Source organism: Cobetia sp. ICG0124 (assembly GCF_004006355.1).
Taxonomy (GTDB): Bacteria; Pseudomonadota; Gammaproteobacteria; order Pseudomonadales; family Halomonadaceae; genus Cobetia; species Cobetia marina.
On sequence record NZ_CP024893.1, the window covers coordinates 1,032,029 to 1,089,699 of the forward strand.

At 62.8% G+C, this 57,671-nt stretch carries 48 protein-coding genes and 4 pseudogenes (2 of these 52 running past the window's edge); 37 read left to right on the plus strand and 15 right to left on the minus strand.

Annotated features, from left to right (window positions below):
- From tig to CU110_RS04760, 6 genes are all read left to right on the plus strand, one after another.
- Positions 1-559, plus strand: the end of a protein-coding gene (gene tig, locus CU110_RS04735) for a trigger factor (protein WP_127734705.1). The gene continues 836 nt to the left of window position 1, outside the view; only the last 559 of its 1,395 coding nucleotides appear in the window; its start codon lies off the left edge, out of view; it ends in the stop codon at positions 557-559.
- A gap of 48 nt (positions 560-607) precedes the next feature.
- The gene (gene clpP, locus CU110_RS04740; protein WP_065392597.1) at positions 608-1,228 is read left to right on the plus strand and encodes an ATP-dependent Clp endopeptidase proteolytic subunit ClpP; all 621 of its coding nucleotides are present in this window, start codon (positions 608-610) and stop codon (positions 1,226-1,228) included.
- Positions 1,229-1,312: 84 nt separating this feature from the next.
- Entirely contained in the window at positions 1,313-2,605 is a 1,293-nt protein-coding gene (gene clpX, locus CU110_RS04745; RefSeq protein WP_084208103.1) for an ATP-dependent Clp protease ATP-binding subunit ClpX, read from the plus strand.
- A 189-nt stretch (positions 2,606-2,794) separates the two neighbouring features.
- The gene (lon, locus tag CU110_RS04750; RefSeq protein WP_084208104.1) at positions 2,795-5,203 is read left to right on the plus strand and encodes an endopeptidase La; all 2,409 of its coding nucleotides are present in this window, start codon (positions 2,795-2,797) and stop codon (positions 5,201-5,203) included.
- A gap of 178 nt (positions 5,204-5,381) precedes the next feature.
- Positions 5,382-5,654 (plus strand): HU family DNA-binding protein, encoded by a 273-nt coding sequence (locus tag CU110_RS04755; RefSeq protein WP_065392603.1) that lies wholly within the window; start codon positions 5,382-5,384, stop codon positions 5,652-5,654.
- Between the two features lie 219 nt (positions 5,655-5,873).
- Complete coding sequence (locus CU110_RS04760; RefSeq protein ID WP_084208105.1) at positions 5,874-7,688, plus strand: SurA N-terminal domain-containing protein; 1,815 nt, start codon at positions 5,874-5,876, stop codon at positions 7,686-7,688.
- On the opposite strand, the gene CU110_RS04765 is transcribed toward CU110_RS04760, so the two are convergent.
- Complete coding sequence (locus tag CU110_RS04765) at positions 7,629-8,654, minus strand: LysR family transcriptional regulator (protein ID WP_164850274.1); 1,026 nt, start codon at positions 8,652-8,654, stop codon at positions 7,629-7,631. The two genes, CU110_RS04760 and CU110_RS04765, sit on opposite strands and share 60 nt — an antisense overlap.
- A gap of 263 nt (positions 8,655-8,917) precedes the next feature.
- Between CU110_RS04765 and CU110_RS04770 the strand changes: the two genes are divergently transcribed.
- The 3 genes from CU110_RS04770 to CU110_RS04780 all read left to right on the plus strand — a co-directional run bounded on the left by CU110_RS04770 (position 8,918) and on the right by CU110_RS04780 (position 12,633).
- Positions 8,918-9,916 carry an NADP-dependent oxidoreductase gene (locus CU110_RS04770; protein WP_077374747.1) on the plus strand — a complete coding sequence of 333 codons (999 nt, stop codon included), beginning with the start codon at positions 8,918-8,920 and terminating at the stop codon, positions 9,914-9,916.
- 96 nt (positions 9,917-10,012) lie between these two features.
- Positions 10,013-11,164 (plus strand): iron-containing alcohol dehydrogenase, encoded by a 1,152-nt coding sequence (locus tag CU110_RS04775; protein WP_084208106.1) that lies wholly within the window; start codon positions 10,013-10,015, stop codon positions 11,162-11,164.
- 212 nt (positions 11,165-11,376) lie between these two features.
- Positions 11,377-12,633: a CobW family GTP-binding protein gene (locus tag CU110_RS04780; RefSeq protein ID WP_084208107.1), complete on the plus strand. Its 1,257-nt coding sequence runs from the start codon at positions 11,377-11,379 to the stop codon at positions 12,631-12,633.
- Positions 12,634-12,662: 29 nt separating this feature from the next.
- On the opposite strand, the gene CU110_RS04785 is transcribed toward CU110_RS04780, so the two are convergent.
- From CU110_RS04785 to queC, 4 genes are read right to left on the minus strand one after another with little or no spacing between them, the layout of a single operon-like run.
- A complete protein-coding gene (locus CU110_RS04785; RefSeq protein WP_084208108.1) occupies positions 12,663-12,950 on the minus strand; it encodes a YkgJ family cysteine cluster protein in 288 nt (95 codons plus the stop codon).
- Positions 12,947-13,846 (minus strand): 6-carboxytetrahydropterin synthase, encoded by a 900-nt coding sequence (locus CU110_RS04790; RefSeq protein ID WP_084208109.1) that lies wholly within the window; start codon positions 13,844-13,846, stop codon positions 12,947-12,949. Before CU110_RS04790 ends, CU110_RS04785 begins: the two co-directional genes overlap by 4 nt.
- A gap of 8 nt (positions 13,847-13,854) precedes the next feature.
- Complete coding sequence (queE, locus tag CU110_RS04795) at positions 13,855-14,547, minus strand: 7-carboxy-7-deazaguanine synthase (RefSeq protein WP_084208110.1); 693 nt, start codon at positions 14,545-14,547, stop codon at positions 13,855-13,857.
- Complete coding sequence (gene queC / locus CU110_RS04800; RefSeq protein ID WP_084208111.1) at positions 14,547-15,290, minus strand: 7-cyano-7-deazaguanine synthase QueC; 744 nt, start codon at positions 15,288-15,290, stop codon at positions 14,547-14,549. The genes queE and queC overlap by 1 nt, the downstream gene beginning before the upstream one ends.
- A 368-nt stretch (positions 15,291-15,658) precedes the next feature.
- Between queC and CU110_RS04805 the strand changes: the two are divergent.
- Positions 15,659-17,059: pseudogene (locus CU110_RS04805) on the plus strand (GGDEF domain-containing phosphodiesterase); the annotation flags it as partial.
- 28 nt (positions 17,060-17,087) lie between these two features.
- On the opposite strand, the gene CU110_RS16570 reads toward CU110_RS04805, so the two are convergent.
- Entirely contained in the window at positions 17,088-18,092 is a 1,005-nt protein-coding gene (locus tag CU110_RS16570) for a LysR family transcriptional regulator (RefSeq protein WP_127734714.1), read from the minus strand.
- A 95-nt stretch (positions 18,093-18,187) separates the two neighbouring features.
- Here CU110_RS16570 and CU110_RS04815 point away from each other — a divergent pair, with 95 nt between their 5' ends.
- From CU110_RS04815 to CU110_RS04835, 5 genes are all read left to right on the plus strand, one after another.
- Entirely contained in the window at positions 18,188-18,880 is a 693-nt protein-coding gene (locus tag CU110_RS04815; RefSeq protein ID WP_276317907.1) for an MATE family efflux transporter, read from the plus strand.
- Positions 18,807-20,066: a D-amino acid dehydrogenase gene (locus CU110_RS04820; RefSeq protein WP_084208113.1), complete on the plus strand. Its 1,260-nt coding sequence runs from the start codon at positions 18,807-18,809 to the stop codon at positions 20,064-20,066. Before CU110_RS04815 ends, CU110_RS04820 begins: the two co-directional genes overlap by 74 nt.
- Before the next feature lie 14 nt (positions 20,067-20,080).
- Positions 20,081-20,464 (plus strand): RidA family protein, encoded by a 384-nt coding sequence (locus CU110_RS04825; protein WP_077374712.1) that lies wholly within the window; start codon positions 20,081-20,083, stop codon positions 20,462-20,464.
- 266 nt (positions 20,465-20,730) lie between these two features.
- Positions 20,731-21,426 carry a LysR family transcriptional regulator gene (locus CU110_RS04830; protein ID WP_127734719.1) on the plus strand — a complete coding sequence of 232 codons (696 nt, stop codon included), beginning with the start codon at positions 20,731-20,733 and terminating at the stop codon, positions 21,424-21,426.
- Complete coding sequence (locus CU110_RS04835) at positions 21,410-21,802, plus strand: hypothetical protein (protein WP_127734722.1); 393 nt, start codon at positions 21,410-21,412, stop codon at positions 21,800-21,802. The genes CU110_RS04830 and CU110_RS04835 overlap by 17 nt, the downstream gene beginning before the upstream one ends.
- 49 nt (positions 21,803-21,851) lie before the next feature.
- Here the strand turns inward: CU110_RS04835 and CU110_RS04840 are convergent, their stop codons facing one another.
- The 3 genes from CU110_RS04840 to phhA form a co-directional block, all read right to left on the minus strand.
- Positions 21,852-23,045 carry an amino acid aminotransferase gene (locus CU110_RS04840; RefSeq protein WP_077374706.1) on the minus strand — a complete coding sequence of 398 codons (1,194 nt, stop codon included), beginning with the start codon at positions 23,043-23,045 and terminating at the stop codon, positions 21,852-21,854.
- A 1-nt stretch (position 23,046) separates the two neighbouring features.
- A complete protein-coding gene (locus CU110_RS04845; protein WP_077374704.1) occupies positions 23,047-23,385 on the minus strand; it encodes a 4a-hydroxytetrahydrobiopterin dehydratase in 339 nt (112 codons plus the stop codon).
- A 66-nt stretch (positions 23,386-23,451) separates the two neighbouring features.
- Positions 23,452-24,333 carry a phenylalanine 4-monooxygenase gene (gene phhA / locus CU110_RS04850; protein WP_084208115.1) on the minus strand — a complete coding sequence of 294 codons (882 nt, stop codon included), beginning with the start codon at positions 24,331-24,333 and terminating at the stop codon, positions 23,452-23,454.
- Between the two features lie 551 nt (positions 24,334-24,884).
- Between phhA and CU110_RS04855 the strand changes: the two are divergent.
- Positions 24,885-26,477, plus strand: a pseudogene (locus CU110_RS04855) (sigma 54-interacting transcriptional regulator); the annotation flags it as partial.
- Between the two features lie 198 nt (positions 26,478-26,675).
- Here CU110_RS04855 and cfa read toward each other — a convergent pair.
- Complete coding sequence (cfa, locus tag CU110_RS04865; protein WP_077374696.1) at positions 26,676-27,854, minus strand: cyclopropane fatty acyl phospholipid synthase; 1,179 nt, start codon at positions 27,852-27,854, stop codon at positions 26,676-26,678.
- Between the two features lie 144 nt (positions 27,855-27,998).
- Positions 27,999-28,376, minus strand: coding sequence for a hypothetical protein (locus CU110_RS04870; RefSeq protein WP_077374692.1), 378 nt, complete (start codon positions 28,374-28,376; stop codon positions 27,999-28,001).
- Positions 28,377-28,405: 29 nt separating this feature from the next.
- Between CU110_RS04870 and fdhA the strand changes: the two genes are divergently transcribed.
- Positions 28,406-29,614 carry a formaldehyde dehydrogenase, glutathione-independent gene (fdhA, locus tag CU110_RS04875; protein WP_084208117.1) on the plus strand — a complete coding sequence of 403 codons (1,209 nt, stop codon included), beginning with the start codon at positions 28,406-28,408 and terminating at the stop codon, positions 29,612-29,614.
- Between the two features lie 26 nt (positions 29,615-29,640).
- On the opposite strand, the gene CU110_RS04880 is transcribed toward fdhA, so the two are convergent.
- The gene (locus CU110_RS04880) at positions 29,641-30,756 is read right to left on the minus strand and encodes a PLP-dependent aminotransferase family protein (protein WP_240665477.1); all 1,116 of its coding nucleotides are present in this window, start codon (positions 30,754-30,756) and stop codon (positions 29,641-29,643) included.
- Positions 30,757-30,986: 230 nt separating this feature from the next.
- Between CU110_RS04880 and CU110_RS04885 the strand changes: the two genes are divergently transcribed.
- Positions 30,987-31,865, plus strand: coding sequence for an EamA family transporter (locus CU110_RS04885; protein ID WP_077374683.1), 879 nt, complete (start codon positions 30,987-30,989; stop codon positions 31,863-31,865).
- 13 nt (positions 31,866-31,878) lie between these two features.
- On the plus strand, positions 31,879-33,117 hold the full coding sequence (gene argE / locus CU110_RS04890; protein ID WP_338079149.1) for an acetylornithine deacetylase: 1,239 nt from the start codon (positions 31,879-31,881) through the stop codon (positions 33,115-33,117).
- 1 nt (position 33,118) lies between these two features.
- On the opposite strand, the gene CU110_RS04895 is transcribed toward argE, so the two are convergent.
- On the minus strand, positions 33,119-34,057 hold the full coding sequence (locus CU110_RS04895) for a LysR family transcriptional regulator ArgP (protein WP_077374680.1): 939 nt from the start codon (positions 34,055-34,057) through the stop codon (positions 33,119-33,121).
- A gap of 81 nt (positions 34,058-34,138) precedes the next feature.
- Between CU110_RS04895 and CU110_RS04900 the strand changes: the two genes are divergently transcribed.
- Together CU110_RS04900 and hppD are read left to right on the plus strand one after the other, a co-directional pair.
- Entirely contained in the window at positions 34,139-34,744 is a 606-nt protein-coding gene (locus tag CU110_RS04900) for a LysE/ArgO family amino acid transporter (RefSeq protein WP_077374677.1), read from the plus strand.
- 355 nt (positions 34,745-35,099) lie between these two features.
- Positions 35,100-36,197 (plus strand): 4-hydroxyphenylpyruvate dioxygenase, encoded by a 1,098-nt coding sequence (gene hppD / locus CU110_RS04905; protein ID WP_127734725.1) that lies wholly within the window; start codon positions 35,100-35,102, stop codon positions 36,195-36,197.
- Here hppD and CU110_RS04910 read toward each other — a convergent pair.
- Positions 36,176-36,661 (minus strand): annotated as a pseudogene (locus tag CU110_RS04910) (Lrp/AsnC family transcriptional regulator); the annotation flags it as partial. The gene hppD and the pseudogene CU110_RS04910 sit on opposite strands and share 22 nt — an antisense overlap.
- Positions 36,662-36,801: 140 nt before the next feature.
- On the opposite strand from CU110_RS04910, the gene leuA reads away from it, so the two are divergent.
- On the plus strand, positions 36,802-38,526 hold the full coding sequence (leuA, locus tag CU110_RS04915; protein WP_084208120.1) for a 2-isopropylmalate synthase: 1,725 nt from the start codon (positions 36,802-36,804) through the stop codon (positions 38,524-38,526).
- A 305-nt stretch (positions 38,527-38,831) separates the two neighbouring features.
- Positions 38,832-40,022 carry a sodium/glutamate symporter gene (gene gltS / locus CU110_RS04920; RefSeq protein WP_077374665.1) on the plus strand — a complete coding sequence of 397 codons (1,191 nt, stop codon included), beginning with the start codon at positions 38,832-38,834 and terminating at the stop codon, positions 40,020-40,022.
- Here the strand turns inward: gltS and CU110_RS04925 are convergent.
- Positions 39,997-41,610, minus strand: coding sequence for an SLC13 family permease (locus CU110_RS04925; RefSeq protein ID WP_127734728.1), 1,614 nt, complete (start codon positions 41,608-41,610; stop codon positions 39,997-39,999). The two genes, gltS and CU110_RS04925, sit on opposite strands and share 26 nt — an antisense overlap.
- Positions 41,611-42,136: 526 nt before the next feature.
- On the opposite strand from CU110_RS04925, the gene galE reads away from it, so the two are divergent.
- The 14 genes and pseudogenes from galE to pheT form a co-directional block, all read left to right on the plus strand.
- Complete coding sequence (gene galE / locus CU110_RS04930) at positions 42,137-43,156, plus strand: UDP-glucose 4-epimerase GalE (protein ID WP_084208121.1); 1,020 nt, start codon at positions 42,137-42,139, stop codon at positions 43,154-43,156.
- A gap of 101 nt (positions 43,157-43,257) precedes the next feature.
- Positions 43,258-43,971, plus strand: a complete 714-nt coding sequence (gene cysQ, locus CU110_RS04935) for a 3'(2'),5'-bisphosphate nucleotidase CysQ (RefSeq protein WP_127734732.1) — start codon at positions 43,258-43,260, stop codon at positions 43,969-43,971.
- On the plus strand, positions 43,950-45,623 hold the full coding sequence (locus tag CU110_RS04940) for a phosphoethanolamine transferase (RefSeq protein ID WP_127734735.1): 1,674 nt from the start codon (positions 43,950-43,952) through the stop codon (positions 45,621-45,623). Before cysQ ends, CU110_RS04940 begins: the two co-directional genes overlap by 22 nt.
- Positions 45,624-45,695: 72 nt before the next feature.
- A pseudogene (locus CU110_RS04945) lies at positions 45,696-47,049 on the plus strand (UDP-glucose/GDP-mannose dehydrogenase family protein).
- Positions 47,046-48,188, plus strand: a complete 1,143-nt coding sequence (locus CU110_RS04950) for a glycosyltransferase family 4 protein (RefSeq protein ID WP_084208125.1) — start codon at positions 47,046-47,048, stop codon at positions 48,186-48,188. Before CU110_RS04945 ends, CU110_RS04950 begins: the two are co-directional and overlap by 4 nt.
- A 70-nt stretch (positions 48,189-48,258) precedes the next feature.
- Positions 48,259-48,777 carry a DUF2489 domain-containing protein gene (locus tag CU110_RS04955; protein ID WP_164850276.1) on the plus strand — a complete coding sequence of 173 codons (519 nt, stop codon included), beginning with the start codon at positions 48,259-48,261 and terminating at the stop codon, positions 48,775-48,777.
- Positions 48,774-49,928 (plus strand): amidohydrolase, encoded by a 1,155-nt coding sequence (locus CU110_RS04960; protein ID WP_084208126.1) that lies wholly within the window; start codon positions 48,774-48,776, stop codon positions 49,926-49,928. The genes CU110_RS04955 and CU110_RS04960 overlap by 4 nt, the downstream gene beginning before the upstream one ends.
- 278 nt (positions 49,929-50,206) lie before the next feature.
- A complete protein-coding gene (locus CU110_RS04965) occupies positions 50,207-51,082 on the plus strand; it encodes an OmpA family protein (RefSeq protein ID WP_065392602.1) in 876 nt (291 codons plus the stop codon).
- Positions 51,083-51,203: 121 nt separating this feature from the next.
- Complete coding sequence (thrS, locus tag CU110_RS04970) at positions 51,204-53,102, plus strand: threonine--tRNA ligase (RefSeq protein WP_084208127.1); 1,899 nt, start codon at positions 51,204-51,206, stop codon at positions 53,100-53,102.
- A 34-nt stretch (positions 53,103-53,136) separates the two neighbouring features.
- Positions 53,137-53,676: a translation initiation factor IF-3 gene (gene infC / locus CU110_RS04975; RefSeq protein ID WP_077374638.1), complete on the plus strand. Its 540-nt coding sequence runs from the start codon at positions 53,137-53,139 to the stop codon at positions 53,674-53,676.
- Between the two features lie 100 nt (positions 53,677-53,776).
- Positions 53,777-53,971, plus strand: coding sequence for a 50S ribosomal protein L35 (gene rpmI / locus CU110_RS04980; RefSeq protein WP_043335648.1), 195 nt, complete (start codon positions 53,777-53,779; stop codon positions 53,969-53,971).
- A gap of 45 nt (positions 53,972-54,016) precedes the next feature.
- Entirely contained in the window at positions 54,017-54,370 is a 354-nt protein-coding gene (gene rplT, locus CU110_RS04985) for a 50S ribosomal protein L20 (RefSeq protein ID WP_043335644.1), read from the plus strand.
- A 359-nt stretch (positions 54,371-54,729) separates the two neighbouring features.
- Positions 54,730-55,749 (plus strand): phenylalanine--tRNA ligase subunit alpha, encoded by a 1,020-nt coding sequence (gene pheS / locus CU110_RS04990; RefSeq protein ID WP_084208128.1) that lies wholly within the window; start codon positions 54,730-54,732, stop codon positions 55,747-55,749.
- Positions 55,750-55,805: 56 nt separating this feature from the next.
- A protein-coding gene (pheT, locus tag CU110_RS04995; RefSeq protein ID WP_084208129.1) for a phenylalanine--tRNA ligase subunit beta crosses the window boundary here: on the plus strand, positions 55,806-57,671 show its 5' portion. Its footprint extends 519 nt past the window's final position; the window shows 1,866 of its 2,385 coding nt (coding positions 1-1,866); it begins with the start codon at positions 55,806-55,808; the stop codon falls past the right edge of the window.

A 57,671-nucleotide genomic window follows, 5' to 3' on the forward strand; every position in this document is an offset into this window, starting at 1 on the left:
GAATGCGATCGAGAATCGCGTCAAGCAGCAGGTGCTGGCTGAGCTGACCAAGGCCAATGACATCCTCGTTCCGCAGGCACTGGCGGATCAGGAAATCGACGGCCTGAAGCGTCAGGCAGCACAGCAGTTCGGTCTGGGCGAAGACTTCGACGTCTCCCAGCTGCCGGGTGAGCTGTTCCAGGACCAGGCCGTCCAGCGCGTCAAGACTGGCCTGCTGCTCAGCGAAGTCGTCAGCAGCAACGAGATGGACGTCAGCGACGAAGAGCTCAACGCTCGCGTTGAAGAAATGGCCCAGCAGTATCAGGATCCGGCTCAGGTCACCGAGTACTATGGTTCCAACGAACAGGCTCGCAACCAGCTCAAGTCCGTCCTGCTCGAAGAGAAGGCCGTTGACAAGCTGCTGACACAGGCTCAGGTTAAGGACGTTACCATGTCCTACCAGGAAGCCCTGCAGGCAGCACAGCAGCAGGAAGAAGCCGAAGAAGAAGCGGCAGAAGCAGAAGTGCATGTGATTCCAGGACCCGGCTACGGCCGGGTCTCTGGTCAGTGGGCAGGGTAAAGTGGCATGCTCAATGGATATCAATGTCATCGGATGAAGGAAGCCCCCATGAACGACTTCGACATCAAGAATGCAGGCGGTCTGGTTCCGATGGTTGTCGAGCAGAATGCTCGCGGCGAACGGGCCTATGACATCTATTCCCGCCTGCTGAAGGAACGGGTGATCTTCCTTGTGGGCCCGGTTGAGGATTACATGGCCAATCTGGTCGTGGCTCAGCTGTTGTTCCTCGAGTCTGAAAACCCGGACAAGGACATCCATCTGTACATCAACTCGCCGGGTGGCTCCGTGACTGCAGGGATGGCGATCTACGACACCATGCAGTTCATCAAGCCCGACGTGTCCACCGTATGCATCGGCCAGGCGGCCAGCATGGGGGCACTGTTGCTGGCAGGCGGTGCCGCTGACAAGCGTTACGCGCTGCCCAATTCTCGTGTGATGATTCACCAGCCGCTGGGTGGCTACCAGGGCCAGGCAACGGACATCGAGATCCACACCAAGGAAATCCTGACCATTCGCGAGAAGCTGAACCGCATTCTCGCGCACCATACGGGTCAGGACTTCGACACCATCGCCAACGATACGGACCGTGACAACTTCATGGCCGCCAATCAGGCGATGGAGTACGGCCTGATCGACGCCGTGCTGGAACGCCGTCCGGACGTGGAATGATCCACGCACACGGCTGACCTGACGTCGGTAAACATGCATTTCCGGTGACTCCCCGGGGAGTCACCGCCATTGAGAGGTACGCGAATGGCTGACGGCAAAGGCAAGGACGAGAACGGCAAACTGCTGTACTGCTCCTTCTGTGGCAAGAATCAGAATGAAGTGCGCAAGCTGATCGCGGGACCTTCCGTCTACATCTGCGACGAATGTGTCGATCTGTGCAATGACATCATTCGCGAAGAGGTCCTCGAAGCCGACGCCGAAGGTGATGATGATCGCCTGCCGGCGCCGCGTGAGATTCGCTCGACTCTCGACGACTACGTGATCGGTCAGGACCGCGCCAAGCGCGTGTTGTCCGTCGCGGTGTACAACCACTACAAGCGTCTGCGTGCCGGTCAGAAGGCAGTGGACGAAGTGGAGCTGGGCAAGTCCAACATTCTGCTCATCGGCCCGACCGGTAGCGGCAAGACGCTGCTGGCCGAGACGCTGGCACGCCTGTTGAACGTTCCCTTCACCATCGCGGATGCGACCACCCTGACCGAAGCGGGTTACGTCGGTGAGGATGTCGAGAACATCATCCAGAAGCTGTTGCAGAAGTGCGATTACGATGTCGAGAAGGCCGAACGCGGCATTGTCTACATCGATGAGATCGACAAGATCTCCCGCAAGTCTGACAACCCTTCCATCACCCGTGATGTCTCGGGTGAAGGTGTGCAGCAGGCACTGCTGAAGCTGATCGAGGGCACCACTGCCTCGGTGCCGCCGCAGGGCGGGCGCAAGCATCCTCAGCAGGAGTTCCTGCAGGTCAACACGGCCAACATCCTGTTCATCGTCGGCGGTGCATTCGCCGGTCTGGACAAGGTGATCCGTGAGCGCGCCGAGAAGGGTGGCATCGGCTTCAATGCCGAGGTCAAGAGCAAGCAGGACGAGAAGACGGTTGGTCGCGTACTGGCGGATGTCGAGCCGAGCGATCTGGTCAAGTTCGGTCTCATCCCCGAGTTCGTCGGGCGTCTGCCGGTCATCGCGACATTGACCGAGCTGGACGAGGACGCGCTGGTACAGATCCTGACCGAGCCGAAGAACTCGCTGGTCAAGCAGTACTCGCGCCTGTTCGATATGGAGGATGTCGAGCTGGACCTGCGTGAAGACGCACTGCGTGCCGTGGCTCGCAAGGCCATCGAGCGTCGTACCGGCGCACGTGGTCTGCGCTCGATTCTCGAGGGCGTGCTGCTCGATACCATGTATGACATTCCCTCGGAAGAGAATGTCAGCAAGGTGGTAGTGGATGAGTCAGTGATTGCCGGCGACAGCAAGCCGCTGCTGATCTACTCCCAGAGCGAAGAGAAGAGTCAGGGCAAGGTGGCCGGCAAGGACGGCTGAAGCGTCCAGGCCTGAGTCGCACCAACGGGGGGCCGCAAGGCCCCCCGTTGCGTTTGCCTTCGTCACTCGCCTCTCTGGCAATGCCATGCGTCTCAGGATCATTGCAAAATCATGACCTTGCCCCCATGGTCTCTGTATCAGAGAGCCGTGTGAGGCGGCCCACCCACAGAATACCGAGGAACGTCTGCCATGGAGCAGAACGATGATCAGACCCTGACACTTCCGCTGCTGCCGCTGCGGGATGTGGTGGTCTATCCCCAGATGGTGATTCCGCTGTTCGTCGGCCGGGAAAAGTCGATCCAGGCCCTCGAAGTGGCCATGGAAGGCGACAAGAAGATCCTGCTTGCGGCACAGCGTGAAGCCAGCCAGGACGACCCGACTGCCGAGGATCTCTTCGCGATCGGGACCGTCGCCGACATCATGCAGTTGCTCAAGCTTCCCGATGGCACCGTCAAGGTGCTCATCGAGGGCAGCTCACGCGCCGATATCCAGGCGATTCGTCTGCATGACGACGGTCACAGCATCGCCGATGTCGTGCTGCGTGACAGCCAGCCGCTGTCCGAGCGCGAGCAGGAGACCCTGGTACGCGTTCTGCTCAACCAGTTCGAGCAGTACGTCAAGCTGTCCAAGAAGGTGCCCAATGAAGTGCTGGGCAGCCTGCAGGGCATCGAGGACCCGAGTCGCCTGGTGGATACCATCAGTGCCCACCTGTCACTGGGCATCGATGACAAGCAGGCGCTGCTCGAGATGGACAAGGTGCGCGACCGCATCGAGCACCTGATGACGCTGATCGAAGCCGAGATCGACCTGCTGCAGGTCGAGAAGCGCATTCGTACTCGCGTCAAGGAGCAGATGGAGAAGTCGCAGCGCGAGTACTATCTCAATGAGCAGATGAAGGCCATCCAGAAGGAGATGGGTGAGCTGGATGACGTGCCCAATGAGGTCGAGCAGTATGAGCGTCGCATCAAGGACGCCGGCATGCCCAAGGACGCCGAGGAAAAGGCCAATCAGGAGCTCAACAAGCTCAAGATGATGGGCCCGACGTCCGCCGAGGCGACCGTGGTGCGGACTTACCTGGACTGGCTGTGCGACGTGCCGTGGAAGAAGCGCACCCGCGTGCGTCACGACATTGATCACGCCGCCAGGGTGCTCGATGAGGACCACTACGGTCTCGACGAGGTCAAGGAACGCATCCTCGAGTATCTCGCCGTGCAGAAGCGCGTCAAGAAGCTCAAGGGGCCGGTGCTGTGTCTGGTAGGACCGCCGGGTGTCGGCAAGACGTCGCTGGGCAAGTCCATCGCCCGCGCCACCAATCGCCAGTACACTCGCATGGCGCTGGGTGGCGTGCGGGATGAATCCGAGATCCGTGGCCACCGTCGCACCTACATCGGCGCCTTGCCGGGCAAGATCATCCAGCGCATGACCAAGACCGGCGTCAAGAATCCGCTGGTGCTGCTCGACGAGATCGACAAGCTGGGCATGGATCACCGTGGTGATCCGGCCTCGGCGCTGCTTGAGGTGCTGGACCCGGAGCAGAACGACAAGTTCGCCGATCACTACCTCGAACTGGATTACGATCTGTCCGAGACCCTGTTCATCTGTACCTCGAACTCGATGAACATTCCGGGACCGCTGCGTGATCGCATGGAGATCATCCGTCTGCCGGGGTACACCGAGGACGAGAAGCTGGCCATCGCGATGCGCTACCTGGCCCCCAAGCAGCTCAAGGCCAATGGCCTGAAGCCGGGCGAGCTGACCTTCAGTGAAGCCTCCGTGCTCGAGCTGATTCGTTACTATTCGCGTGAAGCCGGTGTGCGTGAGCTGGAACGCCAGATCGCCAAGGTCTGCCGCAAGATCGTGCGCGAGCGCGTGGTCGCCGAGGCCAAGGAAGGTGCGCTGTCTTCCATGCACCTCGAGGCCGAGCAGGTCGAGCATTACGCGGGTGTCCGCAAGTACAGCTTCGGTCTCGCGGATGCCGAGGACCAGATCGGGCGCGTGACGGGCCTGGCCTGGACGTCCGTCGGCGGTGAGCTGCTGACCATCGAGTCGGTGGTCACGCCCGGCAAGGGCCGTGTCAGCAAGACGGGCTCGCTGGGCGACGTGATGAAGGAGTCGGTCAGTGCAGCGCATACCGTCGTGCGCGCACGCGCCGAGTCCTTCGGTATCGAGGCTGAACGCTTCGAGAAGGAAGACCTGCACATTCACGTGCCGGAAGGTGCCACGCCGAAGGACGGCCCCAGTGCGGGGGCTGCCATGGTCACCGCGATGGTGTCCGCTTACTGTGGGCGCCCCGTGCGCTGTGATGTGGCGATGACCGGTGAGGTCAACCTGCGCGGCGAAGTCATGCCGATCGGCGGCCTCAAGGAGAAATTGCTGGCAGCGCGACGCGGTGGTATAAAGCTCGTATTGATTCCCGAAGAGAATCGCCGTGATCTCAAGGAGGTCCCGGACACCATCAAGGATGCATTGGACATTCGCCCCGTGCGTTGGATCGATGAAGTTCTTGAGGTGGCTCTGGCGGAAAAGTCTTCAAGTGAGCCGGATGAATCTCGACAGGACGATGCCAGTGGTCGTCAGTCAGTCATCAGTACACATTGATGGATATTTCTGGCCATGCCGTTGTCGAAACGGCGGCGTGGTGCGGTTTTGCGCGTGAGGTTGCTTGACAGTCGTTTGAGGGCGTTGCTATAAACTCCGCTTCGTCGCGATCGCGTTTAGCACCCGTAATTTTCGCGCTGATTTCTGGTAATTTTTTTGCAAATTCAAGGGGTGAAGAGTGAATAAATCCGAGCTGATCGAAGCCATTGCTGCATCTGCCGATATTCCGAAAGCAGCAGCTAGCCGTGCACTCGATGCGATGGTCGACACCGTCACTGATAGCCTGAAGAAAGGTGAGACCGTGGCACTGGTCGGGTTCGGCACCTTTACTGTCAAGGAGCGCGCTGCTCGTACTGGCCGTAACCCGCAGACTGGCGATCCGATCGAAATCAGTGCTGCCAAGGTGCCGAGCTTCAAGGCTGGCAAGGCACTGAAAGACGCCGTCAACTGAGGTCTGCCTGCTCTTGCAGGTACCCGGTGACGTGGTGCCGCCCTGTCAGGACGTCGTTGTCTGTCAGGTCGGCACCAGGAAATCGAAGCGCATCGCCTGGCGATGCGCTTTTTTTGTGACTGACAAAGGCACCTGCATCTGTCGGCGTCATGCGTATAATCAACAGTCACTGATTCGCGGCCCTAGAGGCCATTTCCTTCCCTGTAGCTCGAGGCCCGCATGCTGCAACGAATTCGAGACCGGTCGCATGGCTGGGTGGCCAAGACGATCGTTGGCTTTATCGTCGTCACCTTTGCCTTCTTCGGCGTTGAGTCGATCATTGGTGCCTTCACTGGCAGCAGTGATGAGATCGCCAGCGTCAATGGCGACAAGATCAGCCGTCAGTCAGTTGAGACCGAAGTGCAACGTGCCATCCGTTCCGGACAGGTCGCTCCCGAACAGGAGCGTGAGGCACGCAATCAGATCATCACCCAGATGATCGATTCCCGTCTGCTGGACCAGTACGCTGAAGAGGGTGGATTGCACCTCTCCGAGCAACAGCTCGATCAACTGATCGTCAGCTTCCCGGAATTCCAGGATGACCAAGGCCGCTTTGACGCCGACGTCTTCCGCAATCGTCTGGCCAGCGCCGGCTACTCGCCGACGTCCTTCCGCGAGCAGTTGCGCAGCGACACCCTGCGTCAGCAGCTGACCGATGGCTTTGCCGCCAGTGCCTTCGTGCTGCCGGGCGAAGAAGAGAAGCTCAGCCAGCTTCAGCGTCAGACGCGCAGTTTCCGTTACGCCACCCTGAGTCAGGCCGACCTCGAGTCGCCGGTCACCCTGAACGAGGATGAGCTGACCGCCTGGTATGACAGCCATCAGGACAACTATCGGCGTCCGGCTCAGGTCAAGCTGGCCTATGTGCTGCTGGATCAGAATGAGCTGGCCGACGGCGGCGAGATCAGTGAGGACACGCTCAAGGCCGAATATGCCGCCAAGCGTGCCGATGCACCGCGCGAGATCGCGCACATCATGGTCGAGAAGGGCGATGATGTGGCGGCTGCGCGTGCCAAGCTCGAAGGCGCACGTGACGCACTCGCCAACGGCGAAGACTTCGCCAAGGTGGCGGCCGAGATCTCTGAAGACAGCTCCACGGCCGAGGATGGTGGTGAGCTGGGAGTGATCACCCGCGGTATCTTCGGCGAAGACTTCGATGACGCCGCCTTCGCGCTGGATGAAGGGCAGGTCTCGGACATCGTCGATACCGGCGACAGCCTGCACCTGATCAAGGTGACCGGGCTCGATATCGCGCCGTTCGACGAAATGCGTGATGAACTGCTCACCCAGGCGCGCAAGTCAGCCTCGCGTGACACCTTCAATGAGAAGGCGCAGCAGCTCAAGGATGAAAGCTTCGCGGCGGATGATCTGGCCAGCGTTGCCGAGGATCTGGATCTTCCGCTGGAGAAGACCGACTGGGTGGCACAGGACAATGACGACGAACTGCTGTCCGAGCCGGGTGTGATGGCGGCTGCCTTCGATGACGAAGTGCTCAAGGAAGGCTACAACAGCGATGTGATCGAACTCGACGACAGTCGCCGTCTGGTGCTGCGCGTGCTCGAGCAGCGTCCGGCCACGACGCTGGCCCTCGACGAGGTCAAGCAGCAGGTGCAGCGTGAAGCCAAGGCGGACAAGACCGCCAAGGCGCTTGAGGCATTGGCACAGACGCGCATCGAGGCGCTGCGTGAAGGCAAGTCGCTGGAAGGGATCGACTGGCGCGACGCAGACGACGTCAGCCGTCAGGGAGATTCCCAGCTGCCTGAGAATCTGGTCAAGCAGGCCTTCGCGCTGCCGCATCCCGAGGCAGACCAGCCGGTGTATGGCAAGGCAGCCCTCAAGGGCGGCATCGCCCTGATCGCGTTGACCGATGTAGGAGAGGCCGAGCCGGGTGACATGGACCAGTTCCTGTCGCGTCTGGCGATGCGCCTGCAGGCCCAGTCAGCCGTCGAGGGGCTGCAGGAATCCTTGCGCGAGAGTGCCGATATCGAGCGCAAGTGAGCAAGGTGCAACGGACGTGAGGCGTTGACGCAGCCGATGGGAGAGTTCGCGGTGGCGGGCTTGAATGCCTGTCGAGAGAGATTGACGCAGCCAGCGATGCCCGGCGTCATGATGCAGGCGTTCGTGCCACACCAGCCAGTAGGAGAAGCGGTTGATGGCGATGGGCAGCGGGCGCAGCACCAGCGGTAGCTGATCCAGCATGCTGATGGCCAGGCAGCCCGGAACGCATAGCAGCAGATCGCTATGGCAGGTGACACTGAAGGCGGCCAGGAAGTGGGGCTGGCGCATGACGACCTGCCGACTCAAGCCCAGCTCCGCCAGCTTGAGATCCACCGCACCACGCTCATCACCGCCCATGCTGATCAATTGGTGGCTGGCGGCGACGAAGTCCTCCAGACTCAATGTCTCCTTCGCTGCCAGCGGGTGGTCCTTGCGCATCACGCAGACGAACTGGTCATCCCCGATCTCGCGCCCATGCACGCCGGCCGGCACCTTGGCGGTGGGCACGCACATCGCAAGCTCCGGCCCCCCTTCCTCCAGCTGTTGTTCGACATTGCCCCCATAGGCCTGGATGTCCAGGCGGATGCCGGGCGCCTGGTCATGCAGCGGCGCTATCTGCGGTGCCACGAAGGCGTGCATGCCATAGTCGGTGGTGGCCAGCTGGAAGCGGCGTTGGCTGTCGGCTGGCGAGAATTCGGGGGGTGCCAGCAGTGCGCCCAGCTCCTGGAGCAGGCGCGCGAGAGGCTGTCTGAGCGCCTCGGCACGTGCCGTGGGGCGCAGGCCGCGTTGCGCACGTACGAACAGGGGATCGTCAAAGGCCTCGCGCAGCCGAGCCAGGGTACGTGAAACGGCAGGTTGACTCAGGTTGAGGCGCTCCGCGGCCCGAGACACGCTGCGCGTTTCCAGCAGCGCATGCAGCGCGACCAGCGTGTTGAGGTCATGGCGAGCGAGTTCAGCCAGATGCATGGCGGGAAGTTTCCGGTGGTGAAGAGGCCCCGGACGGGGATGAAGGTGCGTATTTTCAACCACGCATGATATCAGTCTCATGCATACCGGAATTCAGTTTCTGTCATTGGTGTGATATCGGGAGCGCGAGTAATCTGGTGGGACTTCGTCGCCGGGGAACGATTGCGGCGACCTGTCGTCACACGGTCAAGGCCTCGGGCCACCTGCCTGATGACGATTCTGATCACGTGACGTTTGACCAGATCATTCGCAAGGAGCATTTCATGCAGACACGCTATTACACGATCACCGACTATCCGAAAGGCACTCCGGAACGCGACCTGTTCACCTTGCGTGAAGAGGCGCTGAGCGAGCTTGGCGAAGGGGAAGTGCGCATTCGCAACCGCTGGTTGTCCGTCGATCCCTACATGCGTGGCCGCATGAGTGGCGCCAAGACCTATATTGACCCCTTCGAGCTCAATGAGCCGCTGCAGGGTGCGGCAGTCGGTGAGGTGATCGAGTCACGCGACTCTCGCTTCAAGACCGGCGACAAGGTGCGTCACATGGGCGGCTGGCGTGATATCGCGCAGCTGTCTGGCGACCAGGTCGAGCCGCTGCCGAGCATCGACGTGCCGGAGCAGGCTTATCTGGGCGTGCTGGGCATGCCGGGCATGACTGCCTGGACCGGTCTGAACATCATCGCCGAGATGAAAGAGGGCGACAACGTGCTGGTCAGCGCGGCCTCCGGTGCGGTCGGCTCGCTCGCCGTGCAGCTGGCCAAGGCCAAGGGCGGGACTGTCGTCGGCATCGCCGGCAGCCAGGAGAAACTGGATTGGCTGGAGGCGCGCGGCGTCAAGGCGGTCAGCTACAAGGGCAAGGACGCAGAGCAGCTGACGAAAGCGCTCAAGGAGGCCTGCCCGGACGGTTTCGATGTCTACTACGAGAACGTCGGTGGTGACTGCCTGGTGGCGGCGCTCAACAACCTGAACGTCGGTGCACGCATCGCCGTCTGCGGCATGATCTCCAGCTACAACGATACCGAGGTGGCGGCGGGCCCCTCCAATATCTCGATGATCCTGATTCGCCGGGCGCGCATGCAGGGCTTCATCGTCTTTGACCACTGGGACAACTACAGCCGCTTCCTCGAAGAGGTAGGGCCGCAGGTCGCCAAGGGCGATATCGACTACGAAGAGACGGTGGAAGAGGGACTGGAACAGACGCCGGACGCCTTCCTCAAGCTGTTCACAGGCGCCAACAAGGGCAAGATGCTGGTACGTCTGTAACCTGAGCTCACGCGACACCCTGTGTCAGGTGGCACCTGATCATGGCGGCGTTCTGCATTGCCGCCGTGCCGCCCCTGACTCTGCGAGGAGAGCATCATGCAGGACTTTACCTATCAGAACCCGACCCGCGTGCACTTCGGTGCCGGCCAGATCGCCAAGGTGCGTGACGAGATTCCCGCCGATGCCCGCGTGCTGGTCACCTATGGGGGTGGCTCCATCAAGAAGAACGGCGTGATGGATCAGGTGGAAGCGGCACTGGAGGGCCATCAGTGGTGGAGCTTCGGCGGCATCGAGCCGAATCCGAGCTATCACACCCTGCTGGAAGCGCTGGAGGTCATCAAGCGCGAGAAGGTCGATTATCTGCTGGCAGTCGGGGGAGGCAGCGTCGCCGATGGCAGCAAGTTCCTCGCGCTGGCCGCCTGTCACGCCGGTGATCCGTGGGAGATTCTCGCCGAAGGCAAGCATCCCGAGACGGCATTGCCGCTGGGCGTGGTGCTGACCCTGCCGGCCACTGGCTCCGAGTCCAACGGCAATGCCGTGGTCACCAATTACGAGACCCACGACAAGCTGCCGATGTTCAGCGAACTGGCCTACCCGCGCTTCGCGGTGCTGGACCCGGCCACCACCCTGACCCTGCCGGAGCGCCAGAGCGTCAACGGTGTCGTCGATGCCTTCGTGCACGTCAGCGAGCAGTATTTGACCTACCCGGTCAACGCGCCGGTCCAGGATCGCTTCTCCGAGGGTCTGTTGCTGACCTTGATCGAGGAAGGCCCCAAGGTATTGAGCCAGCCGGATGACCTGGCCGTGCGCGCCAACATCATGTGGGCCGCCAACCTGGGCCTCAACGGGCTGATCGGGCGTGGTGTGCCGCAGGACTGGGCCACGCACATGATCGGTCACGAGATCACCGCACTGCACGGTGTCGATCATGGCCGCACCCTGACCATCGTGATGCCGGCACTGTGGGAAGAAATGTTCGAGGCCAAGCGTGCCAAGCTGGCGCAGTATGGTCGTCGTGTCTGGGGACTGGACGGTGATGACGAAAGCGTCGCCCGCGCTGCCATCGACAAGACGCGTGAATTCTTCACCCGCATGGGCGCGCCGGTATCGTTGAGCGAAGCCGGCATCGGTGCCGACAGCATCGATCAGCTGGTCGACAACCTGGCACGTCATGGCTTCACTGCCATCGGCGAGCACGGTGACATCACGCCGGACGTGGCGCGTCGTATCCTGACCCGCGCTGCCTGATCACGCACGTCAGTCAGGTCGCAAGGCAAGCCTGAAACCCCTCGTCACCCCTGGTGGCGAGGGGTTTTGCGTATGTCCCCTTGGCGGCGGCTTGCCGATTGCCGGATTGCGTCATGTCGCAAGGCAGGATTCGCTTCACGAGACGTCGTCGCCGGGCTTATTTTGTTACTCTATAACCTTTTGCACGCCCTTCATCCTGCGGAGAATTCAGCATGTCTCTGGCTTCACGCGGCGCCGATACCGGCGACGCCTCGACGGATTTAGCACGTCACACGCGGATACCGGTGCATCTGATCACCGGCTTTCTGGGAACCGGCAAGAGCAGCTTCATCCAGGCACTGGTCGCGGCCAAGCCGGCGGATGAGCATTGGGCGATCCTGGTCAATGAATTCGGGCAGGTGGGGATCGATCAGGCGCTGTTTGCCGGACGCGAGGATGTCAGCGTCAAGGGGCTGCCCGGTGGGTGCCTGTGCTGTCAGCTGGCCTTCGTGCTGCAGGCGGGGCTGGTCAGCCTGATCCATCAGACCCGGCCTGATCGTCTGATCATCGAGCCCTCGGGGCTGGGACATCCCGCAGGGTTGATCGATGTACTGCGCAGTGAAGGGCTGGCCTCCGCGCTTGAGCTCGAGGAGGTCATCACCCTGCTGGACCCGCGTGCACTGGACGATACCCGCACGCGTGAACACGGCACCTTCCAGGATCAGCTGACGCTGGCGGGGGGCGTGGTGCTCAGCAAGCGGGATCTGGCGACTGATGAGCAGCTGGCGGCCGCGCATGAGTTTCTTGAAGGGATGTGGCCGCGCAAGCGCTGGGTGGGTGAGCTGGGCAGAGCCGACGGCGAAAGTCAGCCGGCCCAGGCACGCATGGACGGTCAGGAGGTCGCGCTGATCGATTGGCTGCTGCCAGCAGGGCGTGAATCCCATCGCCAGGGCGGCTTGCACGCCAGCGACGCCCATCACGTCAGCGAAGATCGTGAGAACCAGCCCGAGATCAGCATGCCGGCTGCCCATCGCGCTGCGCGGGATAGGGCGCGTCTGGCGCAGGAGACTTCCACCAGTGAAAAGACGTCAGCCTCAGGCGTGATGCCATTGCCCGGCGCACCGGTGATCGAGCAGGCCGAAGGGCTTGAGCATGCCAGTCTGGGATGGCGAATCGTGGCGGACGAGGTGTTCGATCTTGATCAGCTGACCCGGTGGCTGGATGGACTGCCGCGCGACTGGCGGGTGAAGGGCATCTTTCACACGACGGAAGGCTGGCGCAGCTATAACCGTGCCAAGGGACGTGCCGAGCTTGCGCCTTCCAGCTGGCGCGAGGACTCACGACTCGAGTTGATCGCACCGCTGGAGGAGCAGGGGCAGGAGGGGATGGCGACTGCGTTGCCGCTGGCGGATTCCCGTCAGCTGAATGCCGCCTTGCTGGCCTGTCGCAGCGAGGGTGCCGCCAGGCCCTTCAATTTCTTCGGCGAGTGAGCTGAGATCTATCCCTCAGGGGGCGTCTCTCACGTCAGGCGCTCCCACTCGCCGATCAGGCGCAGGGCCTCTTCGCTTGAATTGCCACACAGCTCGATATCGAAGTCGAAGTTGCCACACACGGCCGGTCGTTGTGGCGTTCCGAACAGCTTGCACAGATTCTCGTCATCCAATTGCACGCAGCGCACGCCTGCCGGCTTGCCATTGGGCATGCCGGGAATCGGGCTCGAGATGGAAGGCGCGATGCAGCACCCCCCGCAGCCGGCGCGGCAGCCGGATGCGGGAGTGGCCGCGAAGTGGTGGGCGGTCTGCGTCATGATGTGGCGGGTATTTCCTCATGCTCAGGCAGCACCAGCGGCTGGCGGGCGGTCTCTGGCGTGTGCCGCGCGATGGCGCCCTTGTTGATCCCTTCATAGGCTTCGACGCGAATGCTGTCGCCGCTGTCGAGAGCGATCTGGCGCGCCAGCCAGTCGGCGATCCACTCGATGGTGGTCGGTGTCGGCAGCAACCAGACCTGCTTGCGCGGCAGGCGAATGCGGAATCTGCCCTGCGGTGCCTCATAGCTGAACACCAGCTCACGGCCGGGACGGTCGATCAGATCGCCTTCTTCGGCCAGGTAGCGGTCATTGAGCTTCTCGGCCCACTCGGCTTCCAGCGCCGTGTCCCGCAGCCCATTGCGTTCGATGACCAGCGGGGAGCGGTGACCATGTGCGATACGCTGACAGTTGCCGCTGTGATGACGCAGGCCATGACTGTAGGTGTAGGCGGCACCCTCGATGCACTCATCGCGCAGGCGCACGCGCAGCGCCTCGACGCGCGGCGGCAGGCGGCGCGTCAGCAGCTTCTCGAAGTGGTTGGCCAGCACCACGGTGGTGACCTCGGCCACCGGCAGCAGGCAGAAGGCCTGGCGCGGGCCGCGCACTTCCATGGCATAGGGCTGGGTGAAGCGCAGACACAGTCCTTCCGGGCAGTCCGTGACGCTCACGCCGTCGGCCTGACTGGGCACGATCAAGGTGTGATCGGCGTCCTGGTCGATCATGCGCTTGGCCCACGGCTTGACGTCGCCGAAGTCGAACAGCATGCCGTCATGGCCGACGGCGCCGTCCAGCTCCAGGTCCAGATGCTGACTGATGCCATGCAGGCCGCGAGTATTGCTCCACACCGAGGCATCCACCGCGGTGAGGGCCCTGACGAACAGGGTCTTGGAAGTCATTGCCGTCATCAATCGATACCACTGATCTTGTGAGTCTGCAGCGATAGCTGCCACTGGGGATTGGCCATGCAGTAACTGACGCACTGGTTCATCGGCGTATCCGTCGCCAGTACCTCGCGATAATGCTCGCGAGCGGCGGCTGGCGCGGGCAGGGCATCCAGGGCGGCGGTATCCAGTGGCTGCAGATAGAAGTGCGCGAAGTCCAGACTGACGAAGCGCTCCGGCAGCGCCTCCGGCTGCGGGTAGACGAGCTTGAGCTCATCGCCGCCGGTGAGGACCAGCTCGCTGGCACCCTTGGGGCTGACGCATAGCCAGTCGATGCCGGCGGGCGGCGTGACGGTGCCGTTGGTCTCCACCGCGATCTCGAAGCCGCGGGCGTGCATCGCGTCCACCAGTTCGCGGTCGAGCTGCAACAGTGGCTCACCGCCGGTGAAGACGACATAGGGCGTGGCGATGCCGGTGTGTTCCGGCCACAGGCTGGCCAGGAAGTCCGCCAGCTCGCTTGCCGTGCGGAACTTGCCGCCATTCTGGCCATTGGTGCCGACGAAATCGGTGTCGCAGAAGCGACAGACCGAGGTGTCGCGGTCCTGCTCACGACCACTCCACAGGTTGCAGCCCGCAAAGCGGCAGAACACGCTGGCGCGCCCTGCGCGAGCACCTTCGCCCTGCAGGGTGTAGAACGCTTCCTTTACCGTATACATCAGAGAGTGCCTGCGCCCTTGGCCGAATCGGTCGAGTCATACCCGAGCGGATCGCTCAGCCCATGGGCGGCGAAGGCAGCGAGGCGCTCGCGGCAGCTGCCGCATTCCCCACAGGCCAGTTCACGGCCTTCATAGCAGGTCCAGGTCTGGGCGTAATCGAGCTGCATGGCGATGCCGGCGGCCAGAATCTCGTCCTTGCTGGCGTGCAGGAAGGGCGCGCGAATCTCCACCGGCGAGAAGTTGGCGATCGCGGCGACGGCATTCATCTTCTCGACGAATTCCGGACGGCAATCCGGGTAGAGCACGTGATCCCCGCCGTGGGCACCATAGAAGCACACGCCAGCCTCGATATTGACGGCCTTGGCGATCGCCAGGGACAGCAGGATCATGTTGCGATTGGGCACCACGGTCGAGGTCATGGAGTCCTCGTCGTAGTCGGCCTTGGGCATCGCCTGGTCACTGTTGGTCAGCGCGGAGTTGTCGATCAGGCCATGGATGGCGCGAATGTCGACGACTTCATGGGCGACGCCCAGTGACTCGCAGACCTGGCGTGCGACGTCGAGCTCACGCGAGTGGCGCTGGCCGTAATGGAAGGAGAGGGCGTGTACCTCGAAGCCTTCCTTCAGCGCCTGGTGCAGGACGGTGTAGGAGTCCATGCCACCGGAGTAGATGACGACGGCGCGGGGGCGCTCTGCAGAGGAGGCAGGAGCGGATACAGCGGAATTCGGGACGTTGAGAGTCATGACGGAGAATTTCTTTGACCGATGGATTCGGCGCCCGGGATCCGGTCCGGGCGAAACGGGCGCCTATCCTACTCTTCCCGCGGTGTTGATGCCACCAGGACTGCTGTGGGGTGAGCGTGCCTCTCGATATTCTGATCAAGTTGTTATCCTCCATCGAAGAGCCGCTGTGGATCTTCGACCGCTTCGGCCAGCTCGCCTGGAGCTCACCCCGTGCCCGTCAGGCAGAACACCAGCCTGAACTGCCGAGAACCCTGTCGCATCTGCCGGAGCCCTGTGGGCTCAGCGGCCAGCCGGGGATGTGGATGATGGGGATCGACGGGGAGCTGGGCCACTGGCTGCTGGTGCAGCAGGCCAATCTTCCCTGGCGAATGGCGGTGTTCGATGAAGAACGACTCGTCGCCTATACCTGTGGCTGGAAGGAGCTGTTCGGTGAGGCGCGTCCGCGGCTTGAACCGGTCAGTGAGCGCCGCGTGCGCCTCAAGGCGCCGTTCTCGGGTCTGGCCGAAGCGCGCGCTGCCGGACTGGACGACAAGGTGCTGATCGCGCTGCGTCGACTGCAGCCGATCAACCTGCTGTCGCGTGATCGCTTCAATGCCCAGGTGGACGAGCTGCTGTCCGGTGAGGCGGTCGATGGCGGCATCGATGGCGGCATCATCTATCTCTCGCTGACCCATCTGGAGATCATCAACTCGGCGCATGGCGCGGAGCGTATCGACCCGCTGCTGGAGCGCGTGGCGGAAGCGATGTCGTTGCAATACCGCGATGCACTGGTCTGTCGTCCGCTGGGCAATGCCTTCGCGCTGTTCTTCACCGGCGATGAAGTCGCCCTGATCGCGCGGGCCAGCGAGCTGTGCGAGCAGCTGGTCACGCTGATGCGCCTGGATGGCAAGTCCTTGCCCGTCACCGCGCGGGTGGGCATCAGCCTGGCGCCTCAGCACGCGCGTCGCGCGCATCGGCTGCTGCACCTGGCTGAACTGGCCATGCTGCATGGCGAGCAGGACGATATCGATGTCTGCGGGGCCTGGCATGTCTTCTCGCCCGGTGCCCACATGCGTCACCTCAACGATTACCGGCTGACCAGTGACCTGCGCGAGCATCTCGAAGAGCTCGATCTTGCCTTCCAGCCCCAGTTCGATCTGGTCAGTGGTCAGGCGGTCGGCGTGGAGGTGCTGGTGCGCTGGGACCATCCGGAGCTCGGGACCATCGGGCCTGGGCGCTTCATTCCGCTGGCGGAGCAGTACGGCTTGATCGGTACCGTCGGGGCTCGTGTGATGGATGCTGCTCTCAAGGCGACGCGGGATCTGGTGACCCCGGACGGCAAGCCGCTGTCGGTGGCGATCAACGTCTCGGCCCAGGAATTTCGTGACCCCGGCTTTCCCGAGCGAGTCTCACAGGCGCTCGCCTTGCACGACTTCGCCCCCGAGCGGCTGGAGCTGGAAATCACCGAGTCCTCACGGGTGCCGGATCTGGATCGCGTCGTCGAGCGCTTGACCGGTCTGATCGACCGAGGTGTCAGGCTTGCCATCGATGACTTCGGGACCGGCTTTGCCTCGCTGCTCTATGTCCGGGATCTACGCGCCTGTCGCCTCAAGGTGGACCAGCAGTTCGTCCGCAGCCTGGATCATGATGCGCGTGACCGCGCCATCGTCTCGCATGCCATCTCGTTGGCCGATAGCCTCGGCATGGAAGTGCTGGCCGAGGGCGTCGAGACGGTGGAGCAGGAACGCCTGCTGGTGGAGATGGGTTGCCATCTGGTGCAGGGCTTCCGTTACGCGCGGCCCAAGCGCCTGCCGGAGCTCAAGCAGTGGCTTGGCAACAAGCCCTGCATTCGCCCCTGTCCCGGGGGCTGCAGGTCTTGCCGTAGCCGTACATGTTCTCGAAGCCCGGAATGCGCTGCTCCCACACCGGCGGAGTCCCGACGACTTCCTGCAGGCAATCACTGAAGCGACGCGTCTTCTGGGGAAGATACTGGCGATGCGGGTAGACCAGATGGATGGATGGCAGCGGCTTCATCGGCACGTCGGTAAGTAGCGGGACCAGCTCGCCATTCAGTACCTCATCCTTGATGTTGATGGCGGAGATCATGCCATAGCAGGCACCGGACTTGATGGCTCCGATCAGCACGTCGGCATCATTGACCTTGAGGCGAGAATCCAGCGCCACCTTTTCCTCGACGCCACTTTCACTGCACACCCGCAGGCGGTCGAGAATGAAGCCATCCCGTGAATAGACGGCCGCCGGCAGCCCCGAGAGGTCCGCGGGGGTCTTCGGCATGCCGTGGCGTTCGATGAAGGCAGGCGATGCGCAGATCAGATGGCGATGCGCGGCCAGGGGACGCGCGATCAGGTTGGAGTCTTCCAGTTCCGACATGCGGATGGCGAGATCATAGCCGCCACCGATCAGGTCGGTCAGGTGGTCTTCCAGACGGACTTCCACCTGGGTGTCCGGATAGCGCTCCATGTAGAGGCGCACCGCCTGAGCCACATAGGTGCGACCGAAGTGGCTGGGGCTGGTGATCTTGAGCACCCCTCGTGGCCCATCCTGGTAGGCGCCCGCGACATCATCGGTATCTTCCAGCACTTCGCGCAGGCGCAAGGCATGCTGATGGATCTCGCGGCCGGCATCGGTCAGGGCCAGCGAGCGGGTCGAGCGATTGAAGAGACGAATCTGCAACTCTTCTTCCAGACGACTGATCTGCTTGGAAACCACCGAGCGGTTGACCTGACGATGATCGGCTGCCTTGGAGAAGCTCTGTGCTTCCACGACATCCAGAAACAGCAACAAGCGGGATGCTTTATCCACGGTATGACCTCTCGTGATGCAACAGGAAAAGGCTCACGCAGCCGTCCGAATGGCGGGACTCCTGGCGTCAGCTGGCGGGGATCGCGGCACCGGCCATCCTTTCGCAGATGATGCCGGCCGTGTCCGCCATGCTGGTCACGGCCATCGTGGCGACGCTGGGTCAGACCCAGGTGGCCGCCTGGGGGATCGCCTGCCGGCTCGAGACCTTTTCCTTGATCGTGGTGCTGGCACTCACCATGTCATTGCCCCCCTGGTTGGGACGGTGCTACGGCGCAGGTCGCTGGCAGGAAGTGCGCCGACTGATGAATCTGGTCGCCAGGATCGTGATCATCTGGCAGCTGGTGCTGGGCGTGGTGGTAGCGCTCCTCGCCGTCCCCTTGTCCCGGTTGCTGGTCGGCAATGAGGAGGTCGGCGCGGCGCTGGTCCTGCTGATCCCCTGGATGCTGCCAAGCTATGCCTTCCTGGGAATCTGCATGCTAGTGGTCTCGGCCGCCAATGCGCTGGGTTGGCCGCTACGGGCCACGCTCCTGTCCTTCCTGCGTCTCTTCGTGTGCTTCCTGCCAGCCGTCTGGCTGGGCGCTGAGCTCGATGGTCTGCGCGGCGTCGCGATCGGGGCGGCCATCGGCAATCTGCTGGCCGGTATCGTGGCCTGGCGTCTCTATCGTCAGGCGATCGGTGGGCTGGGCAAGCCTTGCAGTCACGGAGTAGAACAACATGAAGATTCTTGTGCTCGGAAGCGGTGTCGTCGGCGTGACCAGTGCCTACTATCTGGCGCGTCAGGGCCATGAGGTCACGGTCGTGGATCGTCAGGCCAGTCCGGCGATGGAAACCAGCTACGGCAATGCCGGCCAGGTGTCCTTCGGTTTTTCCTCTCCCTGGGCGGCACCGGGCATTCCGCAGAAAGCCGTCAAGTGGATGTTCCAGGAGCACGCGCCTCTCAAGATCCAGCCGCGCATGGACCCCCAGATGGCCAAGTTCATGGTCAAGATGTTCGCCAACTGCAATGCGGACCGTTATGCCGTGAACAAGGAGCGCATGGTTCGCGTCGCGGAATACAGTCGTCTGTGCATCAATTCGTTGCGTGAAGAGACAGGGCTGCGCTACGAGGACCGTCAGAAGGGCCTGCTGCAGCTGTTCCGCAACGAGGCCCAGGTCGAGGCCGTGCAGAAGGACATGAAGGTACTGGCCGGATGTGGCGTGCGTCACCAGCTGCTGGATGCCGAGGCCTGCGCCACCGTCGAGCCGGCCCTGGCGCGCGTACCGGGCAAGTTCATCGCCGGGTTGCACCTGCCGGACGATCAGACCGGTGATTGCCATCTGTTCACCAACCGGCTGGCGGATTACTGCCGTGACACCCTGGGCGTCACGTTCGTCTTCAATACCACGATCCAGCGCATCCAGCGTACTGGTAGCCGGATCGAGAAGGTGATCACCGACCGCGGCGAGATGAGCGCCGACAGTTATGTGATGTGCCTGGGCAGCTACTCGCCCTTCCTGGCACGTGATCTGGATCTGGATCTGCCGATCTACCCGGTCAAGGGCTACAGCCTGACCGTGCCGATCATCAATGCCGATGCCGCGCCGCAGTCCACGGTGATGGACGAGACCTTCAAGGTCGCGCTGACGCGCTTCGATGATCGCATCCGCGTGGGCGGTACGGCGGAGCTTGCGTCCTTCGACCTGTCCCTGCTCGAGAAGCGCCGTGCGACCATCAACATGGTGGTGCGTGATGTCTTCCCGGAAGCGGGCGACTATGCCAAGGCGGAATTCTGGGCCGGCCTGCGTCCGATGACCCCGGATTCCACGCCGATCATCGGTGGCACCAAGTATGACAACCTGTGGCTGAACACCGGACACGGCACGCTCGGCTGGACCATGAGCTGTGGCAGCGCCAGCCTGCTGGCGGACCTGGTCGGCGGGCGTACGCCCGGCATCGACCCGAACGGGCTGAACCTCGGTCGTTACGCTGCCTGAACAAGGAAGCCCGCATGACCAAGCAGATCATCTCCACTGACGCCGCACCTGCCGCCATCGGTCCCTATTCCCAGGCGGTGCGTACCGGCAACCTGGTGTTCCTGTCCGGCCAGATCCCGCTGGACCCGGCCACCATGGACGTGGTGGAGGGCGGATTCGAGGCTCAGGCCGATCAGGTGTTCCGCAATCTCAAGGCAGTGTGTGAAGCGGCAGGCGGTAGCCTGGATCAGCTGGTCAAGGTCAACCTGTTCCTGACCGATCTCAGCAATTTCGGCGTGGTCAACACCTTGATGGAGCAGTACTTCAGCCAGCCGTATCCGGCGCGTGCTGCCGTCGGCGTCAAGGAACTGCCCAAGGGCGTGCTGTTTGAAGCAGAAGGCGTTCTGGCACTCTCGTGATGGCTCGCCCATTGCCGGTCTGAAGGAATGACTGGCCTGAACGAGTGGCCGGTCTGAACGAATGACTGGCGCGCATCGATGCCTTGTCCCTCACTCCCCTCGCTGACTCATCAGCGGGGGGAGTGTCGTTTCAGGGGGGCATGACGTCTTGAAGGCAGGTGAAGCGTGACATTTGGCGTCAGCATGATTAGCGTAAGGCTAAATGAGCCGGCGCCCACTGCTGACTCTCGGAGCATCGCGGACGAACCCCTTCAAGGAGCAACATCATGGCGCAGTCAGACACAGGCACACGTGAACCCGGCATACGGCTGCGTCAGCTGGAAATGCTGTGGGCGGTGATCGAGTGCGGATCGATGAAGGGTGGCGCGGCGCAGCTGGGCATCAGCGTGCCGGTGGTCTCGCGGGGCTTGGCACAGCTTGAGCAGACGCTGGGCTATTCGTTGTTCCTGCGTGAAGGTGGCCGCCTGGTGCCCACGCCGGAAGCCGAACGCCTGACCCCGTCACTGGCCCGGATGTTCACCGCGCAGTCCGAACTCAGGCGACTGGCCTTCGGGCCGGGCAGTGGCAAGCGCCCGCGCCTGGTACTGGCAGTGACGCCGTCTCTGGAAGCCTTCAGCACCGGATGGCTTGAGCGCATCGCGGCCAGCGAGTCGTTGAGTGATTGGCTGCCGAGCCTTGAGGTGATGGAAGCCTCGACACATGCCGCGGCGCTGGCCGAGGGGCGGATACACATGGCCGTCACGCTGGAAGCGCCGGAGGAGCCTCAGGGCGGCAAGCGTGCCAGGACAGCGGCCGCACGCGCGCGCGAACTCAAGCAGAGTCTGCGCGCCCGGGCCCGTGAGGAGACCGTGCTGGTGGAGGGCGCCGAGGAGGGCGCCTGTGCTCAAGCTGCCGCTGATATTGCTGTGGCCTTCGTGCTGGCCTCTGCTCGACAAGCCGCTGACGGTGGAACGCCTCAATGAGCGGCCGTTCGTGGAGCTGCCGGAAAGCAGCAGTCAGGGGCGGCTGGTCCGTGGACTGCTCAAGCGAGAGCGTGTGACGCCGGCGAGTCTGGTGGAGGTGGCCACGCCTGCCAGCGCCGGGCGTCTGGCGCGCTCAGGCAGTGCTGCCACCATCATCGATGCCCTGTCGGCGCATCAGGTACTCGAGGACGCCGGAGGCGACCTGATCGGCATGCCGCTCTCGATGCGCAGCGAGCGCTATCTGGCGCTCAAGTGGCAGTGGCAGGCAACGCAGGACGATGAACCGCTGCATGAGGTGCAGGCCTTGCTGGTCAGCCTGCTGGAAGAGGCGGTGGCGGCGAGTCTCGCGACGCTGCCTGTCGAGCGCGAGGAATGACGGTCGGGGTGACAGCGAAGGCTGCCGACTGAGGAGCGTTCGGTCAGGCTCAGCCCTTGACGACGGTCGCGATGGCCTTGGCGACGTAAGGCAGATTCTCGCTGGAGAAGCCGGCCACGTTGGCGCGTCCGGAGCGCACCATGTAGATGCCGAACTCGTCACGCAGGCGATCGACCTGCTCCGGTGTCAGGCCGGTGTAGGAGAACATGCCGCGCTGCTCGGCGATGAAGGCGAACTGCTCATCCAGGCCATACGGCTTGAGCGCCTCGACGAACTCACGACGCAGGCCATTGATGCGCTCGCGCATCTCGGTCAGCTCGCTCTTCCACTCCGCGCGCAGCGTCTCGTCCTCGAGAATGTCGATGACTACCGCACCGCCATGTGCCGGCGGATTGGAGTAGTTCTCACGCGCGGTGATCGCGGCCTGGGAGCGCACGTCCAGCATGCTGTCCTCGTCCTTGGCGATCAGGATCAGGCAGCCGGTACGCTCGCAGTAGATGCCGAAGTTCTTGGAGCAGGAGCTGGTGATGATGGCCTCATCGACATTCTCGGCCAGCAGGCGCACTCCGTAGGCATCTTCTTCCAGACCATCACCGAAGCCCTGATAGGCGAAGTCGATCAGCGGCAGCAGCTTGCGTGACTGGACGACTTCCAGCACCTGGTCCCACTGCTCGCGACTCAGGTCGAACCCGGTCGGGTTGTGGCAGCAGGCGTGCAGCAGCACTACGTCGCCTTCCGGAATCGTCTTGAGGGTCGCCAGCATGCCGTCGAAGTCGAGGCGATTGTTCTCGTCGACATACGGGTAGCTGTGACGCGTCACGCCTGCGGCATCGAAGATGCCCAGGTGGTTCGGCCAGGTCGGAGTGGACAGCCAGATATCACGGCCCTTGAGGTTGCTGGCGATGAAGTCTGCCGCCAGACGCAGGGCACCGGTACCGCCGGGCGCCTGAGTGGCGCTGGCACGGTTGGCAGCCAGCACCGGCGACTCGGCGCCCAGCACCATCGGCAGCACGACCTTGCCGAAGCGCGGGTCACCGTGGGAGCCGATGTAGGTCTTGGTGACTTCGCTCTCGACCAGGCGGTCCTCGGCCTGCTTGACCGCACGCATGACCGGCGTATTGCCGTTGGCATCGCGATAGACGCCCACGCCGAGGTCGACCTTCTGCGGGTTGGTGTCCTTGTTGAAGGCTTCGATCAGGCCGAGGATGGCATCCCCGGGTACACGCGCAATCTGCTCGAACATCTTATTTCGCTACCTCGTCGGTTCTGGCGGCCATGATGAAATCGTTCTTGTGCAGACCCTTCATCTCGTGGGACCACCAGGTCACGGTGACCTTGCCCCACTCGGTGAGAAGTGCCGGGTGATGCCCGACGTCCTCGGCAATCTCGCCTACGCGATTGGTGAATGCCAGTGCCTGCTTGAAGTTGCGGAACTTAAAGCATCGCTCCAATTGCATGATGCCATCGCGATTGAGCAACTGCCACTCGGGAATGGCGGTCTTGAGCGTCTCGATGTCGCTGTCACTGACCTTGGGGGCATCGAAACTGCAGGCTTCACAGGACTGTCTGGCGAGTTCGGTCATGTCACTATCTCCGGCTTGAGGAAAGAGGGTGGGGCGGGTGAAAAGAAGCGCAAGGCGCCGGTGCGATCAGCGTGGTGCGAAGCGCGGCGTCTTGAGACCGAGCGCCATGGCCTCGTGCACCAGCGCCATGATGTCGCGACTGGCGAGTTCATGCAGATCGTCCAGCGATTCCAGGACATAGTAGAGCGGCTGCAGGATGTCGATGCGATACGGGGTGCGCAGTGCCTCGACGGCATCGAAGGGCAGGTGCTCGGGGCACTCGAGACTGTCTTCGAGCTCGCCCAGTGCATAGCAGGTCTCGCGTGGCGAGGAAATGATGCCGCCGCCGTAGAGGCGCAGCGCACGACTGCCATCGGGTTGAACCTCGCGCAGCATGCCGAATTCCACCGTCATCCAGTAGAGGCGTGCCAGGTAGACGCGCTCTTCCTTGCTGGCGGCGAGACCGAGTCGACCGTAGGTGGCGGTGAATTCCGCGAAGGCGGGGTGGGTAAGCATCGGGCAGTGACCGAAGATCTCGTGGAAGATGTCCGGTTCCTGCAGGTAATCGAGTTCTTCGGGACGGCGAATGAAGGTGGCAACCGGGAAGCGCCGCTCGGCGAGCAGTTCGAAGAAGCGGTTGAAGGGGATCAAGGCCGGTACTCGTGCGGTTCGCCAGCCGGTGGCCGCCTCGAGCACCCGGTCGATCTCATCCAGCTGGGGGATGCGATCCCGGGGCAGGTCAAGATGTTCAAGCCCTTGCAGGTACTCGCGGCAGACGCGTCCCTCGACCAGCGCCAGCTGGCGCGTCATCAGCGTCTGCCAGGTGGCGTGCTCCTGATCGCTGTAATGGATCCTGCCCTGGCTATCCGGTTCATGCGCCACGTAGCGGGTGCCCTTGGCCTGAGCCTGCGATCCGGGCGCAGATACCTGGGATGCCTGTGGCCAGTCACGACCCTGCGGTGCGTTCATGCAACCTCCCGAACGGTATGGCGGCGCTGCGTGGGCAGGCTGCCGTATTGTCATCATGGCGGACATGTCAGTCCCTGCATGTCGATGACTACGCTAGGCCTTGTCGGACAGCCTTGACCAGTGCCACGGCCTGCTTTTGCGCGGCAGATAGCGGTGCGATACCCCGTCTCTTGTCACATAATCCTGACACCTGTGCGGCTGATGGCCTCGATCAGTGCCATTCGGGCAGTTTTGCGTGCCGGCAATACCGTCTATTGTAAGGAATGCTTTACGAGGTTTTTGATAACGCTTACGTTAACGTCAATGCCAACGACAATGCCGAGAACGCCATGCGCCTCAAACTGACCTGTCAGAACCGGATCGGGATTCTGCGCGACATCCTGGCCCCCTTTGCCGATTACGGCCTCAACGTGTTGCGTGGTGAGGTCGGTGGGGAGGCCAACAATTCCATCTATCTGCATGTTCCCAACATGCTGCGCATGCAGCTCTCCACCCTGAAGCCAGCACTGGAGGAAATTCCCGGGGTCTTCAAGGTCACCCGGGTCAGCCTGATGCCCACCGAGCGGCGTCATCTGGAGCTCAATGCGCTGTTGTCATCACTGTCTGATCCGGTGATGTCCATCGACATGGAGGGACGCGTGGTGGCGGCCAATCGTGCGGCCGGCAAGCTCTTGGGCGTCCGCATCGATGAGGTGCCGGGGCTGGCACTGACGCGTCACATCCAGGATGTCGACCTGCCGGAGCTGATCCGGCGCAACAATGCCCGCGTCAACGGCCTGCGCCTGCGTGTCGGAGAGGAAACCTTCCTGGCCGACATCGCGCCGCTGCATACCGAGAACGAGGACGTGGCCTCGCTGGCGGGGGCCGTGGTCACCCTGCATCGTGCGGACCGTCTGGGCTCGCGTATCTATCAGATCCAGCGTACCGAGGTGCGGGGGTTCGAGGCCATCTTCCAGGCAAGCCGTCAGCTGTCCGCCGTGGTCAAGGAGGCCAGGCGCATGGCGCCGCTGGATGCCCCGCTGTTGATCGAGGGCGAGACCGGCACCGGCAAGGAATTGCTGGCGCGCGCCTGCCATCTGGCCAGTCCACGCGGGCAGGCACCGTTCATGGCGCTCAACTGTGCGGGCCTGCCGGAGTCAATGGCCGAGACGGAGCTGTTCGGTTACGCCCCGGGCGCCTTCGAGGGGGCACGGCCGGAAGGCAAGCTGGGTCTGCTGGAGCTGACCAGTGGTGGCACCATCTTCCTCGATGAGGTCGGCGAGATGAGCCCGCGCATGCAGGTCAAGCTGCTGCGCTTTCTGCAGGATGGTGGCTTCAGGCGTGTCGGCAGCGATGAAGAGACCTTTCTGGATGTGCGCGTCATCTGCGCGACCCAGCAGGACCTGCCGGCGCTGAGCAGCGAAGGGCGCTTCCGCCACGACCTCTTCCATCGTCTCAATGTGCTGTGCGTGCAGATTCCGCCACTCAGGGAATGCCTGGATGGACTGGAGGAGCTGGCACATCACTTTCTCGAACGTGCCGTGCGCCAGATCGGAGCGCGTGTTCGCACTCTCTCACCGGAGGCGATGGCACGCCTGCGCGGCTATCACTGGCCCGGCAACGTGCGCCAGCTGGAAAACGTGCTGTTCCAGGCGGTCTCGCTGTGCGAGGGCGAGGTGATCGAGGCGCAGCATCTGCGCCTGATTGGCGAGGTGCGCGATGAAGGTCTGGACAGCATCGATCTGGCAGGCAGCCTCGGCGATATCCACGACGAGGTGGAGCGGCGCGTGCTGGCGCGTCTTTATCCGGAGTTCCCCTCCAGCCGACTGCTGGCCAAGCGTCTTGGTGTCTCGCACACCACCATTGCCAACAAGCTCAAGCGCCACGGGATCGGCTCGGAGCCCCTTCACGAGACCATCAAGCCCTCCCTGGGAGGCCTGCTCGGGCGTGTCCACCGCCTGTGGCGTACCTCGATCACGACCGCGGTCGAGCCATTGGGGATGACGGAAGCCCGCTGGACGGTGATGGTGCATCTGGAGAAGCTTGGCGAGGGCTGTACCCAGCAGATGCTGGCCAGCGAGCTGGGAATCGAGATGCCGTCGTTGACGCGCACGCTCAATCAGCTCGAGTGTCAGCAGCTGATTCGTCGCGAACCCCACGCCACGGATCGTCGTGCTCGCTGCCTGTGGTTCACCGAGGCGGGGCATGAATGCCTTGTGCAATTGGGTGAGCGCATCGCGCGAGTTCGCGAGGAGCTATATGTCGGCTTCGAGGATGAATCGCTGGATCAGCTGGCCGGCATGCTTCAGGCGCTGGAGCGCAATGCCAGGCACAGCATCTCCCGCTCGCAGGCCGAGTGCGGATCAGCGTGGTGCGTCGTAACGCCCCGGATTGCCGTGGGTGAAGACCACCTGCCAGAGCTGAAGCTGGCGGGCGCGGAAGGCCCCGGCACAGGCACCCAGATAATACTCGAACATGCGCTTGTCCCGCGTCGTGTAGGTGTCGGCCAGTTCATGCCATCTGGCATCGAGGTTGGCACGCCATGCCATCAGCGTCGGGTCGTAGTCGGCACCGAAATTCTGCCAGTCCTCCATGATCAGGTGATGCTCGCTGGCCTGGATCAGTTGACTGGCACTGGGCAGCACGCCGTTGGGGAAGATGTAGCGATTGACCCAGGGGTCCGCGGAGATGTCGCTCAGGTTGGAGCCGATGGTGTGCAGCACGAAGCGACCGCCGGGGCGCAGCAGCTGCGCGACACGGGTGAAGTAGGTCGCGTAGTTCTTGTGGCCGACGTGCTCGAACATGCCGATGGACACGATGGCATCGAAGGTGCCGACCTCGTGACGGAATTGCTCGTCACGGTAATCCTTGAGCAGGATCTCCACTGGCAGGCCATGGCAATGTTCCCGCGCCAGCGCCGCCTGCTCGGCGGAAATGGTGATGCCGACGACTTCCACGCCATAGTGGCGCGCGGCGTAGGCGGCGAAGCTTCCCCAGCCACAGCCGATGTCCAGCACGCGCATGCCGGGTGTCAGCCCGAGCTTGCGACAGGCGAGATCCAGCTTGGCCTGCTGGGCCTGCTCCAGGTTCTCCGGCGCGATCGGCAATCCCTTCCAGTATCCGCAGCTGTAGCACAGGGTCGGGTCCAGCATGCGGGTGAAGAGGTCATTGCCGAAGTCGTAATGCACCTTGCCCACCACCTCGGCACGACGACGGCTCTGCAGATTGATGACTCCTGCCTGGAGGCGGTAGGCGATGCGCTCACCAAAGGTGTGGGCTCGCTCCCCCAGCCCATGCTTGAGCAGGCGATGGATCATCTCGTCGATCCGTTCGCAATCCCACCAGCCTTCCATGTAAGCCTCACCCAGCCCCAGACTGCCCTGATTCAGCACCCGCCGGAACAGATCCGGATGGCGGACGCAGATATCCCAGGGGTCAGGGCCATTCAGACTGACCCCGGAGCCAGAGAGCAGGCGCTCGACGATCTGTCGTTGACGGTTTTCGGGTAGTGCAACGGGGGCCAGGCGTTGTTCGATACTCATGGAAAAGCCTCCTTGACGGCGCGCTTTCGTCTCAGCATAGTCAAGAGTCGTCTAATGCGGCGCTGCAATATCCCGTCGTGGGCGGCAACCCGAGGTTGCGCGTTCCGAACGCTGTCAGCTCGGGCTGGCTGACGGGAAGGCGCCTCAGCGGCAGCGGATGGTCCAGGCGACCTTGTAGCCTTCACCTTCGTGGGTGGCGGCGGCCATCTCGGTATCTTCATTGATGGTGCCGCCTTCCAGCTGATCGTTGCCTTCGGCTGCCTTGGACATGCTGTCCTGCGGGCCGAAGACACGGGAATCAAGCACGTCGTACTTGTCGCGATCCTGCTCCTCGCAGACTTCCAGAGCGCGTTCCTTGACCTGAGCGATGGCATCGTCACGGTCCTCATCGACGGCGCTGACCTCGTAACGCGTGTCCTGCTTCTCGATCACGCTGGTGTTGCCACAGCCCGCAATGAAGGCGGTTCCGGCGATGGCGACGGTCATGCAGGCGGTGCGCAGGGCGTTGGATGTCATGGTCATGGTCTCTCCTTGGAATGCAGGAGCACGTCATGTCAGCCAATGCCAATCGCGGAGTCGTCTACCAGGGAGCGGGGAAGGTGAGTGTCGAATCACTGGACTATCCGACCCTGGCGCTGGGAAATCGCAAGTGTGAACACGGCGTCATTCTCAAGGTCGTCTCGACCAATATCTGTGGTAGCGATCAGCACATGGTGCGTGGCCGGACCACGGCACCCCAGGGCCTGGTGCTGGGCCACGAGATCACCGGACTGGTCGTCGAGGCTGGCCGCGACGTGGAATTCATCAAGGTCGGTGACATCGTCTCGGTCCCGTTCAACATCGCCTGCGGGCGCTGCCGCAACTGCAAGGAAGGCAAGACGGGGATCTGTCTGAACGTCAATCCGGCGCGTCCCGGCGCAGCCTATGGCTATGTCGACATGGGCGGCTGGACTGGCGGTCAGACGGATTACGTCATGGTGCCCTATGCCGACTTCAACCTGCTCAAGTTCCCGGATGCCGATCAGGCGATGGAGAAGATCCGTGACCTGACGCTGCTCTCCGACATCTTCCCGACAGGCTTCCATGGCTGCGTGACTGCAGGGGTCGGGCCGGGTGCCACGGTCTACATCGCGGGGGCCGGGCCGGTCGGACTGGCGGCGGCGGTGTCTGCCCAGCTGCTGGGGGCGGCCTGCGTCATCGTCGGCGACATGATTCCCGAGCGTTTGCAGCAGGCCGAGAGCTTCGGCTGCGAGACCATCGACCTGCGTCAGGAAGGCTCGATGGAGGACAAGGTCGAGGCGATTCTCGGCGAGCGCGAAGTGGATTGCTTCGTCGATTGCGTCGGCTTCGAGGCGCATGGCTGTGGATGTGATCATGGGCGTGAGCAGCCGGCGACGGTGCTCAACTCGGCAATGGCGTTGACGCGTGCCGGCGGCCAGATCGGCATTCCCGGCCTCTATGTCACCGAAGACCCGGGCGCCGAGGATGAGGCCGCCAAGGTCGGTGCACTCTCCATGCGCTTCGGACTGGGCTGGGCCAAGTCTCACTCGTTGCACACGGGGCAGTGTCCGGTGATGAAGTATCACCGCCCGCTGATGCAGGCGATCCTGTTCGGGCGCGTCAATATCGCGGATGCGGTCAACGTGCAGGTCATCAGTCTGGAAGAAGCGCCGCAGGGCTACGCGGACTTCGACGGTGGCGCTGCCAAGAAATTCGTCATCGACCCCCATGCCATGGTGCGCAACGGGCGCGCTGCCTGATATCGGGCATGAGAGACCCTCAACCTTCAGCGTTTGCAGTGATTCGCGATCAACGTCATCAGGCGGGCGAGTTCCTGCTCGATCCGCTCATCCGGTGCAAGGCCGATATTGAGACGCAGACAATTGCGATAGCGCGCAGATTCGGTAAACCAGGGGCCGATCCGGATATCTAGCTGTGCCTGCTCGGCGGCCTTGCCGAGGGCCCTGGCATCGAGGCCGGGCACCTCGATCCACAGCACCAGGCCACCTTGTGGTTGCGTCACGCGACTGCCCTCGGGCAGATGCTGACTCAGATAGTTGAGGTAGTGGGCCTTGTGCTGGCTGAGCTGGTGACGGACACGTTTGAGGTGACTGGCATAGGCGCCGGAATCGATGAAGTCCGCGACGGTGCACTGTACCAGCGTCGGCACACCCAGCGCGCGCTTGAGATATGGCGGAAGGAATCGACCGGGCCGACACCAGCCCAGTCGGTAGCTCGGTGACAGGGTCTTGGAGACCGAACCACACCAGATGACGAAGCCACCTTCGTCGTGGCAGGCCGTTGGCAGTGGCGGCGCTTCGCGATGGGTGAGCTCGAGATAGACATCATCCTCGATCACCGGCACGCGGTAGTGATTGGCAAGCCTGGCCAGGCGCTGTTTCTGCGCGGGAGTGAGGGTGATGCCCTGGGGATTCATGTGAGTGGTGCAGAACAGCCCGGCCTGCAGCTGACCGTTGGCGAGATGCTGTTCGAACTGATCGAGATCGATGCCTTGTGCACTCGAGGGAATCTCGATCACGTCGAGGGACAGCTGCGAGAGTAGATCCAGCAGGCCGTTGTAGCACGGTGAGCTGACTGCCACCGTGTCGCCGGGTTGCGTGCAGACCTCAAGCGCCGTCCTGACCGCATCCATGCAGCCGTGAGTGATGACCAGCTCCTCACTGCCCAGCACAAAGCCGGCCTGGGTGAAATGGCTCGCCAGGGCGCTCAACAGTGCGGGTTCGCCTTGCGCGGCGGGATACTGGTTGAGGGTATGCACGGCCCGCTTCATGGCGCGGCGCAGGCTGCGATCCAGTGCCTGCCGGGTCGCCTTGTCCAGCGCCAGATGCGCAGTGCCCAGCGGCCCGCACCACCTCTGCGTGCGAGGGCGCGGGCATGACACGTGAGGGCTCGACGATGAAGAACCCCGATTGTGGGCGAGCCATCAGCCAGCCCTGCGATTCCAGCTCCGCATAACAGCTGACCGCCGTCGACACGCTGATGCCGTGCTGGCGGGCAAACTGGCGCAGCGACAGCATGCGATCCCCGGTACTGAGTCTGCCGGCCTGAATATCCTGAATGCACTTCTCTGCCAGCTGTCGATAGCGTGCCATGAGGATCAGGAGACACGCCATGCAGGGACGCGATCTATTGCTCATCACCAGCGTGATGGCAATCTGGGGCTTCAACTTCTCGATGATCAAGCTGGGGGTCAGTGACATGGATCCCTTGCTGATCGCCGCGGCGCGCTTCGCGTGTGCCACCTTTCCGCTCATCTTCTTCATCCGCAAGCCGCAGGTGCCGTGGCGCTACCTGATGGCCTACGGGCTGGTGTTCGGTACCGGTATCTGGGGCATGGCCTCATGCTCGATCACCTTCGGGCTGTCCTCTGGCATGGCGGCGGTCCTGTTGCAGACCGATGTGCTGACCACGGTGCTGGTCGGCGTGCTGCTCTACCGGGAGATCATCTCTCCGCGCATGGCGGCAGGTATTCTGGTCTCGCTGGTGGGGCTGGTGGTCTCCGTCTTCACCACCAACGGCAACGTGACCCTGGCGGGACTTGCCTTCATCCTGCTGGCGGCGATCTGCTGGCCCCTGGCTGGCGTGATTCTGCGCAGCTCCGGCACGCGCACACCTTTCGCCTTCAACCTCTGGGGCATGCTGTTTGCGCCGCTACCGCTGATGGCGTTGAGCGTCGCGATGAATGGCTGGGGGGTGCTGAGTGCCACCTATCAACAGTGGGGGATGGATGCCTGGGTCTCGGTGCTGTTCCAGGCCTATCCGACGACCCTCTTTGGTTACTGGGTCTGGAACCGGATGCTGCTCAAGTATCCGATGAGTCAACTGGCCCCCATGACCTTGCTGGTCTCGGTGTTCGCGTTGCTCAGTGGTTACGCCATCTTTGATGAGCAGTTGTCGCTGGCACAGTGGCTCTCGTGCAGCATCTTCCTGTTCGGGATCGCGCTGGTGCTCTATCCCCCGCGTCGCAAGGCGCTTGCGGCCTGTGGCTGATCGCGGCACTCCCATGCACGCTTCCGCCACCAGCGCCGTCGATACCGCCAGCCTGATGCCTCAGCACGCCGACTTCTCCGATTGGCCGAACAGCCGTGAATGGCTGGCGCATCTGATCCATTTCGCGACCGTGTCACGTGACTCGAATCTGGCGTTGATCCATTGCCTGCGTGATGCTCTGGAAGTGGCCGGTGTCAGCGCCGAGATCATTCATGATGATGGCGGTGACAAGGCCAATCTGCTCGCGGTGATCGGCCCTGACGTGGAGGGCGGTGTGGTGCTGTCCGGGCATACCGATGTGGTGCCGGTGGAGGGGCAGGCCTGGGACAGTGATCCCTTCACGCTGCGCGAGGCCGATGGCCGCCTGTATGGGCGGGGCTCATCCGACATGAAGGGCTTCATCGCCTGCTGCATGGCGGCGGTGCCGGCGCTGGTGAGTGCAGCGCGTGATGGCAAGCTTGAAAGGCCTGTGATTTTCGCCTTCTCGTATGATGAAGAAATCGGCTGTCTCGGCGCGCCGCGCATGATCGCGCGTCTGCGTGATCGCCTGCCGCGCCCGGCGGCGGTGCTGGTGGGGGAGCCGACCTTGATGAGCGTCGTCGATGCCCACAAGGGCATCACGGTCATCCGCACCACGGTGACCGGCAAGCCGTCGCATTCCAGTCAGGTCAATCTGGGGGTCAGCGCGATTCATCTGGCGGCACGCATGGTCACCTTCATCGAGGACCGCATGCAGGCGCGCATCGATTGTGGGCATCTCGACGAGCGTTTCGAGGTGCCGCATGCCAGCCTGCATGTCGGGCGCATCGAAGGCGGCACGGCTGTCAACATCACCGCAGGGCAGTGCATCTTCGATTGGGAGTTGCGCCATCTGCCGGGCGAGGATGTCGAGGCGATGCTGGCGGAGATCGATGCCTACGCGGAGCGTCTGCTCGTGCCCTATCGCGAGCGGGCGCCCGAGGTGGCGATCCACAGTGAGCGCACGGTGAAGACGGTGCCGGCGCTGGGGCAGGGCGAACGTGATCCGGCGATCCATCTCTGTCAGCGTCTGCTGGGGGAGGCGCGTGCCAGTCAGGCGGTGACCTATGCCACCGAAGCGGGCCAGTTCCAGCGCGAAGGCTGGCCGACGGTGGTCTGCGGGCCCGGCTCCATCAGCGTGGCCCATCAGGCCAACGAGTACATCGACATCCGCCAGCTGGCGGCCTGTGATCGCTTTCTCGCTCAGCTGGTGCGTGAGCAGCAGACGAGCTGAGTCACAGGGTCCCCGGGCGTGGCGGTTGCTGCTCCGGTATGGGCAGCAGCATGGCGCTGCAGTGACGCAGCAGGTGATCAGTGAGCTGTTCGAGGGTGCTGCCGCCATGGCGCCAGTGATGCCAGTAGAGCGGGATGTCCAGCGCGTGGTCCGGCGCGATATCGACCAGTTCACCGCTGTCCAGCAGGTGGCGCGCCTGCTGCTCGGGAATCATCCCATAGCCCATGCCACTCAAGGCCAGGTGAACGAAGCCTTCTGAGGAGGGACAGAGGTGATGCGGGAAAGGCTCGTCGAAGCCCATCTCGGCCAGCAGCCGATGCTGCAGACGGTCATCCCGGCCATAGACGATGGCGGGCATGCTGCGCAGTTTCTCGGCAGGCAGACGTGACGGGATGACGCCATCCTCTCCGGCGATGTGGCGGCGCACGAAATCCGGGCTGGCCAATGCGCGATACCGCATGCTGCCCAGCGGGTGTGAGCGAGCCCCCTGGACCGGGCGTGGGGTCGAGCAGATGCAGCCCGCCACCTCGCCATCGCGCATGCGCTTGAGGGCGACCTCCTGATCTTCCACCAGCATGTCCAGCAGCAGCTCGTGCGTCTGACAGAAGGCACCGGTGACCTGTGGCCACCAGGTGGCCAGCGAGTCGGCATTGATGGCGATGCGCAGGCGCTGCTCGCTGTCACCGAGAGCGGGAATCTGATCCAGCAGGTCATGCTCCAGCAGGCGCACCTGCTGCACATGGTTGAGCAGACGCCGCCCCAGTGGAGTCGGTCCCAGGCGTGGCGTGCGCACCAGTACCGGCTGACCCAGACGGGCCTCCAGCAGCTTGATGCGCTGCGAGACCGCTGATTGTGTCAGGCCCAGCGCGCGTGCCCCGCGCTCGAAACCTGCCTGGTCGATGACGGCGGCCAGCGCCTCCAGCAGTTTGTAGTCCAGCATCAGAAATCCTTATGAGCCATTCCCTGAATCAATTTCCATGATGTATTCATCCTAGCGTACTCTGCCTGCGGCTGCAGTGTCATGTGGTGGTCAGTGTTCAATGGAGCAGGTGTCGGGGCCGGGCTGATCATCGCCATCGGTGCCCAGAATGCCTTCGTGCTGGGTCAGGGACTCAAGCGCGAACATCAATGGTGGGTCGCGGGGCTCTGTGCGCTGTGTGATTGGCTGCTGATCGTGGCGGGGGTCTTGGGGCTGGGGGCCTTGATGCAGCAATCCCCCATGTTGATGAGCATCGCGCGTTGGGGAGGTGTCGCCTTCCTGCTCTGGCAAGCCGTCAAGGCGCTGGGGCGCATGCGCAGTGGTGGGCAGCTCACGGCGAGTACGGCGCTCAAGGCGAGCCTTGGCAAGGTGCTGATGGCGACTCTGGCGGTGACCTTGCTCAATCCGCAGGTCTATCTGGATACCCTGGTGATGCTGGGTGCCATCGGGGCACAACAGAGCTCGCCGGCGGGCTTCATCGCCGGAGCCAGCCTGGCCTCGATGGTCTGGTTCTTCGGGCTGGTGGCCTGTGCTGGCTGGCTGGCACCCCGCCTGACCAGTCCGCGTGCCTGGCAGGTCATCGAAGCCTTCATCGCGGCCATTCTGCTGGCCGTCGCCTGGCAGCTGGGCAGTGGCGCCTGGCTCTAGTGGCCAACGCAAGACGGGCATGTGGCAGTCGCAGGCGCGACGCGCCGATAGGTGTAAAGAAAGCATGACGCAGTGTCAGGTGCTCGCGGCAGTGAGAGCGCCCCGGGTGAGCAGTGTCGAGATGGCCGTCAGCGCTATGGCAGAGTTTCGTTACATGTCTGGCGTGGGGGGAGGCAGGATACGGCACCAATGAGGGCGCAAGGTGCATGGGCAGGGCGGCAGGCAAGGCATAGATTCCCGATAACGGAATCGGGACATCACAGGTGATGTGCGGCGCGTTCGCCTGTCATGAAGGATGTCGCCCGCCTTTCTCTACCTTGCCTGCCTTGTCGGCAGCCTGACTCAGGAGTACCTCATGAACGCACCGGCGCGTATCGAACAGCACAATCCCATCGGCACGGACGGCTTCGAGTTCGTCGAGTTCACGGCACCGGATGCCGCCGGGATCGATGCCCTGCGCAAGTTGTTCAATCAGCTCGGATTTACCGAGACCCGTCGCCATCGCTCCAAGCAGGTGTTCCTGTTCCAGCAGCATGGCATCAATGTGGTGCTCAACGCCGAGCCGAACAGCCCCGCGGCACGCTTCGCGGCGATTCATGGCCCGAGTGCCTGTGCGATGGCCTGGCGCGTGGCAGATGCCGAGCAGGCGCATCGCTACGCGCTGGCGCACGGTGCGCGCAGCGTCGAGCATCCGGTCGGGCCGGGCGAGGTGGGCATCCCGGCGGTGCAAGGGATTGGCGGCTCGGTGCTGTATTTCGTGGACCATCACCGGGAACGCTCGATCTACGACACCGACTTCGTCGCCATCGAGGGGGCGGTGGAGAATGCCAACAGCGTCGGCCTGCATACGCTGGATCATCTGACGCACAACGTCGGACGCGGCCAGATGGATGTGTGGGCGGACTTCTATGCTCGTATCGCCAACTTCCGCGAGATCCGTTATTTCGATATCGAGGGCAAGATGACCGGGCTCTTCTCGCGAGCCATGACAGCGCCCTGCGGCAAGATGCACATCCCCATCAACGAGTCCGCCGACGACAACTCCCAGATCGCGGAATTCATCCGGGATTACAACGGGGAAGGCATCCAGCATCTGGCGATGGCGACGGATGACATCTATGCCACCGTCAAGGCGCTCAAGGCCAATGGCGTCAAGTTCCTGACCACACCCGAACCCTATTATGAAAAGGTCGATGCACGGGTGCCCAACCATGAAGAGAACGTCGAGGATCTCAAGGCCTTGAGCCTGCTGGTGGATGGCGCACCGGGTGAAGGAATCCTGTTGCAGATCTTCACCGAGACGGTGATCGGGCCGATCTTCTTCGAGATCATCCAGCGCAAGGGCAATGACGGTTTCGGTGAAGGCAATTTCAAGGCGCTGTTCGAATCCATCGAGGAAGACCAGATCCGTCGCGGGGTGCTGGAGGGCGAGCGGTTCGTCGGCACGCGCTGATGGTCGATCACCTGACGCAGCACGAAGCTTGAATGCACGCCGGTGACGCCCTCGATACGGGTGATCTGCTTGAGCAGCAGGTCGTGATAGTCATCCATGTCATTGACGACCACCTTGAGCTGGTAGTCGGCTTCCTGACCGGTGATCAGCAGGCACTCCATCACCTGGGGCAGCGCCGCGATGGTTTCCTCGAAGTTGGCGAAGCGCTCCGGGGTATGGCGGTCCATCGAGATATGCAGCAGCGCCATCAGGCTCAGACCCAGCTTGCGGGCATCGACCTGTGCCCGATACCCCGTGATCATGCCGCTTTCTTCCAGGGCACGTACCCGGCGCAGGCAAGGTGACGGTGACAGGCCAATGCGCTCGGCGAGCTCCTGATTGCTGATGCGTCCCGACTGCTGGAGTTCGTCAAGAATCCGTCGATCGAAGCGGTCCAGTGTCGGGAGAGAAATGTTCTGGCTCATTTTAGGGCCTTGATGCCCTCGTCATCTCACATTTACTCAGGCGCCCCGATTGGGACACTGTTGAGCGGGAAAGGTGCCATCGAATCCGCATCTGGATGTCGAACGTTGCTTTCCACGCCCACCACGCCAAGGACACGACCATGACTGCTGCATCCACGCCAAGTGCTGCCTTCGACCACACCAAATATCGCCCCGTCACGCCTGTCGCGCTGACCGACCGCCAATGGCCGTCGCGTACCGTGACCCAGGCGCCGCTATGGGCCAGTGTCGACCTGCGCGATGGCAACCAGGCGCTGCTTGAGCCGATGACGGTCGAGCAGAAGAAGCTGATGTGGAAGCTGCTGGTCAAGATCGGCCTCAAGGAGATCGAAGTCGGTTTCCCGTCCGCCAGTCAGCTCGATTTCGACTTCGTGCGCTGGTTGATCGAGGAAGACCAGGTGCCGGAGGGTGTCAGCATCCAGGTGCTGGTGCAGGCGCGTGAGCACTTGATCGCCCGTACCTTCGAGTCACTGGTCGGGGCGCGCGATGCCGTGGTGCACGTCTACAACTCCACCTCCACCGTTCAGCGCGAGCGGGTGTTCGAGATGGATCGTGAGGGCATCAAGGCCATCGCCGTCGAAGGTGCGCAGCTGGTCAAGGACTACGCTGCGCGTTACCCGGACACCCACTGGGTGTTCCAGTACTCGCCGGAGAGCTTCACTTCCACCGAGATGGATTACGCCGTCGAGGTCTGTGAAGCGGTGATGGATGTCTGGCAGCCGACACCGGACAATCGCTGCATCCTCAACCTGCCGGCCACGGTGGAAGTGGGCCCGCCCAATCACTTCGCGGATCAGGTCGAGTACTTCATCAAGCACCTCAGTCGTCGTGACTGCGCGATCATCTCGCTGCATACCCACAACGACCGGGGCGGTGCCGCTGCCGCTGCCGAGCTCGGCCTGCTGGCCGGGGCGGACCGCATCGAAGGAACCTTGCTGGGCAATGGTGAGCGTACCGGCAACATGGACCTGATCACCATGGCGATGAACCTCTACAGCCAGGGGATCGACCCGGAGCTGGACCTCTCCAATCCGGACGAGATCATCCAGGTCTACACCGAGTGCACCAATCTGCCGGTGCATCCGCGCCACCCGTGGGTCGGGGAGCTGGTCTACACCGCCTTCTCCGGCAGCCATCAGGACGCGATTCGCAAGTGCCTCAAGAAGCAGCAGGCGGACGAGCCGTGGCAGGTCGCCTATCTGCCCATCGACCCGCAGGATCTGGGTCGCGACTTCCAGGCGGTGATTCGCGTCAACAGCCAGTCCGGCAAGGGCGGCATGGCCTTCCTGCTCGAACGCGATCACGGCATCAGCCTGCCGCGCTGGATGAGCCTCGAGCTCGCCCCGCACGTGCAGAAGGCCAGCGAGCAGGTCAGTGGTGAGCTGTCCAGCAACCAGATCCGCGCGATTCTCGATGCCAGCTTCAAGCGCGAGGCACCGCTGAGTCTCAAGGGCTATCGACTGGATCGTGAGGGGGCCGAGCAGCTCACCGCGACACTGATCGACGAGAAGGGTGAGCAGATTGCCTTGGCCGGTGAAGGCAACGGTGCCATCTCCGCCTTCATGGATGCCTGGCAGCGTCACACCGGTGCCACCGTCAGCGTGGTGGACTACGGCGAGCATGCGCTCGGGGAAGGCAGTGACGCCGTGGCGGTGGCCTTCGTGATGCTCAATCTCGATGGCAAGCGCGTCTGCGGTATGGCCGAGGATGGTGACACCGTGAGCGCGTCACTCAAGGCGGTGCTGTCGGCGGTCAATCGCGGCCTGGAAAGCAGTGCACGCAGTGAAGCGGAACGTGCCGAAGAGGCGGGTCCCGTCGCCGTCTGACGGCAATGAGCGACACGAGCGGCATGGCGAGCGGATATAGACTTTTGTCGGAAGTTGTCTGACGAGTCAATATCCGGACTTGCACCGGTGCCATCCCTGCGTATCATCGCTGCATCCGCGTAAATGATAACGATCTGGTGGTACAACGGATTCGAGAGCACAACAATTCCAAGCGGTGCAAGGGCAACCCCCCTGAGTGACGAGACAATGGATGTGTCCCCATCCCCTCGTCGGTCGGGATTCGCCGGTGCACCTCTCGTTCAGGAGGTCCGCTAGAACAACCCACAACTACTCATCGGTATCGCATGATTCAACTTGATGCTATCACTACCCTGCTGCTGGCGGCGCTTGTCCTCGTCGTCGGTCATCTGATTGTCGAGCGCGTACGCGTGCTGCGCGAGTTCAACATCCCCGAACCTGTGGTCGGCGGTCTCATCGCCACCCTCATCGTCACCGGCCTGCGTGGCTTGGGCTACGAGTTTCAGTTCTTCGCCGGTCTCCAGACCCCCTTCATGTTGCTGTTCTTCGGCTCGGTCGGCCTGTCGGCGGACGTCCGCATGATTCGCGCCGGCGGCAGCAAGCTGATCCTGTTCCTCGTGCTGGTCATCGGCCTGCTCATCCTGCAGAACCTGCTGGGTGTCGGTGTTGCCAGCCTGTTTGGCCTCGACCCGGTACTGGGGCTGCTCGGCGGTTCCATCACCATGTCCGGTGGTCACGGTACAGGGGCTGCCTGGGCCAACGTCTTCGCCGATGAATATGGCATCAATGGCGCGATGGAAGTCGCGATGGCCTGTGCCACCTTCGGCTTGGTGTTCGGGTCGCTGATCGGTGGGCCGACGGCACGTTTCCTGATCAATCGCATGAAGCGTGAAGGACAGGACATCAATGCCCAGGTCAGCGATTCCGAGTATGACGAGACGGAAGTCCAGCACCCGCTGAATACCGCCAATGCTCTGAAAACGCTCTTCATGTTGCTGCTCGGGGTCGTCAGCGGTCAGCAGCTGCAGGCACTCACGGCGGATACGGCCTTCTCGCTGCCGACCTTCGTGTGGGTGCTGTTCAGCTGTATCGTCATCGGCAACGTGGTGCGCGCCTTCGGCGACAAGCATCTCAATACCCATGCCGTGGATGTGCTGGGCAACATCAGTCTGTCAATCTTCCTGGCACTGGCACTGATGACGCTCAAGCTCTGGGATCTGGCCAATCTGGCACTGCCGATTCTGGCCATCCTGCTGGCACAGGTCGCGCTGGTGTTCCTCTACACCACCCAGGTCACCTTCCGCCTGATGGGCAAGAACTACGACGCTGCGGTGCTGGTCGCGGGTAACTGTGGTTTCGGCATGGGCGCCACGCCGACGGCGATCGCCAACATGCAGGCGGTCACGCAGCACCACGGGCCGTCACGTCTGGCCTTCATCATCGTGCCGGTGGTGGGTGGCTTCCTGATCGATATCGCCAACTCGCTGATCATCAAGGGCTTCCTCGGCTTCTTCTGAACATGACAGCAGGTGTCATGATGAGATGTCGCAGAATCTGCCTGGCATGAACGACAACGCCGGACTCCATGGGAGTCCGGCGTTGTCGTTTCGGGGGCCACAGTGCCACGATCAGGCCATAGGCCAGCAGCGTGACCACCACGGTGCCTGCCAGGTTCAGGAAGAAGCCGGCGCGCATCATGGTCTGGATCTTGAGGTGCCCGGTGGCGAACACGATGGCATTGGGTGGCGTGGCCACCGGCATCATGAAGGCGCAGCTGGCCGCGATGGCCGCCGGCACGGTGATCAGCAGCGGGTCGATGTCCAGCGACAGCGCAAGCGCGCCCAGCAGGGGCAGGAAGGCGGCGGCCGTCGCGGTATTGGATGTGACCTCGGTCAGGAAGATGATCACCAGTACCACGATGCCCACGAGCCCGATGAGCGGCAGCACGCTGAACATCGACAGCTGTCCGGCGATCCACTCCGCCAGACCCGAGCTCTTGATGACGCCCGCCAGTGCCAGTCCCCCCCCGAACAGCAGCAATACGCCCCAGGGCAGGTCACGCGCGTCTTCCCACACCAGCAGGCGACGACCGCGTGAGGTGCCGGAGGGAATCGCGAACAGTCCGACGCCGATGGCCATGGCGATGCCGGTATCCGACAGCCACTCAAGGCCGCTCTGATTGATCAGCGGGCGGAACATCCACAGCAGGGCGGCTACCAGGAAGGCGATGCCGACACGCTTCTCGGCGCTGCTCATGACACCCAGTGCCTTGAGCTCACGCTTTATCATCTCGCCACTGTCCGAAGTCTCGGATGCGAAGGAGAAGGGCGTGCGCGTCAACCACCACCAGGTGATGGTGCACATCGCGATGGCCACCGGCAGGCCGACGACCATCCACTGGGCGAAGCCGATCTCGATGCCCTGGTCACTGGACAGGTAACCCGCCAGCAGGGCATTCGGCGGCGTACCGATCAGTGTCGCGATACCGCCAAGGCTGGCGGAGTAGGCGATGGCCAGCAGCAGGGCGGCGGCGTAGCGCTTCAGCTCCGGGTCGTCGCTGTCGCGCTCATCCCGGCCACTGGACATCAGGCTGACCACTGACATGCCGATGGGCAGCATCATGATGCTGGTCGCGGTATTGGATACCCACATGCTGATGAAGCCGGTGGCGATCATGAAACCGGCGATCTGACGGCGGGGCGAATGGCCGGCAAGCTTCAGCGTATGCAGGGCCACGCGGCGATGCAGGTCCCAGCGCTGCATGGCGATCCCGAGCAGGAAGCCGCCGAGGAACAGATAGATGGTCGGATTGGCATAGGCTGCCGTGGTGCTTTTGATGTCGTCGATGCCAAGTGCGGGCACCAGCACGATGGGCAACAGCGACGTCACCGGTATCGGCAATGCTTCGGTGGCCCACCAGGTCGCCATCAACAGCGCCAGGCCCACGCAGAGCCAGGCGGTGTCCGGCATGTCGCCCGGGGCAGGGGTCAGCCAGGTCAGCAGCAGCAGGAGCGGACCGAGTATCAGACCGATACGCGCCGCAAGTGGCGCTTGCGGCGGCGTGGAGGATTGATCAACGACGTGATCGGTAGGTTGCTCAGGCATGTCGACTCCAGAGAAGCCCGCTGGCGACAGGCTTCCTCATCATGTTGGTCATCGTGTTGTTGGTATGGGTCATGGTAGGTGATGGCACGTTGTCGTGTTGGCGTTGTTCACTGCACGGCATGCATTCGTTCCTGAACGGGAGATCATGCACGTCGTGTCATGCTGCCTGCGTCGGTCGATCGCCGCCGAGAGTCGGTCAGGTGGGGCTTTCGGGCCGGCAGGCGGCGCCATTGTCTCAGCATTGCGCCACGGCTCAATAGCCTTCATTGCCTGTTTCGAAACTCCCGTGGGTGAAACCTTGACGCCGCGCAAGCGCGACGCTCGATCCGAGGCGCTCAGGTCGCGTGCGAGGCCTTGCGTGACGCCATCCTGCACGGGTCAGGTTGCTGTCTGGCGACAGACGCTGTCGTTGGCTGTGGACTTGTGAGCGCAAGGGCTGGAAGGTAGGGTTAGCAGCCATGAACGGGGCCGGCGCAGGTCAACTGCGCGGCCCACTGTCGCGTTACTTTCACAAGGAAGATGATGGATGATTCTGGTCACGGGTGGTGCAGGCTACATCGGGTCTCATACGGTATTGGCGCTCATGGAGGCCGGCCATCAGGTGCTGGTGCTGGACAACCTGTCCAATGCCAGCGAAGCCTCCCTCGCGCGTGTGGCGACGCTTGCCGGACGCGAAGTGCCGTTCGTCGAAGGGGATATCCGCAACGGCGCGCTGCTCGACAGCCTGTTCGAGCGTCATGATATCGAGGCCGTGGTCCACTTCGCCGGGCTCAAGGCGGTGGGCGAGAGCGTCGCCAAGCCGCTGGCCTACTACGACAACAACGTCAATGGCACCCTGGTGCTGTGTGATGCCATGGCGCGGGCCGGCGTCAAGCGTATCGTGTTCTCTTCCTCCGCCACCGTGTATGGCGATCCGGCGTCCACGCCGATCCGTGAAGACTTCCCGACGTCCGCGACCAACCCCTACGGCCGCTCCAAGCTGATGGTCGAGGAAGTGCTGCGTGACCTGTCCGTGGCGGATGACAGCTGGCGCATCGCGCTGCTGCGCTATTTCAATCCGGTGGGTGCCCACGAGTCCGGTACCATCGGTGAGGACCCCAACGGCATCCCCAACAACCTGGTGCCCTATATCAGCCAGGTGGCGGTGGGTCGCCTTGAAGAGCTGGCAGTGTTCGGTGATGACTATCCGACGCCGGATGGCACCGGGGTGCGTGACTACATCCACGTCGTCGACCTGGCCGATGGCCACCTCAAGGCGCTGGACTATCTGGCCGGTGATGCGCGTGATGGTGTCCACACCTACAACCTGGGTACCGGCACTGGCTATAGTGTGCTGGACATGGTCAAGGCCTTCGAGAAGGCCAGCGGTCGCCCGGTGCCTTATCGCATCGCGCCGCGGCGTTCCGGTGATATCGCCGAATGCTGGGCGGAGCCGGACAAGGCCTTCAAGGAATTGAAGTGGAAGGCGGAGCTGGGGCTGGATCGCATGATGGCTGACAGCTGGCGTTGGCAGTCACGCAACCCCAATGGCTATCGCAGCAACTGAACTGGAAGCGGCCGTGGGCAGAATCCGCGGCCGCTTTTGCGTATGATGGCCCCGAGCTGAAAGCCGCGTGCTGACTCCCTTGAATTATCTGCGAGACTTCCATGAATCAGTCTGATGTCACCCCTGATCTTGAACTTCTGACGGCCATCGAGACGCTCTGCCGTGATGCGGGGCAGGCGATACTCGCCGTTGCGCAGGGCGGCGATCTCGAGACACGCGCCAAGGCCGATGACAGTCCGGTGACGGCCGCGGATCTTGCGGCACACCGTGTGCTGGTGGAGGGGCTGGCCCGCCTGACGCCGCAGATTCCGGTGCTCTCCGAGGAAAGCGACAAGGCGGATATCGTGGCGCGCCGTGACTGGCAGACCTTCTGGCTGGTGGACCCGCTGGATGGCACCCGCGAGTTCGTCAACGGCAGTGGCGAATACACCGTCAATGTCGCCTTGATCCAGGGGACGCGCAGCGTGCTGGGCGTGGTGGATGCGCCGGTGCTCAGGGCGACCTGGAGCGGGCTTGATGGCGTGGGCGCGTTTCGCGAGGACGCCAATGGACGAACGGCCATTCGCGTCAGCCCGGAGCCCGAGGTGTTGAGAGTCGTGGCCAGCAAGTCGCATCTCGATGCGCAGACGGCGGCGCTGATCGAGCGTCTGACGCCGGTCGAGACCGTCAGCTGCGGCAGTTCGCTGAAATTCTGTCGTATCGCGGAAGGCGACGCGGATCTCTACCCGCGCTATGCCCCGACCTGCGAGTGGGACACCGCCGCGGCGCAGGCCGTGCTGGAAGCGGCGGGCGGGTGTGTCTTCGATGCGGGCTGATCAGCGCCGTGCTGCTGTCATCGCTGGCCAGTCTGGTGCCATTGATCTACCACGGGCTGCTCGAGGGCGGTCTGATCCTGGTCGGTAACCTGCTGCTGTGGCCGTGTCTGCTGGCGGCAGCCCATCGCCCACGCTGGCGCTGGCCGGCACTTGGCCTGATGGCCGCATTGGGCGTCAATCTCTCGGCCAGTGTGGTCAGCGCCGTCTATTACGATTCGCGCTATGGCCTGGCCTTCGCGCTGAGTTCGCTGGATACCAGTCGCAGCGAGTCGATGGCGATGCTGTTCAAGTTCCCGCTGGCACTCATCGTGCCGCTGGGGTTCTTCCTGCTGGCCCTGTCACTGGCCAATCGCCATGGGGCGGGGTTGGCTCGTGCCCGGCTGGGGGGGCGCAGCGGAATCGCCTTCGTGCTCTGGATGCTGATGCTGCTGGCTGGTAGCTGGCAGTGGGGGCGTGCCAGCGTGCCGCTGGCCATCACCACGCTGTCGGTATCGCCGGGCTGGAACCTGGCCACCACCTCACATGCCTGGTGGGAAAAGGAGCGTTTCAAGGCATTGATGGCGGATGACTACGATTTCGGCAAGGTCACGCTCAGCCCTGATGTGCCGGATGATGCGGTCTTCGTGCTGGTGATCGGTGAGTCCCAGCGGCGTGATCAGCTGTCGCTCTACGGGTATTCGCGCCCGACCACGCCCAATCTCGACGCCCGTCGTGATCAGCTGGTGGTCTTTGATCAGGCTATCGCGCCGGCGCCGCAGACGGTGCTGGCGGTGCCGATGCTTTCCAGTCTGATGGACCCGCGCACCTTCTCGCCGCGCTATCTGGATGCCAACCTGATTTCATTGGCCAATCAGGCCGGCATGCATACGGAGTGGCTGTCACGTCAGGGGCTCGATATCACCTCCGAGCGCACCTGGATCACCGCCATCGCCCAGCGTGCCGACGTCGCCAGAACCATCATGACGGAGTACGACGACGGACTGCTGGATGCACTCGATGAGGCACTGGCGCGCAAGGTCAAAGGGCCGCGACTGATCGTACTGCATCTGTACGGCAGCCATCCGCCGGCCAGCCTGCAGTACCCCGACTCGCTGCGTTACTTCCTGACACCGGACAGTACCTCGCCGCTGACCGATGCCTATGACGACAGTATCCGCTTCACGGACCAGGTGCTGGAGGGCGTCTTCCAACGTCTCGAGGGTCGCCATGCCGGCGTGCTCTACCTTTCCGATCATGGTCTTGAGCATGATCCGCTCAGCGATGCTTACGTGCATGGCGGTGATCGCCCCAGCCAGGCGCCTTATCGCATTCCCCTGTGGCTGTGGCAGGCGGGGCGTGGTCCCAATCCCGAGCGTGAGATGGTGCATCTGCGCGAGCATGCCCGTCAGCCGTTCGCCAGTTTTGATCTTCCCTATCTGGCCAGTGACTGGATGGGAATCCACTTCTCGGGGGACAAGCCATGTCTGTCACCCTGGTCGGCCTGCTATCAGCCGCGCGAGCGCCATCCAGTGCTGGATCAACTGGGGCGTCTGAACTTCTTCGAGGATCTGCCGTCGGACTTTCTTGCCCGGCCGCTGGCCCCCGGTGCCGAAGAACTGGAAGAGGCCGTGGAGGCCACGACGCGTCTGCTGGAAAGTCCGGATCTGGCGTGACGGCGAGGGAAACCTCCGCGCCGATCACCCTGTCACCCCCTTCACTACCCTCAGAGACACCCAAGGACTGACATGAAAATCACTGTCTTCGGAACAGGTTACGTAGGTCTGGTCACCGGCACCTGTCTAGCGGATGTTGGCCATGACGTGATCTGCATGGACGTGGACGCCGCCAAGATCGAGCGCCTCAAGCAGGGTGAGATCCCCATCTTCGAGCCGGGGCTCGAGAGCATGGTGACGCGCAACGTGGAGGCGGGACGTCTCAACTTCACCACCGACGCCCGCGAGGCCGTCGCGCACGGCGTGCTGCAGTTCATTGCCGTGGGCACGCCGCCGGATGAAGACGGCAGTGCCGATCTCAAGTACGTGCTGGCCGTGGCGGGCACCATCGGTGAGCACATGGATGACTACAAGGTCATCATCGACAAGTCCACCGTGCCGGTGGGCACTGCGGATCGCGTGCATGCCCGCGTGGCAGAGGTGCTCAAGCACCGCGGCGTGAGTGTTGCGTTCGATGTCTGCTCCAACCCGGAATTCCTCAAGGAGGGCGCGGCGCTGGAGGACTTCACGCGCGGTGCCCGCATCGTGGTCGGCACCGATTCCGAGGCGGTGCGCGAGCGCATGCGCGAATGCTATGCCCCCTACAATCGCAACCATGAAAAGCTGATGTTCATGGATGTGCGCGCCGCCGAGCTGACCAAGTACGCCGCCAACGCGATGCTGGCCACCAAGATCAGCTTCATGAACGAGATCTCCAACCTGGCCGAGCGCCTGGGCGCGGATATCGAGGAAGTGCGTCGCGGGATCGGCAGTGATCCGCGCATCGGTTACCACTTCATCTACCCGGGCTGTGGCTACGGTGGCTCCTGCTTCCCGAAGGATGTCCAGGCGCTGGCGCGTACCGCCAGTCAGGTAGGCTATGAGGCCGAGCTGCTCACCGCGGTGGAATCCGTCAACAAGCGCCAGAAGGTCACGCTGTTCGAGAAGCTGTCACGTGCCTTCGATGGGGATCTCGCCGGCAAGACGATTGCCGTCTGGGGGCTGGCCTTCAAGCCGAACACCGATGACATGCGCGACGCGCCGAGCCGCACGCTGATGGAAGCGCTATGGGCGGCGGGTGCCAAGGTGCAGGCCTATGACCCGGAAGCGATGAAGGAATGCACGTCGTATCTACGGTGAGCGCGATGACCTGGTGCTGGTGGCGGATCGCATCCAGGCGGTCAAGGGCGCGGATGCGCTGGCGGTGTGCACCGAATGGAAGGAATTCCGCACGCTGGATGCCGGCTGGCTCAAGACCCAGCTGGCCTTCCCAGTGGTGGTGGATGGCCGCAACCTCTTCGAGCCGTCCGCCATGAAGTCTGCCGGCCTGATGTATTACGCGGTCGGCCGTGGCGATTCCATGCATCAAGCCCCGGAGGCCTCGTGAGCGCGGGTCTCGCGAGGTCAGAAAAGCTGGCCGCGATTGCCATTCGTCAGGTCGAGAAGAGCACCGGTGCCAGTCGCAACGCCTTCGAGCAGGCGGACGCCCTGACCGCGCTGGGGTATCGCGTGGTGATTCTCGCCGAACGTGGCAAGCCTGAGCTGGCGCGGGAGCATGGCGCGGAGCTGGTGCGTCTGTGGCGCTGGCCGTTCAAGGGGGCCTATCGGCGCTTCTGGTTCAATCGTCGGGTTCAGGCATGGGCCCGTCGCCACACGCCGGACCTGCTGGTCAGCCATGGGGATTGCGAGAGCCTGGATACCGTCTATCTGCACAACTGCGTGCATCTGGCGTCACAGTGCATCCATGGCCGTGATCTGCCTGAGAATCATGAAGTGGCCGCGATCCATGATCACGTGCTCAACGGTGGCAAGTTCCGTCAGGTGGCGGTCAATTCGCGCATGATGGGCGATGATCTCGTCGAGCGCTACGCGATCTCGCCGGACAAGATCGAGATCAGCTACCCGGGCTATGACCCGGTGCAGTTCACGCCCGAGCGTGCACGTGCCGGCCGTGAAGCCCAGCGTGAGGCGCTTGGCGTCAGTGGGGAAGAGCAGTTGATCGGGCTGGTGACCTCAGGGAACTTCACCAAGCGCAATGTGGCCGGATTCGTCGCCATGGCCGCGCTGATGGAGCAGGCCAGCCCCGGACGCTATCGCTTTCTGGTGGTGGGCAAGGATGATGCCGCGCCCTACCAGCAGCAGGCACAGGTGGCCGGTGTGGCTGAGCGCATGATCTGGCGTTCGACCATCGCCGAGGTCGAAACGCTCTATGGCGCGCTGGACCTGTTCGTTCTGCCGGCACATATCGAGGAATTCGGACGTGTCGCGCTGGAAGCCATGGCCTGTGGTACCCCGGTATTGCTCAACGCGCGTGTCGGCTCGGCCGAGTTGCTCGACGATCACCCCTCGCTGGTGATGGCCGCGCAATCCAGCCCGATGCAGTGGGCCGAGCGCTGTACCCATCTGCTGGAGAGCGACTCCGATGCGCTGAGCAGAACCCTGGCCGCACTTGCCACGGGCTACTCCCATCAGGCCCAGAACCTCAAGCTCAAGGCCAGTTTCGAGACATTGATGGCGGGGCGCTGAGCATCGCGCCGCCTTGGGTGTCCCGTCCGCAGTCCCTATACTCGTCACTTGATTTCGGCAGGAGAATCGCATGTCCCTGAGTACCAGCATCATTCTGATCGTCATTGCACTCATCATCATCGCCGGTCTGACGGCCTATGCGCTCAAGTTGCGCCGTGAGGTGAGGAAGCGCGAGGCGTTGCGTGCAGAGGAGTTGACGCGTGCACGCGCCAATTGCCTGGAGAGTCTTGAAGCGATTGCCCGTGCCATGCAGGCCGGCCAGGTGGACCTCGTGGAAGGGGGGCTGCGCTGCAAGGTGTTGATCGAGATACTGGATACCTCGCTGGCAGAGGATGACGTCCTGGGGGCCTTTGGCACCCTGCACGGGCGAGTGTCCCACCTGCATACCCACTCGGCACGAAAGGCACTGAGCCCGCGTGAGCGGCTGGCAGAGGACAAGGAGCGCATCGCCGTCGAGGAAGAGATGGCCAAGCCTCTTCAGCAGGCAGCGCAATGCGTGCTGGAAAGCATGCCGGTGTGGTATCGCGAGTACCTGGGACGTGAACGGCCCGTGGCACCGACGGATCTGGGTCAGGCGAGGCTGGCATGAACAATACGCTCCCGCTGCTGGGAACTGAACTGATCGAGCTGCGTCATGCGCTGCATCGGGCACCGGAGCTGTCCGGGCAGGAGGAAGCTACCTCGGCCCTGATCGCCGGCTGGATGGAAGAGGCAGGCGCCGAGGTGGTCACGGGATTGGGGGGGCATGGTCTGGCGGCCATCTTCCGCGGCGCCGCGCCCGGCCCGCGGGTCATGTTGCGCTGTGAGCTCGATGCGTTGCCCATCGATGAGGTGCCACGGGGAGACTGGTCATCCTGTCACCAGCATGTCGGCCATCTCTGTGGTCACGATGGGCACATGACGTGGCTGCTGGGAGTGGCGCAGCGCCTGGCCAGGCGCCCGGTAGCCAGGGGCGAGGTGGTATTGCTGTTCCAGCCCGCCGAGGAGACGGGAGAGGGTGCGCGTGCGGTGGTACGCACCAAGGCCTTCGAGACCATCAAGCCGGATTTCCTCTATGCCTGCCACAATCTGCCGGGGCGGCCGCTGGGAGAGGTCAGCGTCCGTGATGACGCCTTCACCTGTGCCTCGCGGGGCATGATCGTGCGGCTTTCCGGACTGTGCGCCCACGCAGCCCATCCCGAGAATGGGCGCAGTCCCGCCATGGCCATGTGTCGCATCATGCAGGGACTCTCTCGTCTGCCGCTGCAGTTCGCGGACGAGACGGGGCTTGCCATGGTCACTCTGGTGCACGCGCGGCTGGGGGAGGTCGCCTTCGGCACCGCGCCGGGGGATGCCGAGGTGATGGCGACCCTGCGCACGGAAAGCAACGACATGATGAAGGCCCTCGCCGAGGCGGCGGTCTCATTGGCCCGCAGTGAGGCGGAAGAGGACCATCTCGGCATCGAGGTGGACTGGTGCGATGCCTTTGAGGCGACCTGGAATTCAGCTGAGGCGAACGCGGTGATTCGTCGCGTGGCGGCGCAGGTGGGGCAGCCCTGTCATGAGCTGGATCAGGCACATCGCTGGTCGGAAGATTTCGGAGTGCTGGGGCGAGAATGCCATGCCGCCATGTTCACGCTGGGGGCCGGTGAAGCGCTCCCGGGACTCCATCATCCCCGCTATGATTTCCCGGATGACCTGATCATGCCGGGTGTCGCGCTCTTCGAGGGACTGGTGCGTCACCACCTGAACGGTGCATGAATCGTGACTTTTACAGCGTCTCTTAAATGATACAGGTAGTGTCAAAGTTTTTCGACGTTGCAAAAAACACTGTTTTCCTTCAACGTATGCATGAGGATCGGTACCGTTTTCAAGGGAAACAGACCCGATCAGAGCTGGAAGGACGCACTCAGATGTGCTTTCTTCTAAAGGGATGAGGTATATAAAATTCCTTTCACCGTAACGAGTTCGGCTCTTATACTCGGAGCCGCTGCGTAACACCCCGTTACAAATAGCGCTGTGTAAAGAAGGAGTCTTACATGAAAAGATCTACGACTGGCCTGGTTCTGGGGTCTGCATTGGTTGTTGGCCTGTCTGGCTGTGCAAGCTCTGCTTCCCAGTCCTCATCCGCTGAGAAGCCGTGGTACAGCCAGCCGTTCGTCTGCGGTCTGGCCGGTGGCCTGATCGGTGGGGGGATTGGTTACGGCGTCTCTGGCGACAGCGACGAAGACACCGGCGCTTCTCTGGGTGCCGTGGGCGGCGCGACTGCCGGTGCACTGCTGTGTGCTGACGACGCTCCGAAGTCCATGGACGACGACGGCGATGGCGTGCCGAACGATCGTGACGAATGCCCGGGTACTCCGGCAGGCGTCGCAGTCGATGCGAAAGGCTGCCCGCTGGACACCGACGGTGACGGCGTTGCTGACTACAAGGACCAGTGCCCGGGTACCCCGGCCGGCGTCACTGTTGACGCGAAAGGCTGCCCGCTGGATTCCGATGGTGACGGCGTGCCGGACTACCAGGACCAGTGCCCGAACACTCCGGCAGGTGCCAAGGTCAACGCCCTGGGCTGTGTCGCTGACCTCGTGCTGCGCGACGTGAACTTCGAGTTCGACTCCGCCAAGCTGACCTCCGGCGCTGAGCAAGTGCTGAACGGTGTGGCTGCCAAGCTGGTGTCCAACGAGAACGTTCGTGTCCGTATCGAAGGTCACACTGATTCCGTGGGTTCTGACTCCTACAACAAGCAGCTCTCCCAGAAGCGTGCTGACTCCGTCAAGGCGTATCTGGCCTCTGAAGGTGTCGGTTCCAACCGCATGGAAACCATGGGTTACGGTGAAGAGCAGCCGGTTGCCAGCAACGACACCGCTGCAGGTCGTGCTGAAAACCGTCGCGTCGAGCTTGCTGAAGTCAAGTAAGCCCATCGCGGTAAGCTGAATCAGACGGGGCGCCTTCGGGCGCCCCGTCTGCGTTGCGCTCGGCTAAATTCGCTTCACGTGACCCTTGGTAAGGGCCACCACTGAATGCAAGGATTCCTTCATGCCTATCGTTACCCTGCCTGACGGCAGCCAGCGTACCTTCGATACTCCGATTTCCGTGATGCAGCTGGCCGAATCCATCGGTCCCGGCCTTGCCAAGGCGTGTGTCGCCGGCAAGATCAACGGCGTCGAAGTCGATGCCGCCGACATGATCACCGAAGATGCTGACGTCGCCATTCTCACGGCCCGTGATGCCGAAGGCCTGGACGTGATCCGTCACTCCTGCGCCCACTTGATTGGTCATGCCGTCAAGCAGCTCTATCCGGATGCCAAGATGGCCATCGGTCCGGTCATCGATGACGGTTTCTATTACGACATCGATTTCGGTCGCTCCGTGACGCCGGAAGACCTCGAGTCCATCGAGAAGCGCATGAAGCAGCTGATCGACAGCGAGTACGACGTGGTCCGCGAGTACGTCTCGCGTGACGAGGCCATGGCCGCTTTCGAGAAGCGTGAAGAGCCGTACAAGCAGGAAATCATCGAAGGCATCGGTGAGGGCGATACCATCCGCCTGTATCACCATGAAGAATACACCGACATGTGCCGTGGCCCGCACGTGCCGAACACGCGTCACCTGAAGCACTTCCAGCTGCTCAAGCTGGCAGGTGCCTACTGGCGTGGTGATTCCACCAAGCCGATGCTGACGCGTATCTATGGCACCGCCTGGCCGGACAAGAAGCAGCTCAAGGCCTACCTCAAGCGTCTCGAGGAAGCCGAGAAGCGCGACCACCGCAAGCTGGCCAAGAAGCTGGATCTCTTCCACATGCAGGAAGAGGCACCGGGCATGGTGTTCTGGCACCCGAATGGCTGGACCATGTATCAGGTGCTCGAGCAGTACATGCGCCGCATCCAGCGAGCCAACGGCTATCAGGAGATCAAGACGCCTCAGGTCGTCGATCTTTCGCTCTGGAAGAAGTCCGGGCACTGGGGTCATTACAACGAGCTGATGTTCACCACCGAGTCCGAGAAGCGTGAGTACGCTGTCAAGCCGATGAACTGCCCGTGCCACGTCCAGGTCTTCAATCAGGGGCTCAAGAGCTACCGCGACCTGCCGCTGCGTCTGGCCGAGTTCGGCTCCTGTCATCGCAACGAGCCTTCAGGCTCTCTGCACGGCCTGATGCGTGTGCGTGGTTTCACTCAGGACGATGCTCACATCTTCTGTACCGATGATCAGGTGCAGTCCGAGGCGGAAGACTTCATCCGACTGACGCTGGAAGTCTATCGTCAGTTCGGCTTCGAGGATGTCGAGCTCAAGCTCTCGACACGCCCCGAGTCGTTCATCGGTGAGCCGGAAGCCTGGGACAAGGCCGAGGCTGGCCTGCAGGCGGCACTGGATGCGACCGGCCTGCCGTGGGAGCTTCAGCCGGGCGAAGGCGCCTTCTATGGACCAAAGATTGAATTCTCCCTGCGAGATTGCCTGAATCGTGTCTGGCAATGTGGTACGCTACAGCTCGACTTCAATCTGCCTGAGCGTCTCAGTGCCCAGTTCGTCGATGAAAGCGGTGAGCGTCGCACTCCGGTCATGTTGCACCGTGCGATTCTCGGCTCCTTCGAGCGCTTCCTCGGCATACTGATCGAGCACCACGCTGGCGCGATGCCTTTCTGGCTCGCCCCGGAGCAGATTGTCGTGATGAACATCACGGATTCCCAGGCAGAATATGCCAAGGATCTGGTCTCTCGCCTCGAGAAACATGACATCCGTGTCAAAGCAGACTTGAGGAACGAGAAGATCGGCTTTAAAATCCGTGAGCATACTCTGCAGAAGGTTCCTTACCTCATCGTCGTCGGCGACAAGGAAGTGGAAGCTGATGCAGTAGCTGTCAGAACCCGTTCCGGTGAAGACCTCGGCACCATGAAAGTTTCAGAATTCATGGAACGCCTGAAGGAAGAACAGGTCTGACAGTAACGAATTTCAGCCAAACGGAGACGCAACGATCAAGCGGAATAATCAGCGCGGACGCCCCCAGGAAAAGCGGGCTCCCATCAATGACCGTATTCGTGCGGACGAAGTCCGCCTCATCGACGCAGATGGAGAGCAGGTCGGCGTAGTGCCGACGAAGGAAGCGCTCACCAAGGCCGAAGAGGCAGGGCTCGACCTCGTCCAGATTTCCAATGCCGATCCCATCGTCTGCAAGATCATGGATTACGGCAAGTTTCTTTTCGATGAGAAGAAACAGAAGAATCTTCAGAAGAAGAAGCAGAAGCAAATCCAGGTCAAGGAAGTCAAATTCCGTCCTGGTACCGATGAAGGCGATTATCAGGTCAAGCTGCGTAACCTGACTCGCTTCATCGAAGGCGGAGACAAGGGCAAGGTTACCTTGCGCTTCCGTGGTCGTGAAATGGCGCATCAGGACATCGGCCGCAAGCTGATGGAACGTATCGCCGGCGACCTCGGTGAACTCGTGACCGTCGAGTCCTTCCCGAAGATGGAAGGCCGTCAGATGATCATGATTCTCGCGCCGAAAAAGAAGTGATCCACAGGCAGTAGAACGGACACATCAGGGTCACGCTTGCGGGCGTGGCTCTTTTTGTCGGCCTTGGATTTTCTCAAGAAACCGAGCGGAGTTAATACTCATGCCGAAGATCAAGACTAACCGCGGCGCTGCCAAGCGCTTCAAGAAGACTGCCAACGGCTTCAAGCACAAGCAGTCCTTCCGTAGCCACATCCTGACCAAGAAGTCGACCAAGCGTAAGCGTCAGCTGCGTGGCATGAAGCAGGTTCACGCTGCAGACAAGGCGCTGATCCAGCGCATGCTGCCGAACCTGTAAGCCGTCCTTACCTCGGTCCAACTTTCTTAATATCAGGAGTACGCTATGTCCCGCGTCAAGCGTGGCGTCGTCGCACGTCGCCGTCACAAGAAGATCATGAAGCAGGCCAAGGGTTACTACGGAGCGCGTTCACGCGTCTTCCGCGTAGCCAAGCAGGCTGTCATCAAGGCCGGCCAGTACGCTTACCGTGACCGTCGTGTCCGCAAGCGTCAGTTCCGTGCCCTGTGGATCGCGCGTATCAACGCTGCGGCCCGCATCAATGGCATGTCTTACAGCCGCTTCATCGCTGGCCTGAAGAAGGCCAATATCGAGATCGACCGCAAGGTCCTCGCCGATATCGCGGTTCACGAAAAAGCTGCCTTTGCTGCCATCGTCGAGAAGGCCAAGGCTGCTCAGTAAGTGACCGGATCAGATGTCGCCCGGCACCGGCCAGCCACGCGAGTGGTGAGTCGAGGCGCGACTGTCGAATGCTTGCATTGGACAGCTCAGGTGGCATCGAGATGACGTGTTACGTCACAGGGGAAGAGCAGCCGCTCTTCCCCTGTTTTTGTTTGGTGTCTCCCTCGGATTTCGGGAGAGGCGCCAGCGCGAACATGAATGAGACTGGCCGCGGATCGGGCCGGACTCTGGCAAGGGCGCGACCGTCTGTGTGACTCACCGCGGACGGAGCGTTCTCCCTGCCGATCTTCGGGTCGGCGCGACTTCCATTGACGGTGGGCTCTACCACGTCGATGACTCAAGCGATCGGAGCTGAACGGATGGAACATCTTTCCACCCTGGTGGACGAAGCACGCACCGCGATCCAGGCGGCCGGAGACGTCCAGACCCTCGATGAGGTGCGGGTACGCTTTCTGGGCAAGAAGGGCGAGATCACCGCGCTGCTCAAGGGGTTGGGCAAACTGTCCCCCGAAGAGCGTCCCAAGGCCGGTGAGACCATCAACGAAGCCAAGCAGCTGCTGAACGGCGAGCTGGAAGCGCGTCGTACCGCGCTGGAAACGGCAGCGCTCAATGCACGACTGGCTGCTGAACGCGTCGACGTCACCTTGCCGGGACGCGGCGAGCCAGTGGGTGGCCTGCACCCGGTGACGCGCACGCTTGAGCGCATCGAGAGCTTCTTCGCGCACATCGGCTACGGGGTTGCCGAAGGCCCGGAGATCGAAGATGACCACCACAACTTCGAAGCGCTGAACATCCCGTCGCATCACCCGGCGCGTGCGATGCACGATACGTTCTACTTCGACGCCACGCGTCTGCTGCGTACGCATACCTCGCCGGTGCAGGTGCGCAGCATGAAGGCCAGTGAGCCGCCGCTGCGCATCGTCTGCCCAGGGCGTGTCTATCGCTGCGACTCTGACCTGACCCATACCCCGATGTTCCATCAGGTCGAGGGTCTGCTGGTAGATGAGAACGTCAGCTTCGCTGACCTCAAGGGCACCGTCGAAGAGTTCCTGCATGCCTTCTTCGAGCGCGATGATCTGGAAGTCCGTTTCCGTCCGTCCTACTTCCCGTTCACCGAGCCGTCCGCCGAAGTCGACATCCAGTGCGTGATGTGTGCCGGTGACGGCTGTCGTGTCTGCTCCCACACCGGCTGGCTCGAGGTGATGGGCTGCGGCATGGTGCATCCGGAAGTCTTCCGTCACTCCGGTATCGATAGCGAACGCTTCCGCGGCTTCGCCTTCGGCATGGGCGTGGAGCGTCTGGCGATGCTGCGTTATGGCGTCAATGACCTGCGGTTGTTCTTCGAGAACGACCTGCGTTTCCTTCGCCAGTTCAGCTAGGCACTCATTCACGTATCGCGCCGTGAGGGCGTGAACATACGGAACAGGACAGCAAGATGAAATTTTCCGAACAGTGGCTGCGTGAGTGGGTGTCGCCGGAACTGAACACCCAGCAGCTGGCCGATCAGGTCACCATGGCCGGTCTGGAAGTCGATGGTATCGAGCCCGTCGCCGGTGAGTTCACCGGTGTTGTCGTGGCCGAGGTCAAGGACAAGCAACCGCATCCGGAGGCTGATCGCCTCAACGTCTGTCAGGTGGATGATGGCAGTGGTGAGCTGGTGCAGGTCGTGTGTGGCGCGCCGAATGTCGCCGCCGGTCAGAAGGTGCTCTTCGCCCAAGTCGGCGCGAAGCTTCCGGGTGACTTCAAGATTCGCAAGGCCAAGCTGCGCGGTGTCGAATCCCGCGGCATGATCTGCGGTGCCTCCGAGCTGGGGCTGGAGGCGGAAGCCTCCGACGGCATCATGGTGCTGGCCGCGGATGCGCCGGTGGGCCGTGATGCCCGTGACTTCCTGAACCTCGACGACAGCGCCATCGAGGTCGATCTGACTCCGAACCGCGGTGACTGCCTGAGCGTCAAGGGCCTGGCACGCGAAGTCGGTGTGCTCAATCGTCTTGCCGTCACGGCACCGAGCATCGAGCCGGTCGCGGCCCAGATCGACGACACCTTCCCGGTCACCGTCAGTGCGCCGCAGGCCTGCCCGCGCTATCTGGGGCGTGTGGTGCGCGACGTCAATGTCGCCGCGACCACCCCGCTATGGCTCGAGGAGCGTCTGCGCCGCAGTGGTATCCGCAGCATCGACCCCGTCGTCGACGTCACCAACTACGTGCTGCTGGAGCTCGGTCAGCCGATGCACGCCTTCGATCTGGCGCGCCTGAACGGTGGCATCGAGGTGCGCATGGCGGCCGCTGAAGAGCCGCTGACGCTGCTCGACGGTCAGGAAGTCGCGCTACGTGACGACACCCTGGTCATCGCCGACGAGAAGGGCCCGCTGGCCATCGCTGGCGTGATGGGCGGCGAAGGCAGTGGCGTGAACGGCGAGACGCGCGACATCTTCTTCGAGTCGGCCTTCTTCGCGCCGTTGAGCGTGGCTGGCAAGGCGCGCAGCTATGGCCTGCACACCGACAGCTCGCATCGTTTCGAGCGGGGTGTGGACGCGCAGCTGCAGCGTGATGCCATCGAGCGGGCGACGGCTCTGCTGCTCGAGATCACCGGCGGCAAGCCGGGCCCGATCATCGAGGTCGCAAGCGACGCAGCGCTGCCCAAGGCCGCCGTCGTCAGCCTGAGCGGCGCCAGTGTCGAGCGCACGCTGGGCATGGCATTGCCGGATGCCGAGATCGTCGAGATCCTCGAGCGTCTGGGCATGCAGGTCGTGGCCGATGGCGAGAGCCAGTGGCAGGTGACGGTGCCGAGCTGGCGTTTCGATGTCAGCATCGAGGCTGACCTGATCGAGGAGCTGGCGCGCATCCACGGCTACAACAATCTGCCGGTCAGCCGCCCGAACGCGCGCCTGGCACCGGCCGTGGCCAATGAGACCACCCAGCCGCTGACCAGCCTGCGTCGTCAGCTGGTGGCGCGGGGCTATCAGGAAGCGATCAGCTACAGCTTCGTGGCGCCTGAGCTGCAGAAGACGCTGGACCCGCACGGAGTGGCGCCGGCACTGGCCAACCCGATTTCCAGCGACATGGCCGTGATGCGCAGCTCGCTGCTGCCGGGGCTGGTCAAGGCACTGAGTCACAACCTCAATCGTCAGCAGTCGCGCGTGCGCCTGTTCGAGACCGGGCTTGTGTTCCGTGGTGAGCTGGACTCCCTCGAGCAGACACCGATGATCGGTGGCCTGATCACCGGCGCACGTCTGCCGGAAGGCTGGAATGGCGGTCGTGACAAGGTCGACTTCTTCGATCTCAAGGGCGATGTCGAGGCA

Coding starts and splice junctions, on each gene's coding strand:
- CU110_RS04830 (WP_127734719.1), top strand. CDS start 20,731: ATGGCGCAGTCAGACACAGGCACACGTGAACCCGGCATACGGCTGCGT.
- CU110_RS04825 (WP_077374712.1), top strand. CDS start 20,081: ATGACCAAGCAGATCATCTCCACTGACGCCGCACCTGCCGCCATCGGT.
- rpmI (WP_043335648.1), top strand. CDS start 53,777: ATGCCGAAGATCAAGACTAACCGCGGCGCTGCCAAGCGCTTCAAGAAG.
- fdhA (WP_084208117.1), top strand. CDS start 28,406: ATGTCAGCCAATGCCAATCGCGGAGTCGTCTACCAGGGAGCGGGGAAG.
- CU110_RS04840 (WP_077374706.1), bottom strand. CDS start 23,045: ATGTTCGAGCAGATTGCGCGTGTACCCGGGGATGCCATCCTCGGCCTG.
- CU110_RS04895 (WP_077374680.1), bottom strand. CDS start 34,057: ATGCTGGACTACAAACTGCTGGAGGCGCTGGCCGCCGTCATCGACCAG.
- gltS (WP_077374665.1), top strand. CDS start 38,832: ATGATTCAACTTGATGCTATCACTACCCTGCTGCTGGCGGCGCTTGTC.
- CU110_RS04790 (WP_084208109.1), bottom strand. CDS start 13,846: ATGACTTCCAAGACCCTGTTCGTCAGGGCCCTCACCGCGGTGGATGCC.
- CU110_RS04925 (WP_127734728.1), bottom strand. CDS start 41,610: ATGCCTGAGCAACCTACCGATCACGTCGTTGATCAATCCTCCACGCCG.
- lon (WP_084208104.1), top strand. CDS start 2,795: ATGGAGCAGAACGATGATCAGACCCTGACACTTCCGCTGCTGCCGCTG.
- CU110_RS04785 (WP_084208108.1), bottom strand. CDS start 12,950: ATGACGCAGACCGCCCACCACTTCGCGGCCACTCCCGCATCCGGCTGC.
- galE (WP_084208121.1), top strand. CDS start 42,137: ATGATTCTGGTCACGGGTGGTGCAGGCTACATCGGGTCTCATACGGTA.
- CU110_RS04965 (WP_065392602.1), top strand. CDS start 50,207: ATGAAAAGATCTACGACTGGCCTGGTTCTGGGGTCTGCATTGGTTGTT.
- pheS (WP_084208128.1), top strand. CDS start 54,730: ATGGAACATCTTTCCACCCTGGTGGACGAAGCACGCACCGCGATCCAG.
- CU110_RS04775 (WP_084208106.1), top strand. CDS start 10,013: ATGCAGGACTTTACCTATCAGAACCCGACCCGCGTGCACTTCGGTGCC.
- cysQ (WP_127734732.1), top strand. CDS start 43,258: ATGAATCAGTCTGATGTCACCCCTGATCTTGAACTTCTGACGGCCATC.
- phhA (WP_084208115.1), bottom strand. CDS start 24,333: ATGAACGCACCGCAGGGTCGTGACTGGCCACAGGCATCCCAGGTATCT.
- CU110_RS04770 (WP_077374747.1), top strand. CDS start 8,918: ATGCAGACACGCTATTACACGATCACCGACTATCCGAAAGGCACTCCG.
- CU110_RS04780 (WP_084208107.1), top strand. CDS start 11,377: ATGTCTCTGGCTTCACGCGGCGCCGATACCGGCGACGCCTCGACGGAT.
- argE (WP_338079149.1), top strand. CDS start 31,879: ATGCACGCTTCCGCCACCAGCGCCGTCGATACCGCCAGCCTGATGCCT.
- CU110_RS04870 (WP_077374692.1), bottom strand. CDS start 28,376: ATGACCATGACATCCAACGCCCTGCGCACCGCCTGCATGACCGTCGCC.
- queE (WP_084208110.1), bottom strand. CDS start 14,547: ATGTATACGGTAAAGGAAGCGTTCTACACCCTGCAGGGCGAAGGTGCT.
- cfa (WP_077374696.1), bottom strand. CDS start 27,854: ATGAGTATCGAACAACGCCTGGCCCCCGTTGCACTACCCGAAAACCGT.
- CU110_RS04885 (WP_077374683.1), top strand. CDS start 30,987: ATGCAGGGACGCGATCTATTGCTCATCACCAGCGTGATGGCAATCTGG.
- clpP (WP_065392597.1), top strand. CDS start 608: ATGAACGACTTCGACATCAAGAATGCAGGCGGTCTGGTTCCGATGGTT.
- hppD (WP_127734725.1), top strand. CDS start 35,100: ATGAACGCACCGGCGCGTATCGAACAGCACAATCCCATCGGCACGGAC.
- thrS (WP_084208127.1), top strand. CDS start 51,204: ATGCCTATCGTTACCCTGCCTGACGGCAGCCAGCGTACCTTCGATACT.
- CU110_RS04845 (WP_077374704.1), bottom strand. CDS start 23,385: ATGACCGAACTCGCCAGACAGTCCTGTGAAGCCTGCAGTTTCGATGCC.
- queC (WP_084208111.1), bottom strand. CDS start 15,290: ATGACTCTCAACGTCCCGAATTCCGCTGTATCCGCTCCTGCCTCCTCT.
- CU110_RS04760 (WP_084208105.1), top strand. CDS start 5,874: ATGCTGCAACGAATTCGAGACCGGTCGCATGGCTGGGTGGCCAAGACG.
- leuA (WP_084208120.1), top strand. CDS start 36,802: ATGACTGCTGCATCCACGCCAAGTGCTGCCTTCGACCACACCAAATAT.
- CU110_RS04955 (WP_164850276.1), top strand. CDS start 48,259: ATGTCCCTGAGTACCAGCATCATTCTGATCGTCATTGCACTCATCATC.
- CU110_RS04820 (WP_084208113.1), top strand. CDS start 18,807: ATGAAGATTCTTGTGCTCGGAAGCGGTGTCGTCGGCGTGACCAGTGCC.
- CU110_RS04900 (WP_077374677.1), top strand. CDS start 34,139: ATGTGGTGGTCAGTGTTCAATGGAGCAGGTGTCGGGGCCGGGCTGATC.
- CU110_RS04960 (WP_084208126.1), top strand. CDS start 48,774: ATGAACAATACGCTCCCGCTGCTGGGAACTGAACTGATCGAGCTGCGT.
- clpX (WP_084208103.1), top strand. CDS start 1,313: ATGGCTGACGGCAAAGGCAAGGACGAGAACGGCAAACTGCTGTACTGC.
- CU110_RS04765 (WP_164850274.1), bottom strand. CDS start 8,654: ATGCATCTGGCTGAACTCGCTCGCCATGACCTCAACACGCTGGTCGCG.
- rplT (WP_043335644.1), top strand. CDS start 54,017: ATGTCCCGCGTCAAGCGTGGCGTCGTCGCACGTCGCCGTCACAAGAAG.